The organism is Croceicoccus bisphenolivorans, from assembly GCF_001634625.1.
Lineage (GTDB): Bacteria > Pseudomonadota > Alphaproteobacteria > Sphingomonadales > Sphingomonadaceae > Croceicoccus > Croceicoccus bisphenolivorans.
On the sequence record NZ_LRSE01000011.1, the window covers coordinates 1 to 57,497 of the forward strand.

General features: G+C 63.6%; 52 protein-coding genes and 1 tRNA gene (1 of these 53 running past the window's edge). 25 read left to right on the forward strand and 28 right to left on the reverse strand.

Annotation, left to right across the window (positions count from 1 at the left end; translation table 11 throughout):
* From A7A77_RS12245 to A7A77_RS12275, 7 genes are all read left to right on the forward strand, one after another.
* Window positions 1–1,210 (forward strand): DUF11 domain-containing protein (locus A7A77_RS12245; RefSeq protein WP_172799906.1); only part of this gene is annotated, 1,210 nt, incomplete at its 5' end.
* Between the two features lie 187 nt (window positions 1,211–1,397).
* Window positions 1,398–3,155 (forward strand): type I secretion system permease/ATPase, encoded by a 1,758-nt coding sequence (locus A7A77_RS12250; RefSeq protein WP_342668675.1) that lies wholly within the window; start codon window positions 1,398–1,400, stop codon window positions 3,153–3,155.
* Window positions 3,139–4,446 carry an HlyD family type I secretion periplasmic adaptor subunit gene (locus tag A7A77_RS12255; protein WP_066558533.1) on the forward strand — a complete coding sequence of 436 codons (1,308 nt, stop codon included), beginning with the start codon at window positions 3,139–3,141 and terminating at the stop codon, window positions 4,444–4,446. The genes A7A77_RS12250 and A7A77_RS12255 overlap by 17 nt, the downstream gene beginning before the upstream one ends.
* A gap of 177 nt (window positions 4,447–4,623) precedes the next feature.
* Window positions 4,624–5,838 carry a mechanosensitive ion channel family protein gene (locus tag A7A77_RS12260; protein WP_066558537.1) on the forward strand — a complete coding sequence of 405 codons (1,215 nt, stop codon included), beginning with the start codon at window positions 4,624–4,626 and terminating at the stop codon, window positions 5,836–5,838.
* A gap of 108 nt (window positions 5,839–5,946) precedes the next feature.
* Window positions 5,947–6,267, forward strand: a complete 321-nt coding sequence (locus A7A77_RS12265; RefSeq protein ID WP_066558758.1) for a YbjQ family protein — start codon at window positions 5,947–5,949, stop codon at window positions 6,265–6,267.
* 190 nt (window positions 6,268–6,457) lie between these two features.
* Window positions 6,458–6,928: an aminoacyl-tRNA deacylase gene (locus tag A7A77_RS12270; protein ID WP_066558760.1), complete on the forward strand. Its 471-nt coding sequence runs from the start codon at window positions 6,458–6,460 to the stop codon at window positions 6,926–6,928.
* A complete protein-coding gene (locus A7A77_RS12275; protein WP_066558542.1) occupies window positions 6,929–7,669 on the forward strand; it encodes a (d)CMP kinase in 741 nt (246 codons plus the stop codon). It begins immediately after the preceding gene.
* Between the two features lie 10 nt (window positions 7,670–7,679).
* Here the strand turns inward: A7A77_RS12275 and A7A77_RS18470 are convergent, their stop codons facing one another.
* The 3 genes from A7A77_RS18470 to A7A77_RS12285 all read right to left on the reverse strand — a co-directional run bounded on the left by A7A77_RS18470 (window position 7,680) and on the right by A7A77_RS12285 (window position 9,328).
* The gene (locus A7A77_RS18470; RefSeq protein WP_281180021.1) at window positions 7,680–7,814 is read right to left on the reverse strand and encodes a hypothetical protein; all 135 of its coding nucleotides are present in this window, start codon (window positions 7,812–7,814) and stop codon (window positions 7,680–7,682) included.
* 312 nt (window positions 7,815–8,126) lie between these two features.
* Window positions 8,127–8,213, reverse strand: a tRNA-Leu gene (locus tag A7A77_RS12280).
* Between the two features lie 143 nt (window positions 8,214–8,356).
* Complete coding sequence (locus A7A77_RS12285; RefSeq protein WP_066558548.1) at window positions 8,357–9,328, reverse strand: zinc-ribbon domain-containing protein; 972 nt, start codon at window positions 9,326–9,328, stop codon at window positions 8,357–8,359.
* 177 nt (window positions 9,329–9,505) lie between these two features.
* Here A7A77_RS12285 and ftsE point away from each other — a divergent pair, with 177 nt between their 5' ends.
* The 4 genes from ftsE to A7A77_RS12305 all read left to right on the forward strand — a co-directional run bounded on the left by ftsE (window position 9,506) and on the right by A7A77_RS12305 (window position 12,570).
* Entirely contained in the window at window positions 9,506–10,270 is a 765-nt protein-coding gene (gene ftsE / locus A7A77_RS12290) for a cell division ATP-binding protein FtsE (RefSeq protein ID WP_066558551.1), read from the forward strand.
* Window positions 10,267–11,235 (forward strand): cell division protein FtsX, encoded by a 969-nt coding sequence (locus tag A7A77_RS12295; RefSeq protein ID WP_245638468.1) that lies wholly within the window; start codon window positions 10,267–10,269, stop codon window positions 11,233–11,235. Before ftsE ends, A7A77_RS12295 begins: the two co-directional genes overlap by 4 nt.
* Window positions 11,236–11,312: 77 nt before the next feature.
* Window positions 11,313–11,843, forward strand: coding sequence for a YdcF family protein (locus tag A7A77_RS12300; RefSeq protein WP_066558553.1), 531 nt, complete (start codon window positions 11,313–11,315; stop codon window positions 11,841–11,843).
* Window positions 11,844–11,856: 13 nt separating this feature from the next.
* Window positions 11,857–12,570 carry a lysophospholipid acyltransferase family protein gene (locus tag A7A77_RS12305; RefSeq protein WP_245638469.1) on the forward strand — a complete coding sequence of 238 codons (714 nt, stop codon included), beginning with the start codon at window positions 11,857–11,859 and terminating at the stop codon, window positions 12,568–12,570.
* 4 nt (window positions 12,571–12,574) lie between these two features.
* On the opposite strand, the gene A7A77_RS12310 is transcribed toward A7A77_RS12305, so the two are convergent.
* Together A7A77_RS12310 and hisC are read right to left on the reverse strand one after the other, a co-directional pair.
* Window positions 12,575–13,516, reverse strand: a complete 942-nt coding sequence (locus A7A77_RS12310) for a prephenate/arogenate dehydrogenase family protein (RefSeq protein WP_066558555.1) — start codon at window positions 13,514–13,516, stop codon at window positions 12,575–12,577.
* Entirely contained in the window at window positions 13,513–14,634 is a 1,122-nt protein-coding gene (gene hisC, locus A7A77_RS12315; protein ID WP_066558561.1) for a histidinol-phosphate transaminase, read from the reverse strand. Before hisC ends, A7A77_RS12310 begins: the two co-directional genes overlap by 4 nt.
* A gap of 125 nt (window positions 14,635–14,759) precedes the next feature.
* Between hisC and metX the strand changes: the two genes are divergently transcribed.
* The 3 genes from metX (at window position 14,760) to A7A77_RS12330 (ending at window position 18,071) form a co-directional block, all read left to right on the forward strand.
* Window positions 14,760–15,887: a homoserine O-acetyltransferase MetX gene (gene metX / locus A7A77_RS12320; RefSeq protein WP_066558563.1), complete on the forward strand. Its 1,128-nt coding sequence runs from the start codon at window positions 14,760–14,762 to the stop codon at window positions 15,885–15,887.
* A complete protein-coding gene (gene metW / locus A7A77_RS12325) occupies window positions 15,884–16,489 on the forward strand; it encodes a methionine biosynthesis protein MetW (RefSeq protein WP_066558565.1) in 606 nt (201 codons plus the stop codon). Before metX ends, metW begins: the two co-directional genes overlap by 4 nt.
* 73 nt (window positions 16,490–16,562) lie before the next feature.
* Window positions 16,563–18,071 (forward strand): replicative DNA helicase, encoded by a 1,509-nt coding sequence (locus A7A77_RS12330; RefSeq protein ID WP_066558568.1) that lies wholly within the window; start codon window positions 16,563–16,565, stop codon window positions 18,069–18,071.
* A 10-nt stretch (window positions 18,072–18,081) separates the two neighbouring features.
* Here A7A77_RS12330 and A7A77_RS12335 read toward each other — a convergent pair whose 3' ends face one another.
* Both A7A77_RS12335 and A7A77_RS12340 read right to left on the reverse strand, forming a co-directional pair.
* Window positions 18,082–18,684: a hypothetical protein gene (locus tag A7A77_RS12335; RefSeq protein ID WP_066558571.1), complete on the reverse strand. Its 603-nt coding sequence runs from the start codon at window positions 18,682–18,684 to the stop codon at window positions 18,082–18,084.
* Window positions 18,685–18,719: 35 nt separating this feature from the next.
* Entirely contained in the window at window positions 18,720–19,907 is a 1,188-nt protein-coding gene (locus tag A7A77_RS12340) for a phospholipase D-like domain-containing protein (protein WP_066558772.1), read from the reverse strand.
* A gap of 116 nt (window positions 19,908–20,023) precedes the next feature.
* Between A7A77_RS12340 and rpoZ the strand changes: the two genes are divergently transcribed.
* Window positions 20,024–20,368 (forward strand): DNA-directed RNA polymerase subunit omega, encoded by a 345-nt coding sequence (rpoZ, locus tag A7A77_RS12345; RefSeq protein ID WP_066558574.1) that lies wholly within the window; start codon window positions 20,024–20,026, stop codon window positions 20,366–20,368.
* Window positions 20,369–20,524: 156 nt separating this feature from the next.
* Window positions 20,525–21,583: a DUF3667 domain-containing protein gene (locus tag A7A77_RS12350; RefSeq protein WP_066558576.1), complete on the forward strand. Its 1,059-nt coding sequence runs from the start codon at window positions 20,525–20,527 to the stop codon at window positions 21,581–21,583.
* 16 nt (window positions 21,584–21,599) lie between these two features.
* On the opposite strand, the gene A7A77_RS12355 is transcribed toward A7A77_RS12350, so the two are convergent.
* The 7 genes from A7A77_RS12355 to A7A77_RS17510 form a co-directional block, all read right to left on the reverse strand.
* The gene (locus A7A77_RS12355; protein WP_066558578.1) at window positions 21,600–21,875 is read right to left on the reverse strand and encodes a hypothetical protein; all 276 of its coding nucleotides are present in this window, start codon (window positions 21,873–21,875) and stop codon (window positions 21,600–21,602) included.
* A gap of 80 nt (window positions 21,876–21,955) precedes the next feature.
* Window positions 21,956–23,899, reverse strand: coding sequence for an ATP-dependent zinc metalloprotease FtsH (gene ftsH / locus A7A77_RS12360; protein ID WP_066558581.1), 1,944 nt, complete (start codon window positions 23,897–23,899; stop codon window positions 21,956–21,958).
* Between the two features lie 98 nt (window positions 23,900–23,997).
* Entirely contained in the window at window positions 23,998–24,966 is a 969-nt protein-coding gene (gene tilS, locus A7A77_RS12365) for a tRNA lysidine(34) synthetase TilS (RefSeq protein ID WP_066558584.1), read from the reverse strand.
* An 18-nt stretch (window positions 24,967–24,984) separates the two neighbouring features.
* Complete coding sequence (locus A7A77_RS12370) at window positions 24,985–25,905, reverse strand: tetratricopeptide repeat protein (protein WP_066558775.1); 921 nt, start codon at window positions 25,903–25,905, stop codon at window positions 24,985–24,987.
* 102 nt (window positions 25,906–26,007) lie between these two features.
* Window positions 26,008–26,847: a helix-turn-helix domain-containing protein gene (locus tag A7A77_RS12375; RefSeq protein ID WP_245638470.1), complete on the reverse strand. Its 840-nt coding sequence runs from the start codon at window positions 26,845–26,847 to the stop codon at window positions 26,008–26,010.
* 167 nt (window positions 26,848–27,014) lie between these two features.
* Window positions 27,015–29,291 (reverse strand): phosphoenolpyruvate--protein phosphotransferase, encoded by a 2,277-nt coding sequence (ptsP, locus tag A7A77_RS12380; RefSeq protein ID WP_066558587.1) that lies wholly within the window; start codon window positions 29,289–29,291, stop codon window positions 27,015–27,017.
* A gap of 165 nt (window positions 29,292–29,456) precedes the next feature.
* Entirely contained in the window at window positions 29,457–29,612 is a 156-nt protein-coding gene (locus A7A77_RS17510; RefSeq protein ID WP_082836110.1) for a YdcH family protein, read from the reverse strand.
* 311 nt (window positions 29,613–29,923) lie between these two features.
* Here A7A77_RS17510 and A7A77_RS12385 point away from each other — a divergent pair, with 311 nt between their 5' ends.
* On the forward strand, window positions 29,924–30,118 hold the full coding sequence (locus A7A77_RS12385; protein ID WP_066558589.1) for a YdcH family protein: 195 nt from the start codon (window positions 29,924–29,926) through the stop codon (window positions 30,116–30,118).
* A gap of 230 nt (window positions 30,119–30,348) precedes the next feature.
* Here the strand turns inward: A7A77_RS12385 and A7A77_RS12390 are convergent, their stop codons facing one another.
* From A7A77_RS12390 to A7A77_RS18585, 3 genes are all read right to left on the reverse strand, one after another.
* Entirely contained in the window at window positions 30,349–31,107 is a 759-nt protein-coding gene (locus A7A77_RS12390; protein WP_066558785.1) for a sulfite exporter TauE/SafE family protein, read from the reverse strand.
* Between the two features lie 294 nt (window positions 31,108–31,401).
* The gene (locus tag A7A77_RS12395) at window positions 31,402–32,652 is read right to left on the reverse strand and encodes a type II toxin-antitoxin system HipA family toxin (RefSeq protein WP_066558592.1); all 1,251 of its coding nucleotides are present in this window, start codon (window positions 32,650–32,652) and stop codon (window positions 31,402–31,404) included.
* A 6-nt stretch (window positions 32,653–32,658) separates the two neighbouring features.
* Window positions 32,659–32,883, reverse strand: a complete 225-nt coding sequence (locus A7A77_RS18585; protein ID WP_245638471.1) for an XRE family transcriptional regulator — start codon at window positions 32,881–32,883, stop codon at window positions 32,659–32,661.
* 505 nt (window positions 32,884–33,388) lie between these two features.
* Between A7A77_RS18585 and A7A77_RS17920 the strand changes: the two genes are divergently transcribed.
* From A7A77_RS17920 to A7A77_RS12415, 4 genes are all read left to right on the forward strand, one after another.
* Window positions 33,389–33,610 (forward strand): hypothetical protein, encoded by a 222-nt coding sequence (locus A7A77_RS17920; RefSeq protein WP_156500553.1) that lies wholly within the window; start codon window positions 33,389–33,391, stop codon window positions 33,608–33,610.
* Window positions 33,611–33,850: 240 nt separating this feature from the next.
* Window positions 33,851–34,756: a DUF7146 domain-containing protein gene (locus A7A77_RS12405; RefSeq protein ID WP_066558596.1), complete on the forward strand. Its 906-nt coding sequence runs from the start codon at window positions 33,851–33,853 to the stop codon at window positions 34,754–34,756.
* Between the two features lie 75 nt (window positions 34,757–34,831).
* Window positions 34,832–39,079: a strawberry notch family protein gene (locus A7A77_RS12410; protein WP_066558603.1), complete on the forward strand. Its 4,248-nt coding sequence runs from the start codon at window positions 34,832–34,834 to the stop codon at window positions 39,077–39,079.
* A 104-nt stretch (window positions 39,080–39,183) separates the two neighbouring features.
* Window positions 39,184–41,175, forward strand: a complete 1,992-nt coding sequence (locus A7A77_RS12415) for a ParB/RepB/Spo0J family partition protein (RefSeq protein ID WP_066558606.1) — start codon at window positions 39,184–39,186, stop codon at window positions 41,173–41,175.
* Between the two features lie 823 nt (window positions 41,176–41,998).
* Here A7A77_RS12415 and A7A77_RS12420 read toward each other — a convergent pair.
* The 4 genes from A7A77_RS12420 to A7A77_RS12435 all read right to left on the reverse strand — a co-directional run bounded on the left by A7A77_RS12420 (window position 41,999) and on the right by A7A77_RS12435 (window position 45,577).
* A complete protein-coding gene (locus tag A7A77_RS12420; RefSeq protein ID WP_066558609.1) occupies window positions 41,999–42,862 on the reverse strand; it encodes a pirin family protein in 864 nt (287 codons plus the stop codon).
* A gap of 65 nt (window positions 42,863–42,927) precedes the next feature.
* The gene (locus tag A7A77_RS12425; protein WP_066558612.1) at window positions 42,928–43,833 is read right to left on the reverse strand and encodes an NADP-dependent oxidoreductase; all 906 of its coding nucleotides are present in this window, start codon (window positions 43,831–43,833) and stop codon (window positions 42,928–42,930) included.
* Between the two features lie 78 nt (window positions 43,834–43,911).
* Window positions 43,912–44,679, reverse strand: a complete 768-nt coding sequence (locus A7A77_RS12430; protein ID WP_066558615.1) for an SDR family NAD(P)-dependent oxidoreductase — start codon at window positions 44,677–44,679, stop codon at window positions 43,912–43,914.
* Between the two features lies 1 nt (window position 44,680).
* Window positions 44,681–45,577 (reverse strand): NmrA family NAD(P)-binding protein, encoded by an 897-nt coding sequence (locus tag A7A77_RS12435; RefSeq protein WP_172799907.1) that lies wholly within the window; start codon window positions 45,575–45,577, stop codon window positions 44,681–44,683.
* Between the two features lie 252 nt (window positions 45,578–45,829).
* On the opposite strand from A7A77_RS12435, the gene A7A77_RS12440 reads away from it, so the two are divergent.
* Complete coding sequence (locus A7A77_RS12440) at window positions 45,830–46,201, forward strand: winged helix-turn-helix transcriptional regulator (protein WP_066558626.1); 372 nt, start codon at window positions 45,830–45,832, stop codon at window positions 46,199–46,201.
* A 136-nt stretch (window positions 46,202–46,337) separates the two neighbouring features.
* Here A7A77_RS12440 and A7A77_RS12445 read toward each other — a convergent pair whose 3' ends face one another.
* Window positions 46,338–47,567, reverse strand: coding sequence for an MFS transporter (locus A7A77_RS12445; RefSeq protein WP_066558628.1), 1,230 nt, complete (start codon window positions 47,565–47,567; stop codon window positions 46,338–46,340).
* A gap of 327 nt (window positions 47,568–47,894) precedes the next feature.
* Here A7A77_RS12445 and A7A77_RS17520 point away from each other — a divergent pair.
* Window positions 47,895–48,652 (forward strand): IS5 family transposase gene (locus A7A77_RS17520; protein ID WP_156500555.1). Its coding sequence is split into 2 segments (ribosomal slippage): window positions 47,895–48,231 and window positions 48,231–48,652, totalling 759 coding nucleotides; the frame shifts between segments, so codons are not numbered across the junction.
* Here the strand turns inward: A7A77_RS17520 and A7A77_RS12460 are convergent.
* The 6 genes from A7A77_RS12460 to A7A77_RS12485 all read right to left on the reverse strand — a co-directional run bounded on the left by A7A77_RS12460 (window position 48,649) and on the right by A7A77_RS12485 (window position 56,303).
* Window positions 48,649–49,191, reverse strand: coding sequence for an MFS transporter (locus A7A77_RS12460; protein WP_066558637.1), 543 nt, complete (start codon window positions 49,189–49,191; stop codon window positions 48,649–48,651). The genes A7A77_RS17520 and A7A77_RS12460 overlap by 4 nt on opposite strands.
* Before the next feature lie 310 nt (window positions 49,192–49,501).
* Entirely contained in the window at window positions 49,502–50,107 is a 606-nt protein-coding gene (locus A7A77_RS12465) for a TetR/AcrR family transcriptional regulator (protein WP_066558640.1), read from the reverse strand.
* Between the two features lie 146 nt (window positions 50,108–50,253).
* Window positions 50,254–51,702, reverse strand: a complete 1,449-nt coding sequence (locus tag A7A77_RS12470; protein WP_066558793.1) for an efflux transporter outer membrane subunit — start codon at window positions 51,700–51,702, stop codon at window positions 50,254–50,256.
* Window positions 51,695–54,775, reverse strand: a complete 3,081-nt coding sequence (locus tag A7A77_RS12475; RefSeq protein ID WP_066558643.1) for an efflux RND transporter permease subunit — start codon at window positions 54,773–54,775, stop codon at window positions 51,695–51,697. The genes A7A77_RS12470 and A7A77_RS12475 overlap by 8 nt, the downstream gene beginning before the upstream one ends.
* Window positions 54,775–55,926, reverse strand: coding sequence for an efflux RND transporter periplasmic adaptor subunit (locus tag A7A77_RS12480; protein WP_082836116.1), 1,152 nt, complete (start codon window positions 55,924–55,926; stop codon window positions 54,775–54,777). The genes A7A77_RS12475 and A7A77_RS12480 overlap by 1 nt, the downstream gene beginning before the upstream one ends.
* 5 nt (window positions 55,927–55,931) lie before the next feature.
* Window positions 55,932–56,303 (reverse strand): DoxX family protein, encoded by a 372-nt coding sequence (locus A7A77_RS12485; RefSeq protein WP_066558645.1) that lies wholly within the window; start codon window positions 56,301–56,303, stop codon window positions 55,932–55,934.
* 126 nt (window positions 56,304–56,429) lie between these two features.
* On the opposite strand from A7A77_RS12485, the gene soxR reads away from it, so the two are divergent.
* Both soxR and A7A77_RS12495 read left to right on the forward strand, forming a co-directional pair.
* Complete coding sequence (gene soxR, locus A7A77_RS12490; RefSeq protein ID WP_172799909.1) at window positions 56,430–56,930, forward strand: redox-sensitive transcriptional activator SoxR; 501 nt, start codon at window positions 56,430–56,432, stop codon at window positions 56,928–56,930.
* Window positions 56,931–57,240: 310 nt separating this feature from the next.
* A protein-coding gene (locus A7A77_RS12495; protein ID WP_066558649.1) for an ArdC family protein crosses the window boundary here: on the forward strand, window positions 57,241–57,497 show its 5' portion. 673 nt of this gene lie beyond the right edge of the window; the window shows 257 of its 930 coding nt (coding positions 1–257); the start codon lies at window positions 57,241–57,243; the stop codon falls past the right edge of the window.

Genomic DNA, 57,497 nt, shown 5'->3' on the forward strand with positions numbered 1-57,497 from the left:
GGCCGTCTACATCGAGAAGAACGTCAAGACCGACTACACCAGCAATGTCTACGTTGCGGCCGACGATCCTGACCGTCCGCAAGCCAGCGCCACCTCGACTGTAATGTTCCAGGTCATTCTGATGAATACCGGAAACATCACACTCACCGGCGTCACGCTGACCGACTTGCTCGATGGCGTGGACTATCTGGACTACAATACCATCAACAATGGTGGCGACGCCCTTGTAAACGTCGACGCTGATGGTGACGGTGTTTTCGAACTGACAGGCGTAACATGGACTTCGATTGCGGGGGATGACCAGACAATCGATTTCAGCCTCGCGCCCAATGCAACGCTTGAAATCTATTATGCCTACACTTCGGAACTGGGCGAACACCGCAACGTCGCTACTGTCTCGACGAACGAGGCTGACGACGCGTCGAATGACGCCGGTTACTTCGTACTGCCGAGCGAGGATTGCGTTGGCGTCGGCACACCCGGCTTCTGGAGCCATAACGGCGCTCCCTTCTGGGATGGCCAGCAGAACAACGAGTCCAAGGCTGGACAACCCGGTTTTGCCGAGGGAGAACTTACCTATGCCGTGGACTCGAATGGTGACGGCTTCCTGAACGCAGTCGCGGGAGACGGCATCAATGACGGCAAGCCGCTCGACGTCGAGGGACTTCTGATCGGCGACTGGAATCAGAACGGGATTCAGGATGGCGATGAGAACACTCTGTTCATCTCGCTCGAAGCAGCACAGGAAATCATCAATGCTTCCAACCGGCAGACGAGCGGGAAGCAGGCAGATGGTGTCTACATTCTCGGTCGCGACGCCATCGCCACGTGGCTGAACTACCTGGCAAATGGCGGGCAGGATGGAGACTGCTTCATCGATCGCTATGACACCGATACGTTTGATGCCCTGTCGCCCGAAGAAGCCCTGAACGACGCGATTTCCTGGTTCGAGGCGCAAGGGATCGAATCCATCGACGCTGACGGCGATGGGATCTTCAGCCTTGCCAAGATCAAGACCAACACGGATGCTTGGAAGGACGGCGGTGACGACGCCCACGCCGCTCTCGACGAGTTCAACAACTTCGGCACCATCGGCGGAGAAGAGTTCGTTTATTGCTGTGATCGCGACGATGCGACGTTCATCGACGTCATCACCAGCATCAACAACAACGATCCGATAGATCTGTCGCAGATGACGTTGATCGCGTGACAATATGTACCCGGCTGAAATGCCTGAGTATTTTGCAACAAGTCTCACAAGTTGAGCGGGAAAAGGCGTTCCGAAAACGGACGCCTTTTTCTTGCCCAATGACGTAAACGGTTAAGTTGTTATGAATCCTCGTTAGAGATTCGCACGTATGTAGTTCGTATTGGGGCTTTGGCTCCGGGGGGTCGAATTGGCATCGCTGACACAAATCGAATTGCCCAAGGGGCGCATGGCCGAATGGCTTGCAAAGCCGCTGAAGGCAAACCGCGCGATCTATATGAGGGTCGCGCTGGCGGCCACGATGATCAACTTTTTCGCGATGATCACCGCGCTGTTCACGATGACCGTCTATGACCGGGTCGTGCCGAACAACGCGATGGACTCTCTGGTGGGCCTCACCATCGGCCTTGTCATCATCCTGTTATTCGATTTCGTGCTCAAGATCCTGCGCGCCTATTTCGTCGACGTCGCCGGCGCACGGGTCGACCGCGACATTGGCAAGGCGATCTTCGATCGCATACTGCAGATGCGCCTCGACCTTGGCCGCCATTCGACCGGCGGTCTGTCGGGGCTGGTGCGGGAAATCGACACGCTACGCGACTTCTTCGCCTCGGCCACGATCACCGCGCTGGTCGACCTGCCGTTCATCGTCCTGACACTGGTGGTCATCGCCTTTATCGGCGGCTGGCTGGTTTTCGTGCCGATGGCCATGATCCCCATCGTCGTGCTGGCCGCGCTGTCGACTCAGCCGCTGATGCGCAGGCTGTCGGCCGAAACCTTGAGCGGCCAGCTGGGCAAGCAATCGGTGCTGGTCGAGACCATCGGCAGCCTCGAAACGGTGAAGTCGGCCAACGCCGGTTCGATCCTCAGCCGCCGCTGGGATACGGCTGTGACCGATCATGCAGGGTCCTCGCTGCGCCAGCGGCTGATCTCGACGATCCCGATCAATATCGCCGGCACGGCGCAGACCACGGCCTATACGGGCGTCGTGATCTTCGGCGTGTTCGCCATCGCCAACCAGACGCTGACGATGGGCGGGCTGATCGCCTGTTCGATCCTGGCCGGTCGCGTCGTCGCTCCGCTCGGCACAATTGCCAGCCTGCTGACTCGTGCGAATTCGGCGCGCACCGCCTATCAGCAGATCAACAAGCTGATGGAACGCCCGGTCGAAGGGCCGGAAGGCACGGGCCTGCACCTGTCGAACGTCGACGGCGCGATCGAGTTTCGCAACGTCGACTTCCGCTATCCCGGCGCTGCGGAAATGGCTTTGCGCGATGTCAGCTTCAAGGTTCGCCCCGGCGAACATATCGGCCTTGTCGGCCCTATCGGTTCGGGCAAGTCGACCATCGCGCGCCTGATGATCGGGCTATACTGGCCGACCAGCGGCCTGATCCTGATGGATGGCGTCGACATCCGGCAGTTGTCGCCCGCGGCGCTGCGCCCCAAGGTCGGCGCGCTGTTCCAGGACAATGCGCTGCTCACCGGGTCGATTCGCGACAACATCCTGCTGTGCCGCGAAGATGTCGACGACACCGAGATGATGCGCGCCTCGCAAGTCAGTCTGGCACACGAATTCATCGCCCGGATGCCGCAAGGCTACGACCTTGAACTGGCGGATCGCGGCGACGGTCTGTCGGGCGGCCAGAAACAGTCGATTGCGCTCGCCCGCGCGCTTGTCGGCAGCCCGCCGGTGATCATCCTCGACGAACCGACATCCTCGGTCGACGTGGAGACAGAGCGCCGCCTGATCGAGAACCTGCGCAACGAATTCGTCGGCAAGACGCTGATCCTGATCACCCACCGCCCCTCGCTGCTGCGGCTGGTCGACCGGATCATCATGATGTCATCGGGCAAGATCGTCGCCGACGGCACGCCCGAAGCGGTCAGTGCGCGCATTTCCAAACTCAGGTCCGTATCGGGAGCGAAAAAAGATGAACGCGCTGCTTGAACGGCTCTCCGGAGCCAATACCTCGATCGAGGATCAGGAATTCGCGGCGCGCAAGTCGGCCAATTTCGTCCTGTGGATCATTCTGGGCTTCTTCGCGCTCTTCGTGGTCTGGGCTTCGCTGACCGAGATCAACCGCACGGTACGTGGCATGGGCAAGGTCGTGCCGAGCTCGAAGCTGCAGGTCGTCTCGAACCTCGAAGGTGGGGTAATCGACGAGATCCTCGTCAAGGTCGGCCAAAACGTGCAGCGCGGCGACGTACTGGTGCGCCTGTCGCCCACACTGACGGGCGCTGCATACGGCAGTTCCCATGCCGAAGTCGGTGCATTGGAAGCCAAGATCGCCCGATTGAACGCCGAAGTTCGCGGAACGACGCCCAACTATGGCGCGGCGTCGGAAAATCAGGTGGCGATCGAACAGTCATTGCACTCAGCCCGTATGGCCGAGCTGCAAGGGGCGATGGCGGCCAGCCAGGCACGCGTGCACCAGTCCGAACGGGCGGTTGCCGAAGCGCAGTCGCTGCTCGAAGCGCGCCGCTCGAACCAGTCCACCGCCCAGCGTGAGCTGGACATGCTGCGCCCGCTGGTCGAGACCAAGGTGATCAGCCAAGTCGAATTCATCAAGGCCGAGAACGCGGCGCTGGTGGCGCAAAAGGAAGTCGATTCCGCCGAAGCCTCGCTCGCCCGCGCTCGCGCCGGGGTGGCAGAAGCAGCCGCATCGGCGGCACAAGCCCGCAGCGACTGGCTCAGCCGGACGGGGAGCGAACTGTCGCAGGCGCAGGCCGAGCTTTCGGCCAAGCAGCAGCAGCTGCCCGCCCTGTCCGACCGCGTCGACCGCACCGTGATCCGCGCGCCGATGACCGGCAAGGTCAACCGCGTGCTGGTCACCACCGTCGGCGGTTCGGTCACCGCCGGGATGCCGATTGCCGAGATCGTGCCGTCGGACGACGCACTTTATGTGGAGGCGCAGGTCCGCCCGCAGGACATCGGCAACGTGCGCATCGGACAGGAAGCGCAGCTGGAAATCACCGCCTACAATCGCGCCGTCTATGGCACGATGCAGGGCAAAGTGACGTCCATCTCGCCCGACGCGACGTTGAACGAGAAGACCGGCGAAAGCTTCTATCAGGTAGAGGTGCAGACCACCGACCTGTTGCGCGACAAGAACGGTACGGTGCTCTCGATCGGACCGGGCATGGTTGCCAACGTCAACTTGTTGGGAGAGAAGCGTTCGGTCCTCTCCTACATCTTCACGCCTCTGACGCGGCTGAGCCAGACGGCCTTCCGCGACTGAGTTTGGCCCGCGCCGGGCCGAAACCCGCGCGCGCTTGGGGACGGTCGGGGACGGGTCGGTAACACGCCCGTCCCCGATCGTATTCGCCCTATCAGGCACTTCCCGCCCGCTGATCTCCTGCCGCAATCTTGCCGCAGGGGTTGAGGTTTCGCGCCCGCATTGGCATCGAGCGCGGCCATGGAAAGCCTGCAAGCCACATTCGCCAGCCAGACCCTTTGGGTGCAAAGCCTGATCGGCCTTGTCCTTATCGCGCTTGCTGCGATGGCGGCCAATTTCCTGATCAAGAAGGTCCTGCTGCGCGCGGCAGCACCGTTTCTCGACACGCGTAGCCTGACAGCGGACAAGGCGGCGGCACGGCTGGCAAATGTCATCCCGCTGCTGATCGTGTCCGCCGGGATCACACTGGTTCCCAACCTGCCCGAAGGTGCGATCGTCGTGGTGCGCAACGTGTGCAGCGCGCTGATCGTTGTCGCCATCGCCTCTGCGATCAGCGGCGGCCTCAATTACATCAACGAACTCTATGCCCGCCGACCGGAGGCGAAAAGCAGGCCGATCAAGGGCTATATACAGGTCATCAAGATCGTCCTGTTCGGCGGCGCGGCGATCCTGGCCATCGCCACGTTGATGGAACAGTCGCCGCTGCTGCTGCTGTCCGGCCTTGGCGCGATGGCGGCGGTGCTGATGCTGGTGTTCAAGGACACGATCCTCTCGCTCGTCGCGTCGGTGCAGCTTTCCAGCAACGACATGCTGCGCGTCGGCGACTGGATCGAAATGCCGCAGCTCAATGCCGATGGCGACGTGATCGATATCGCGCTGCACACGGTGAAGGTGCAGAACTGGGACAAGACGGTCACCACGATCCCGACGCACCGGCTGATTTCGGAATCCTATCGCAACTGGCGCGGCATGAAGGATTCGGGCGGGCGGCGGATCAAGCGGGCGCTGTTCATCGACCAGAACTCGATCGGCTTTCTGGACGAGGAACAACATGCACGGGTCAGCCGGTTCCGGCTGCTCGACGGCTATCTTGCCGGCAAGGATTCCGAACTGCGCGAATGGAACGCATCGCATCTGTCCGCCGATTGCGACGGCGTGAACGCAAGGCGGACGACCAACATCGGCACATTCCGCGCCTATGTCGTCGCCTATTTGAAGGCGCATGGCCGCATCACGCAGGACATGACCATGCTGGTGCGTCAGTTGCCGCCCACGCCGCAGGGGCTGCCGCTCGAAATCTACTGTTTCACCAACACCACGGCGTGGGGTGAATACGAAGGTATCCAGTCCGACATCTTCGATCACATGCTGGCCATCCTGCCCGAATTCGGCCTGCGCATATTCCAGGAGCCGAGCGGGCTGGATTTCCGCGAGGCTCTGACCGGGCGGGATTGAGCCCCCTTCACGGACCCGCAACCTTCGGGCACTAATGGGCGGTAAACCGCGCATTTTTCACGAAGGAGAGCAGGAATGGCCAGTCCCTGGGGCAATAGCGAAGGCGGCATGATCGTCACCACCACCCCCACCGTGCAGGGCCGCGAGATCAGCGGCTATCTCGGCATCGTAACCGGCGAAGTCATTGTCGGCGCCAACCTGTTCCGCGACCTGTTCGCCTCCATCACCGACCTCGTCGGCGGACGCTCCGGCAAGTACGAGGAAGTGCTGGCACGCGCCCGACGCGAGGCCATTGGCGAGATGCGCGACGAGGCAGCGAAGCTGGGCGGCAACGCGGTCGTCGGCGTGGACCTCGACTATGAAGTGCTAGGCAAAAACGGCTCGATGCTGATGGTCAGCTGTTCCGGCACGGCGGTCGTTCTGGGCTAGCCATCCACGGTCACGCCGCATCGCCGGTCATCCTCCATATCCTTGGCATATCCTTGGAGGGAATCGCGCGATCTGCTATGCTATCTCGCCTAAGCGCTGGTTCGACCTGGCGCTTGGCGAGTAACCCGCTTCCGCTGCGTCTCGCCAATGTCCGTAGGCCGTGCCTCGCTCCGAAATGCAGGAGGATGTCATGGCGATCACAGCCCATTTGCGCAGCTATCTCGACGATCACGACGTGCGCTTCGAGCCGGTGGTCCATTCGCGCACGTTCGAAATGGCGCGCGCCGCCCATGCCGCGCACATCCCGGGCCGGAACGTCGCCAAGGGCGTGATGGTCAAATCAGGCAAGGACTACGTCCTGACGGTCGTGCCCGCATCGCGCAGGCTGGACATGGACCGGCTTGGCAAGTTCCTTGGCGGCAAGGTGTCGCTGGCCAGCGAAGCCGAAGCGGCGAGGCGCTTTCCCGATTGCGAATACGGCGCGATCCCGCCGTTTGGCGAAGCCTACGGCCTCGACACCGTTGTCGATGACGACATGCTTGGCAGCGACGATGTCTATTTCGAAGGCGGCGACCACCAGACGCTGATCGCCATCGATGCCGCCGACTGGAACCGCCTGCTGGGCGCGGCGCGCCACGCCCGCTTCACGGCACCGGCCTGATTGGCAGGCGCTGCCAGCGCACAGGAAGTGGAGGCAAGGGTCATGCTTATCGCGGTTGATGGCACAATCGGTTCCGGCAAGAAGGTCGTGGCGCGGGCGATTGCCCGGCACTTCGGCCTGCCATACCTCAGTACCGGCCTCCACTACCGGGCCGTCGCCTATCAGGTGATGCTGAACGGCGGCAGCCCGGACCTTGCCGGCGACGCCCTCGCCGCATGCGATTTCCCGCTGGAAATGCTGGAGGAACCGGAACTACAGGCGGAATACATCGGCGGCTTCGCCAGCCGCCTCGCCTCTCACGCCGATGTCCGCGAAGTGCTGTTCAAGCGGCAATGGAAGTTCGCGCACCGCAAGGGTGGCTGCGTGCTGGACGGGCGCGACATCGGCACCGTCATCGCGCCGGATGCCGATGCAAAGCTGTTCCTCCACGCCGATTTCGCTGCGCGGCTGAGCCGGATCCACAACCGTTATCTGGAACGGGAAGATCCGATCAGCCTTGCCGAGATCGCGGTCGACATCATGGCCCGCGACGAACGCGACCAGACCCGAACGACCGCACCTCTGATGCGGGCGAACGATGCCCTGCTGCTCGACACGTCATCGCTGAACGATGCCGCCGCCGCCGCGGAAGGCATCCGCATCGTCAGCGATCACCTGGCGCAGATGTCCGGCACCCCCTTTGCCGGCAGCGTCGATCCGCCCGGCCCCGCCGGAGCCGGACCAGCCGCGCCGCCGGCCTGAACCGTCACCGTCAGTCGACGGGGCAGTCGATTTCCTTTTCGGTGCAAGCGACCGTGCCGGCACCGGCGGCCCCTGCAACCAGTGCAACGCAACCTGACGCGCCGACGCCCGCCAGAATTGCGAGGGAAAGGATTATCTTCTTCACGATCGCACTCCGTTTCCTGATTGCCACGAACGGCGGTAGATGACGGACATCTCCTGCAGCCGCGCAGCGCTTGACGCGCCCCCGGCAACATGGCCTGCCATCGCACACTGGTCAGAGCAAAAGGAAATGTTCCACAGGCCACGCCCAAGCGTGTTCAAAATCAACATAGCCCGGGTTATCGACGGCGCACAATCAAGGGCTGGCTAAGTTTTTCGCCTAACCGCGCGGTAACCCTCGATGGAAGACAGAACCATACCAAGCCCGTCGCACAGGGTGCCCGAAGGCGAAAATCATATCTGTCTGAAAACTGTTTGGTGCGGTCGAGAAGACTCGAACTTCCACGGGCTTTCGCCCACAACGACCTCAACGTTGCGCGTCTACCAATTCCGCCACGACCGCACCGGTAGCCAGGGCGACGATCCGGTCCGCATGCGGATTCGGATAAGGGGTCGCCCTCGGTAGGCGCGAGCCATTAGCAACGGACCGGCAGGTGCGCAACTCACTTTGCAAAGGAAAAATGCAGGAACGTTACAACGGGCCGGTTAGCCCGCTTTCCAGCCGATCTCGACAACGCGTGCAGAGGCGGGAACATCGGTCACCGCTTCGTTGATCGACAATGTCTCGCCCGGGGCCAGCTCGCGCTTCGGCGGTTCAAGTTCCCACGTATAGACCACGCGCTCCTGCGCGTCGCGCAGCACGACCTGCACGTCGGGAACGTGTTCCGTGCTGGGGCCCACGTTGGTCACCGTGCCGCTGGCGGCAAAGAACTGCAGGCCGTTGGGCAATGTGCGCCGGTCCTGCTTGTCCGCGGGAAAATCGAGTTCGAGGTTTTCCGAAGGGGGCGCGAAAGCGACCTGCCCGACCGGCAGCCACTCCGGCGCGCCGTAATATCGCACGGCGGCGAAAGCGGCGGCGGCCACAGCGGCAAGAACCAGCAGAATGAAGATCACCAGCCGCAGCCGTGATTTCCTCGCCGCCGGCTCTTCCCAGACCTGTTCTTCCTCCACCTGCTGTTCATAGGAAGGTTCCGGCTCGGCAACCTCTGCGGCAGCGGGTTCGGGACGGGCTTCCCTGAACGCGGGCGCAACCGGCGGGTCTGCGGGGCCTTCGAATTCGGGCACGTCGGGCCAATCGCTCGCGGCGGCGGCGATGGTCTCTGTCGGGTCCGGCTCCGGCGCCCGATAGGCTTCCGGCTCTGCAGGCATGGGCCGCGCCTCGCTCTCCGGCTCCGCAAAGGACGGCTGGGCGAATGAGGGTTCCGCGACCTCCGGTCCGGAAGCCGGCTCAACCGGCGTTTCGGCAGCGGGGCGGGTTTCTTCCCATCCACCGCTTGTCGGCGCGGCAGGGGCGGCTGGCGCAGCGGGCACTTCCGGCTCGGCAGACACGGGCGGCTCGCCCGGCTTCTCGAACCAGCTGTGGCGACACTTTGCGCAACGCACGGTGCGGCCTTCCGGGCCAATGGCCCCGTCCGGCACCGCATAGCGTGTCTGACAGGCAGGGCAGGCTATCTGCATGGATCGAGACTAAACATCGCGCGCGATTCAGGGGCAAGTGCGCGGACTCGTCTTGTTCCGTGCTTTGACGCTTTATCCACATCAATGGACTGGAAATAGCCTGCTTTCGGGCGCTAGAAGCGCATCCGGCACGATTTTTCCGCCGCTTCGGGCCCCGGCAGGCGATATTACCGACACGTGAGCTTCGACACACCCACTCTCGATCTCGCCGACAATGGCTTCGGCAAGCCGACCGGCCCGATCGTGCGGTTCGAGAACGTTGGCCTGCGCTATGGCGCGGGGCGCGAGGTGCTGTCCGACATTACCTTCCGGCTGCATCCGGGCCGGTTCTACTTCCTCACCGGCCCGTCCGGCGCGGGCAAGACGACGCTGCTGAAGCTGCTCTACCTCGCGCAGCGCCCTTCGCGTGGGGAAATCGCCATGTTCGGCGAAGACGCGGTAAACCTGTCGCGCACGCGCCGCCCCGAACTGCGCCGCCGCATCGGCGTGGTGTTCCAGGATTTCCGGCTCGTCCCGCATCTCACCGTCTTCGATAACGTCGCCCTGCCCCTGCGGCTTGCCGGCGTGGAGGAGGAGGAACTGGCCGGCCCCGTCACCGACATGATCGAATGGGTCGGCCTGACCCGCGCGCTCGGCCAGCGCCCGTCGACGCTTTCGGGCGGGGAGCAGCAGCGTGTCGCCATCGCACGCGCCGTCATCACGCGGCCCGAACTGCTGGTGGCGGACGAACCGACCGGCAATGTCGATCCGCAAATGGCGATCCGGTTGCTCTACCTGTTTTCTTCCATGAACAAGCTGGGGACTACGGTCGTGCTCGCCACGCACGATACCTCTCTAATGCACCGGCAGCCCGATGCGGCGGTCATGCGGCTGGAACGCGGGCGGCTGGACGATCCGACCGGCATGATCCGCAATCCGCCCGACAGGGGCCGGACGCCGTGATCCTGACCCGCAAGGAACAGGCCTCGCTCTTCGCGCGTGAAGGCGTGGGCCGCATCCGCGCGATCTGGGAACCGCGCGGGGCCAGCGCGCCGCTGCTCAGCCAGAAGGCGGTGGCAGGGCCTGTGCCGTGGGTCATCGCGATCATGACCGCGCTTACCGTCATCGCGGCGGCAGGCGGGCTGGCGCTGGGCGGTATTGCCCGCACGGCAGAGGCCGATCTTGCCGGCGGCGTCACCGTGCAGATCGCCGGGCCGGCGGAGGCGGAGGCCGACAAGCAGGCAAAAGCCGCCATGGCCGCGCTGGGCAAACTAGACGGCGTGTCGGCGGTGCGGCGGTTGAGCGCGAACGAGCGCGAGGACCTGCTTCGCCCGTGGATTGGCGAACAGGCATTGGGTACGGGAGAGGGGGAGGAAGACCTGCTGGTCCTGCCAGAACTGATCGAACTTCGCCTGAACGGCGCGACCGGCAAGGCCGAACTGGACCGTGTGCGGGAGGCTCTGGCCAAGGCTGCGCCGGATGCTAGCGTCAGTGCGGACATGGAATGGCTGCGCCCCTTGAAAGAGGCGATCTCGGCGCTGCAATGGCTGGCGGTCGCGCTGGTCGGCCTGCTGGTGACGGCAACGGCGGCGGCGGTGCTGCTGGCCAGCCGCAGCGCGCTTTCGGCCAATCGCGACACGATCGAAATCATGCACCTGCTGGGCGCGCACGACATGCAGGTGGCGCGCCTGTTCCAGAAGGCCGCGGCAATGAGCGCGGCAGCCGGCGGCGCGGCGGGATTTGCCGTGGCAGAGGCGACGGTGTTCCTGCTGGCGGGCAAGTTTGCCGCACTCGGCCCCGGCAGCACGGCGGCGGGCCTGCGCTGGTTCGACTGGGTCGCGCTTGTCCTGATCCCGATCGCGGGCGTGGTGCTGGCCGCCTTTACCGCGCGCATCACGGTGCTGGCAACGCTGCGCCGGATGCCCTGAACCTGCGCGCCATTGATGTTATTCCGATGACTTCCTCCATTGCGGCAGCGACGCGCGCGCCCTAGATCGAAGCTGCAATGTTTCGCCGGATCTTCGCTTTCCTGCTGCTCTTCTGGGCCATCGGCTTCGCGGTATTCGCGATGTTCCTGCCGCAACCGGCGGGCGACACGCGCACCGACGCGGTCGTCGTGCTTACAGGTGCGGGCGGACGGATCGAACGCGGCGTCACCGCCTTGCAGGAGGGCTGGTCGGACAGGATGCTCGTTTCCGGCGTGGACCGGGAGGTAAAGCCGGAGGAACTGGCCGCGGAATACGATATTCCGGCAGACCTCATGGAATGCTGCATCACGCTTGGCTACGACGCGGTCGACACCCGTTCGAACGCGGCGGAGACGGCAACGTGGGCCCGGGCGAACAAGCTGAAATCGCTGCGCCTTGTCACCAGCGACTGGCACATGCGCCGCGCGGCCCACGACCTTGGCGTCGCGATGGATGGTGATGTGAAGATCGTCCGCGATTCGGTGGCGAGCGAGCCGCGTTTCTCGATGCTGTTCCTTGAATATCACAAGTTCATCATCGGAACGGTAGCACGGTGGCTGGACCTGTGAGGGAGCGGAGCGCGTGATCGGGTGGCTGCGCACGATCGTCTTCATGGCGCTGTTCTATGGCGGGTCATTCCTGCTGCTGGCTTTTGCCGCCGCGGCCATCGCCCTGCCCCGCCCGCTGATCTTCGCCGTCGCACGAGGCTGGTCGCGCTGGCACCGCATCTGCTGTCGCTACATCCTGGACTTTCGCGTCGCGGTCGAGGGTGAGCACCACCCCACGCAAGCGCTCTACGCCATCAAGCACGAAAGCTTTTTCGAAGCGATCGACGCGCCCACGTTCCTTGGCGGCAACGTCATTCCCTTTGCCAAGATCGAGCTGATGCGCCTGCCGCTGTGGGGCAAGGCGGCCTATCGCTACGGCATCGTGGGGGTGGAGCGGGAATCGGGCGCCCGCGCGATCCGCCACATCACCAAATCGGCGCGAGAAGCTAAACCAGAGGGGCGCGACTTCGTCATCTTTCCCGAAGGAACCCGCGTGCCGCACGATCGCACGCACAAGCTGGAGGCGGGGCTTTACGCGATCTACAAGATCCTCGGCCTGCCGCTGGTGCCGGTGGCGGTGGACAGCGGCCTGCTATACCAGCCGCGCCCGATGCGCAGCGGCACGGTGACTTACCGCATCGGAGAGGCTCTGCCCCCCGGCCTTTCGCGCGAAGAGATGGAGGCCCGCGTCTTTGCCGCCATCAACGCGCTGAACAAGCCCGGCGCGCCGATGGTGGAAAAGGACTGAACCCTCAGTCTTCGGGCGCTGCGTCGCCCAAGTGATCGCTGCGCCCGAAGTCGGGACGGGCATCGTCCTGCCCTTCCTCGATGATCGAGCGGCGGATTTCACGTGTCTTGGCGAAGTGGTCGAACAAGGCGTCGCCCTTCCCCCACCGGATCGCGCGTTGCAGCGCGGTGAGGTCTTCGGAAAAGCGCTGCAGGATTTCCAGCACCGCGTCCTTGTTCGACAGGAACACGTCGCGCCACATCGTCGGATCGCTGGCCGCAATGCGCGTGAAGTCGCGGAAGCCGCCAGCCGAATACTTGATGACTTCGCTGCGGGTCACATCCTCAAGGTCGGACGCGGTTCCCACGATCGTATAGGCGATAAGGTGCGGTACGTGGCTGGTGACGGCAAGCACGAGATCGTGGTGATCGGGAGCCATCGTTTCGACGGTTGCGCCAAGTTCGCGCCAGAACGTGATGACCCGCTCGGTCGAGGCCACGTCGGATTGTTCGCAGGGGGTAATGATGCACCAGCGGTTCCGGAACAGCGTGGCGAAGCCTGCCTCCGGCCCTGAATGCTCGGTGCCAGCGACCGGGTGGGCAGGAACGACCGTCTGGCCCGGAAGCGCGGTCGCAATCGCTTCGGCGACGGAGACTTTGCACGAGCCGACGTCGCTGACGACGCATTCCGGCTTCAGCTTGCCGGCCATCATCGCGGCGGCACTGCCCATGGCCCGCACCGGTACGCACAGGACGACAAGGTCAGCATTCGCCACGGCATCGTCGATGCTGTCGGGAACGGCATGGGCAAGGCCGCGCTTCGCCGCAACCTCGCGCACGCCGGCATCGGCATCCCAGCCGGTGACGCGCACGTCCGGCATCGCCTCGCGCACGGCAAGGCCGACCGAACCGCCGATCAGGCCAAGGCCGATGACCGCGACATTGGCAAACGGTGCAGCCGCGCTCACGATGCCTGCTCCGCCTCGCGCTGGATCACGGCGGTCACCGCATCCATCTGCGCCGCCGTGCCGATCGTGATGCGCAGCGCATCGGGCAGCCCCTGCCCCGGCAGATGCCGCACCGCGTAGCCAGCAGCGCCGATCGCATCGAGAGCGGTCTTGGCCGACAGCGCGCCTTCGAACAGCACCAGCACGAAATTCGCCTTGCTGGGCACCGTGCGAATGCCGTGATTGCCAAGGGCCGCCATCGCTTTTTCGAAACGGGCGCGTTCGGCGGCGTTGTGTTCGCGGCTGGCGCGCACGAAATCCTGGTCGCGCACGGCGGCAAGCGCTGCCGCCTGCCCCGTCAGGCCCACGTTGAAGGGCCCGCGAATACGGTTCAACACATCGATCACGTCCGGCCCGCCAGTGCCCCAGCCGATCCGGTCGCCGGCAAGGCCATAGATCTTGGAAAAGGTGCGCGTGACGAGCACGTTGTCATGCGCGGCGGCCAGCGCCAGCCCGCCATCATCCTCGGCCTCGCCCAGATACTCACCATAGGCCTGGTCGATCACCAGCAGCACGTGCGGCGGCAGCCCCGCATGGAGCCGCGCGAGTTCGGCAGGCGCGAGGTACGTGCCGGTGGGGTTGTTCGGATTGGCGACGAAGACCACCCGCGTCCGCTCTGTCACGCAGGCCAGAACCGCATCGACATCGGTGCCGTAGTCCCTGTCGGGCGCGACGACCGGATCGGCCCCGCAGCGGCGGGCCGCGATGTCATAGACGGCAAAGCCGTAACGGACGTAGATTACCTCGTCCCCCGGGCCGGCATAGCCCTGCGCGGCGATGTGCAGCAGTTCGTCGCTGCCGGTGCCGCACACGATCCGCGCCGGATCGATGCCGTGCAGTTCGCCCAGCGCGGCGCGCAGTTCCTTGCTGTCCGGATCGGGATATGTGGCCGGGCGGTTCGCCGCATCCCGTGCGGCAAGCGCCATGGGCGAGGTGCCCAACGGGTTCTCGTTCGCCGAAAGCTTGACCAGCGGCCGCCCGTCGGCAGTGGCCGATTTGCCCGGCACATAGGCGTGGATGCCCTCGATCCACGGCTTCGGTGCAGGCTTCTGGGTGGGTGTCTTGCCGTTTCCGCTCATGTCCGGCGCTCTACCGGCCATACGGGCAAATTCAAACACAACTTTCGCACCTGCAGGTGTGGATTCGCGCGGCAAGGCGAGCAATCGTTGACAGCAGCCTCGCCAAACCCCAATTCCGGCGCCCCATGGCAACACATGCCGAACCTTCGACTTCAGGCCACGTGCTGGACCTGCCGCAACCGCTGCCGCTGGACAGCGGGCGCAGCCTTGCGGGCGTGCGCGTCGCTTACGAGACTTACGGCACGCTCAATGCCGACAAGTCGAACGCGATCCTGATCTGCCATGCGCTGACCGGCGACCAGCATGTCGCTTCGCCGCACCCGATCACCGGCAAGCCCGGTTGGTGGATACGCATGGTCGGGCCGGGACTGCCGATCGACACCGACCGCTATTTCATCATCTGCGCCAATGTCATCGGATCGTGCATGGGCTCTTCCGGTCCGGCCAGCATGGCGGACGATGGCCGGCCATACGGCATGCGCTTTCCGGTCATCACCATCCGCGACATGGTCCGCGCGCAGATCGCGCTGGTCGATGCGCTGGGGATCGACAAACTTCACGCGGTCGTCGGCGGATCGATGGGCGGGATGCAGGTGCTAAGCCTTGCCGCCAATTTCGGCGACCGGCTGAACGCCGCGCTAGTCATCGCCAGCACGTCGCGCCATTCGGCCCAGAACATCGCGTTTCACGAAGTCGGGCGTCAGGCGATCATGGCCGATCCGGCGTGGGCAAACGGCGAATATTACGCCGACGGTGTAGACGATCCGCGCAAGGTCGGGCCGGAGGCGGGTCTTGCCGTCGCCCGCATGGCCGCGCACATCACCTACCTGTCGGAACAGGGCCTGACGGAAAAGTTCGGACGGCGGTTGCAGGACCGCGATGCCAAGACCTTCGGCTTCGATGCCGATTTCCAGGTCGAATCGTACCTGCGCTACCAGGGCCTGTCCTTTACCGACCGGTTCGACGCGAACTCGTACCTCTACATAACCCGCGCGATGGACTATTTCGACCTTGCCGAGGAACACGGCGGCAAGCTGGCCGATGCCTTTGCCGGCACGAAGGCGCGCTTCTGCCTTGTCAGCTTCGATACCGACTGGCTCTATCCCACCAGCGAATCGCGCACGATCGCGCATGCGCTGAACGCGGCCGGTTTGCCCGTCAGCTTCGTCGAACTGTCCGCGCCGTACGGGCATGACAGCTTCCTGCTGGACGTGCCGGAACTGGATCGGGTCGTCGAAGGCTTCCTGCGATGAACGCGGCCCATCCCGGCGCGCTGCGCCCCGATCTTGCCGTCATCGCCGATCATATCGAGCCGGGCGCCCGCGTGCTCGACATCGGTTGCGGCGACGGTGAGCTGCTGGCGGCGCTGACGGCGAAGGGTTGCGATGCACGCGGGCTGGAGATCGATCCGGCCAACGTCGCCGCCTGCGTCGGGCGGGGGCTTTCGGTCATGCAGGGCGATGCCGATACCGACCTTGCCTATTATCCCGACGGCAGCGTCGATTACGCGATCCTGTCGCAGACGCTGCAAACGACGCGGCGGCCCGACCTGGTGATCGAGAACCTGTTGCGCATAGCCCCGCGCGGCTTCGTCTCGTTCCCCAATTTCGCGCACTGGCGCGTGCGCACATCATTGCTGGTCGGCGGGCGCATGCCGGTGACGAAGCTGATTCCGGTGGCATGGTACGAAACGCCGAACATCCACCACCTCACCATTGCAGATTTCCGCGCCCTGATGGCCGAACGCGGCATTCGGGCAGAGCGGGCGTGGTTCTTCACCAACGGTCGCGCCTCGCGCCAGCGCCTTGCAAATTTCACGGCGGAGCACGCGGTTTTCCTCGTCTCCAGAACGTGATGCGTCATACCCACAGGGTGTGGAAAAATTCGCCGCTTGATAGCTGACATGAGTGATAGCATTACGCTGCGCCATGCCAGTTGCCGACACCATCCCACTTGCGCCCGTCAATGACGACGAAGGCCAGAAGCTCCCCGCCAACGTCGAGGCGGAGGCCGCGTTTCTGGGTGCCGCGCTGATCGACAACCGGGTGATCGAGGAGATGAACATCCATCTCTCGCCCGACCACTTCTTCGAGCCGCTCCACGCGCGCATCTACGAAAAGCTCGTCACCCTCATCGACCGCAAGGCGGTGGTCACGCCCGTTACCTTGAAGCCCTATTTCGAATCGGACGAGGGCATGAAGGAGATGGGCGGCATCAACTACCTCGCCCGCCTGACTTCGGACGCGCAGGGCCTCATCGCGCCTTACGAACTGGCCGAGCAGATCTACGACCTTGCCCTGCTGCGCCAGCTTGTCAGCGTCGGGCGCCAGCTCGTCACCGATGCGATGGACACGTCGGACGCGGTCGACCCGATGCAGCAGATCGAGCATGCGGAAAGCGCGCTTTACAAGGTGGCCGAAGGGTCCACCACCGGCAGCGAAACGCAAAGCTTTGCCACCGCGACCCGCACCTCGATCAAGCTGATCGAACAGGCGCTGAATTCGGGCGGCCATGTCGCGGGTGTCACCACCGGGCTTTCATCGGTCAACCAGAAGCTGGGCGGGCTGAAGAACTCCGACCTTCTGATTCTTGCCGGCCGTCCCGGCATGGGCAAAACCTCGCTCGCCACCAACTTCGCGTTCAACGCGGCAAACCGCCTGCGCCGCGATCTGGCCGACGGGATCAGCGAGGAGGAATCGGTCGGCGCGGCGACGGCGTTCTTCTCCCTGGAAATGAGCGCGGACCAGCTGGCCACGCGTATCCTTGCCGAACAGTCGGGCATTTCCTCTGAAAACTTGCGCACCGGCAAGATCAGCCGCGAGGATTTCCAGTCCCTCTCGCGCGCGTCGCAGGAACTGGCCGAACTTCCGCTCTATATCGACGATACGCCCGCGCTCACCATCGCTGCGCTGCGTGCGCGTGCCCGCAGGCTTAAACGCCGCCACAACATCGGCTTCATCGTGGTCGACTACCTGCAGCTGCTGCAAGGGTCGGGCCGCGCCAACGACAACCGCGTGAACGAGATTTCCGAAATCTCGCGCGGCTTGAAAACGTTGGCGAAGGAGCTGAACGTTCCGGTCATGGCGCTATCGCAGCTCAGCCGTGCGGTGGAGCAGCGCGAAGATAAAAAGCCGATGCTGTCCGACCTTCGCGAATCCGGCTCGATCGAGCAGGACGCGGATATCGTGCTCTTCGTCTATCGCGAGGATTACTACGTCAACGCGGTGGAGCCGAAGTTTCCGGACGAGAACGACCCCGCCGACGTCCATGAAAAGTGGGAGGCATGGCGCGCGAAGATGGAGCAGGTGACCGGCATCGCCGAGCTGATCGTGGCGAAACAGCGCCACGGCTCCACCGGCCGCGTCCGCATGCGCTTCGAATCGCGCATCACCAAGTTCTCCGATCTCGCCGAAGACCAGTTCGGCGATTACGAGTGATCTCGGCCGCTTAAGGCCCGCAAGTCCACGTACCGTTGAAGCTGCGTTCGGCGCCATCGGCGCGCATGGCGCGAAGCGCTGCCGGATAGGGCGGCGATTCGCCTGTGGCGCCGGGCATCGGCGCCTTGCCGCGCTTCACGTCTATGGTCAGGCCCTTTGCCGCAAACCGGCCGCCTTCGATGATGGCATCGAACCCGCCGGCCTGTGTCGCCATGATCCGCGTTGCGATCCCCGCGAAATGGACCATGCCTTCCGCGCGGCTGTCGGGGGCATCGACGTTGCCCATCGCAAGCAATAGGGGCGAACTGTCGCCGGTGCGGGTGAAGCTGCAGCCAAGTTCGCCATCCAGCGTCACCGCATCGCGATCAGCGGCGGAAAGCGGATCGAGGCGCAGTTCCGAACCGTCGCCGCCGATGGTGCCGCTGTCGATCGGCTCGCCATCGGGCACGCCCGTCACGGTAGCGTCCGGAGTGGCAGATAGCGTTGGTGACACGGATGCAGTCGGTTCCGCCGTCGCGGCCTCTTCCGGCAAGGGGGCTTCTGATTGACATGCAGCCGCAAGGCCGAGCGAGGCGATTGCGGATGCGGTGAGTAGCTGACCGATGATTTTCATACCCGATCAACGGGCTCAGGCGCGAACGGGTTCCGTCAAAGCCCCAGATTGAGCCTGCGACTGACCGTGTAGTCGAGCACCGCGACAAGGAACCACGACACCCGCCAGCGCAGCCGGTTCCACAATGTCGCGCGCTTGGCATGAAGCTGCGGCGTGATTTCCAGCGATGCCGGCAGGTGCTGGCCGATGAAGTCGCGCATCCTGTCTGCCAGTGCGGGATCGTCGATCACCAGCATCAGTTCGAGATTGATGTAGAGGCTGCGCATGTCGAAATTCGCGCTGCCCACGTAAGTCCGGTCGTCCAGCACGATCAGCTTGGTGTGCAGCTTGCAGGCCGCGAATTCCCAGATCCGCGCGCGGCGTTTCAGCAAATACCGATAAAGCGCCCGCGTCGCGCCGATGGTGGCGCCGTTGTCGCTCTTGCCCGCCATCAACAGCCGCGTCTGGCCATTCGCCGCGATCCGCGCGATGCGCCTCACCAGACGTTTGGGCGGAGAGAAATAGGCCATCATCATGTCGAGGCGCTGGCCGCGGATCAGGTCGTCGGAAACAACCCGCGCCCATGTGGACAGGCCCCGCGTCGGCCCGCCGACGACAAGGCGCACCGGCCCCTCGCCCGGATCCCATTCGCGCACGATGCGGCGGATCGCCCGCCACTGCGCCCGGGGGCTGGAAACCCACTCCTCCATCTTCGCGAACCAGCGGCCGAGCATCCCGACAACGCTGCCTTCGACGATAAGGCCAAGATCGTTCCAGCCGTTTTCGTGGGGCGGGGCGAAATAGCTGTCCTCGATGTTGAAGCCGCCGATCATCGCGCGCTGCCGGTCGACGATGACCATCTTCTGGTGGTTGCGGATCAGGTAACGCTGCGACCAACGCGCGGAAAAGCGCCAGTAGCGCCCACCCGCCGCCGCCAGCGGTTCGAAGAAGGCATCGCTGGCCGCCGCGCCGAAACCGTCGATCACCAGCTTGACCGCGACACCGCGCCGCGCCGCCGCCGCCATCGCGTCGCGCACTTTGATCGCGGTCGCATCTTCGGCAAAAATGTAGAAGCAGACGTTCAGGCTCTCTGTCGCCGAATCGATCAGTTCGATCAGGGCATCCAGCCTGTCGCGTCCCGCCGGATAGAACCGCATGGTCTGTCCCTGCGCCTCCACCGTGAACGGGGGCGGGTCGCAGTAATCGGCTGCGGGCATTTCTGCGGGATCGAGGGTTTCGGCCATGGCCTGCATCAAACCGCTGTGCCGCCATGCGCGTTCCCCCGCAATCCTTGACTCTGATCGGCTCCACGCTTAATTGCGGCCCTTTCCCGTATTCCAAGCTTTTTACGGAGTGCCCCATGGCGCGCGTTACTGTCGAAGATTGCGTCGACAAGATCCCGAACCGGTTCGACCTCGTCCTGCTTGCCGCACAGCGTGCGCGCGAGATTTCCGCCGGTGCAGAACTGACCGTCGACCGCGACCGGGACAAGAATCCCGTCGTCGCCCTGCGCGAAATCGCGGACGAGACGGTTCACCCGAAGGACCTCAAGGAAACCCTGGTTCAGGGCCTGCAGAAAGTCGCCGTGGACGACGATGACGAGATCGATGAAATCGGTTCGCTGTCGCGTTCGGCAGAGGCGCTCCGCCTCACCGCCGCCGCACCCACGCGCAACACCTCGCTGGGCGGCGATTACGAAGGCTGATCCTGCGCAGCCGGACCGGTTCCGGCATCGCGAAATTCGAAAAGGGCGACCTTGACGGGTCGCCCTTTTTCGTTGGGCGTTGCCTGCACCTGTACTCTTCCCATTTCGCCCGCGCAGCGTATCCTCTGCCCCACGGGGCGGTACGCGGGGACAGATATGACCGGCGAGGGAATCGAGGCACTGGGCGGCGCAGTGGAAGGCGCAGCACTGGCAAGGGCGGTGGAACCCGCGCATGGCGAAGGTTCGCATGGTGGCACAGGGCATTTCCATGAAGGTGCCTGCCTGAACTGCGCAGCGCCGCTGGCCGGAAACTACTGCGCACATTGCGGTCAGCCCGCCCACCTGCACCGCACGATGGGCGCATTCCTGCATGACCTGACCCACAGCGTCCTGCATCTGGAGGGCAAGACATGGCGCACGCTGCCGATGCTGGCATTTCGCCCCGGCAGACTGACCCGCGAATACATCGACGGCAAGCGCGCCCGCTATGTTTCGCCGATGGCGCTGTTCCTGTTCGCGATCTTCCTGATGTTTGCCGTATTCTCCTTCGCGGCGCCAAAGGCTCCAGCCGACATCGCCGGATCGCAGAACGCGGCGAATCTGGAGCAGGCAATCACCGAGTTGCAGGAAAAGCGCACGGCTGCGGCAGAGGACCTTGCTGCCCTGCCCGCAAACGATCCGGCAAGGGCAGAAACAGAGACCCGGATTGCCGACATCGATGACGACCTTGAACTGATGCGATCACTGACGGTTGGCAATATCGCGGAAACCAACCTGCAGGACGCCTCCCGGTTCGCGCCGCTCCTGCGCAAATGGCGCGAAAATCCGTCTCTGATGATCTACAAGCTGCAGTCCACCGGCTACAAGTTCTCGTGGCTGCTGATCCCGCTGTCGCTACCGTTCGTCTGGCTGATATTCGCATGGAAGCGCCAGTTCGGTGTTTACGATCACGCGGTGTTCGTAACCTACTCGATCGGGTTCATGTCGCTGTTGTTCATCGTCGCCAGCCTGCTGGGCATGGCGGGCGTCGGATCTTCACTAATCACGCTGGCGGTTATCGTCATCGTGCCAGCGCACATCTTTGCGCAGTTGCGTGGCGGCTATGCGCTATCGGGTTTCGGCGCGGCTTGGCGAACGGCAGCGACGCTGGTGATCGCACTGATCGTGATGCTCCTGTTCCTCGCCATCCTGCTGGCGATGGGCGCGATGGGATAGTCCATCAGCCGCTGGATCAGTCTGTGCCGTCCAGCTTTCCGTCGCCCTGATCGGGATCGGTCCGTTCATCCTGTTCCAGCTTGGCCTCCAGCTTGTCCGCGCCTTCGCTCACCTTGTCGGCAGCGACGATCGCGCCTTCGCGCACCGCGTTCTCGGCAACTTCCGCATTGGCGGCAGCATCGGCAGCGGCGCGATCGGCCATCACCGCGGCATTGTCCTGGGTTTCTTCGGAACAGGCGGCCGCGCCGAACATGCTCGCCGTGGCAAGCAGGGCAGTCAGGGTCTTGGGCATTTCGGGAACCTCGTCGTCAATCCGTACATACGGACTACGCGAAGCACCGCTGCTCGTTCCCCGACCGCCCCTCTATGCGGTCACGCCCCTTGCGGCGCTGTACCTCCGCCAAACCGCCGTCCGGCCTTGGGGACACCCACGCTGCCAGTGGTGGCCGGACGCGACGGACCTTTCGGCTCTTCAGGCCGGTCGATCTTGCCGTTTTCCAGCAGGTGATCGATATCTTCGCCCGTCAGCGTTTCGTATTCCAGCATCGCCTGTGCCAGCAGGTGAAGCTTGTCCTCCTGCGTCTTCAGGATATCGGTCGCACGCGCATGGGCATCCTCGACCAGCTTCTTGATTTCGGCATCGATGAGCTTGTTGGTCTCCGCGCCAGCGAACGTGCGCGCAGTCTGGCCCATGCCGAGATAGCCTTCCTGGCTCTGCTCGTACTGCAGCGGGCCGAGCTTGTCGGACATGCCCCACTTGGTGACCATGTTGCGGGCCAGATCGGTGGCATACTGGATGTCCGAAGAGGCACCGGAAGACACCTTGTCGTAGCCGAAGATGATCTCTTCTGCGACGCGGCCGCCCATCGCGACCGACAGGTTCGCGTGCATCTTGTCACGGTGGTACGAATAGTTGTCGCGTTCCGGCAGGCGCATCACCATGCCCAGCGCGCGGCCGCGCGGGATGATCGTTGCCTTGTGGATCGGATCCGACGCCGCCTCGTTCAGCGAAACGAGCGCGTGGCCCGCCTCGTGATAGGCGGTCATCTTCTTCTCGTCGTCGGTCATCACCATGGAGCGGCGTTCCGCGCCCATCATGACCTTGTCCTTGGCGTCCTCGAACTCCTGCATGGCGACAAGGCGCTTGTTGCGGCGCGCGGCCAGCAGGGCAGCCTCGTTCACGAGGTTGGCAAGGTCCGCGCCCGAAAAGCCGGGCGTGCCGCGCGCAATCGTGCGCGAATTGACGTCGGGCGCCAGCGGCACCTTCTTCATGTGGACCGAGAGGATCTTCTCGCGCCCGTCGATGTCGGGCACGGGCACGACAACCTGGCGGTCGAAGCGGCCGGGGCGCAGCAGCGCAGGGTCCAGCACGTCGGGCCGGTTGGTCGCCGCGATGATGATGATGCCCTCGTTCGCCTCGAACCCGTCCATCTCGACCAGAAGCTGGTTCAGCGTCTGCTCGCGCTCGTCATTCGAATTGCCGAGGCCGTGGCCGCGATGGCGACCCACGGCATCGATTTCGTCGATAAAGACGATGCACGGCGCGTTCTTCTTTGCCTGTTCGAACATATCGCGCACGCGGCTTGCGCCGACGCCGACGAACATCTCGACAAAGTCGGAGCCGGAGATCGTGAAGAACGGAACGCCTGCCTCACCCGCGATCGCGCGGGCGAGAAGCGTCTTGCCGGTGCCGGGCGAACCGACCAGGAGGGCGCCCTTGGGAATCTGGCCACCCAGCTTGGAGAAGCGCGACGGGTCTTTCAGGAACTCGACGATTTCTTCCAGTTCCTCACGCGCCTCGTCGATGCCGGCGACATCGTCGAACGTTACGCGGCCCTGCTTTTCAGTCAGCATCTTGGCCTTGGACTTGCCGAAGCCCATGGCCCCGCCCGCGCCGCCGCCCTTCTGGACCTGGCGCAAGGCAAAGAATGCAATGCCGAGGATGAGGAGGAACGGCAGCGACTGCGCAAGGATGTAGAGCAGCAGGTTCGGCTCTTCGGGGGCCTTGCCTTCATACTTCACGTTGTTGTCGGCCAGCAGCTGCGTCAGCCCCGGATCGGAACCGACGGGAATCGTGCTGAACGCTTCTTCGTTCTTCAGCGTGCCGGTGATCCGGTCGGGCGCGATCTGCACCGAACTGACCGAACCTTCGGCCACCTTGTCGCGGAAATCGGAGTAGGCGATGGGCGTGCCGGTCGGCTGCGACCGGTCCCCGATCATGGATACGACGAGGAGCAGGCCGAGGAAAATGCCGCCCCAGATCATCAGGCTTTTCAGCCAAGGATTGCCGCTAGGCTGCTGGTCGTTGTCGTTCATGTGCGTTCGGACTCACCTTTCAACCCCAATGTAGGGGGGACATGGTGAATGGCAAGCAAACGAAAGTCGGTGAATCGCCCTGAATCGGGCACGGCGCGTCAACCTTCGCCGGCACCGTCGTTTCGCGGGGGAGCCGCCGTGAAATGCCACACGCCCGCGCGCGGGGTGCACATCACGCCTGCCAGGGTTCCCTTGTCTCCGCTTTCCAGCGATTCGAGCAACCGGGCAACTTCCTCGCCGCGCGGAGTGCCTTCACTGGCGTATCGCGCGACAATCTCTTCCAGTACGCGAAAACGGACGGAGCGCGGCCCTGCCGGATTATAGGCCAGCTGGCTGCCGTCCTCGCTCATCGAGACCTGGGCCGCGAACTCGTGCCTTGCGGCGAATTCCAGCACGTCGGCCACATCGCGCAAATGGATCGCACTGGCGGCAAGGCGCATGGGGTCGAGCCAGTCCGCATCGGCCAGTCCCTGCCGCACGCGGGCGCGATCATAGGCGGGATCGGCGTTGGACGGATCATCCACCGCTTCCAGCCCCGCCCGCTCCACGATCATCGCCAGTTCCGCGCGCGGCATGGTGAGCAGGGGCCGGATCAGCATGATGTCGCTGCGCCCCGGCATCATCCCGCGTTCGCGCATCGCGCCCAACCCGCGAATGCCGGACGCGCGATTCAGCCGCATGAGCAGGGTTTCGGCAATGTCATCGGCATGGTGGGCCGTCGCCACGAACCGCAACCCTTCGCGCGAAGCCCAGGCGCCCAGCGCGGCATAGCGTTCGCCTCGCGCGCGGGCCTGCACATTGCCGCCCGGTTCCAGCGACACATGCAAGGTTTCATGCGGCACGCCGAGGTCTGCGCAAGTGCGCGCAACAAAGGCTGCTTCGTCCGCCGCCTCAGGCCGCAGGCCGTGATCGACTGTCGCGACCTTGATCGCAGAGGGCATCGCCTGCTGCGCCAGCACGAGCAGCGCAAGGCTGTCCGGCCCACCGGAAACGGCCAGCCCCAGCGTCTCGCCATTGCCCAAGCCAAGCCGCGCGCATTCCTGCGCAAAGCGAACCGGTAAGTTCATGCCCCCCTTCCGCGACCGTTACTTGCAGCCGGCCCTGGTCGCGGTTTCGCCCGAAAGCGACGCCAGCCTGCCGTTCGCTTCGTTGGGATAGACGAGGCGGAATTCCTCGAGCGCCTCGCACGCCTTGGTCTTGTTGCCCAGCTGCAGGGTGGCAATGGCAAGGTAGACGAGGCTGTCGGGCGCGCGTGCGCCGCCGCGATTGTCGAGGTAGTTCTTCAGGAATGCCTCTGCCGCCGGACGCGGCTTACCATCGTCGAGATAGGCGCGGCCCAGCAGGTTCTGCGCATAGGATGCCCGGCTGTGAGTCGGGTAATCCTTCAGCATCTGGGCAAGCTGCTTCTGCGCCGCGGCGTACTGGCCGGCATCCCACATGCGGAAGCCATAGACATAGGCATCATCGCCCGCATCGCCCGTGCTCGGCTTCTCTATCGCAGCCGCGGCCGTACTTGCCGGTGGCGTTGCCGCAGGTGCAGGTGTCGGCGCAGGTTTCGCCACCGGCGGAGCACCCGCGCCGCTGCCGATACCGCCATCGGGTTCGACCGGCATCGGCGCTTCCAGTTGCTTCGCCTTCATCTCCAGTGCTTCAAGCCGCGCGTTCATCAGGCGCAGCGCGTTCTGGTTCACTTCGGTCTGCGCGGTCAGTTGGGCAAGCGCCGATTCAACCGAATCCATGCGCGCGAGCAGATCCGTGACCGGCCCGCTCGATGGCGGGACGGGTGAGGTGGCGGCGGGCTGGGCGGCAGTGATCTCGGGCTCGAAATACTTGCCGTCTGCGCCCGGGAAAACCTTGCGCTGCAGCGCTTTCACTTCGGCTTCGAGCTTGCGGATGCGGGTCGCATCGTCTTGCGCGGCGGCAGGCACCGGTGCGAGCATGGAGGCGGACAGCAACGTGCCCAGAAAGAAAGCCGGCAAGCGGCGGGCGGAGCGTGCGGGAATCATGAACGGACCTTTCTGGGTTCTCGTGTCTTTTTGCTCGTGCATCAGGCCGTTCCTGCCAAGGTCATGCCAAACGGGCGCTTAACGAAGTGGGTAAACCGGCAATCAGGGAACACTCGCACCGGACGCGCGCGCATTGAGCGAGGCGGCATCGACGGGCACGTTCCTGATCGTGCGCTGCTCTGTCGCAAGGGGGGCGACTTCGCGACCGCCGATGGTGATCTTCAGCGCATCGGGGCGACCGGTCCATACTTGCGGACCGTCGGCATCTTCGGGAATCGTGAAACTTTCATCGAGCGCCATCTGCTTCTGGAACAACTGGCGGTTGTTGCGGTCGTAGAACTTGACCCAGATACCGTCGACCGTGGCCGTGAAAGTCACGGCACCTTCCGGCACGGTTTCTTCCGCCGGTGCGGCAGTGGCTGCGGCAGGCGGCGTGGCGGCCACTTTCCGCTCTGCCTCAAGCGGGGGCAGTTCGCTGGCGGGCATAAAGAACCCGCGCCACACGAAAAAGCCCACGAGAAGCACCACGACCAGCAAGCCGCCCACGCCCCATGCCAGTGCCGACGATGGCACTCGCGCCGGATCGCCCGGCTCCAGATAATCCAGATTGCGGACCGGTGCCTGCGGCCCTGCGACGCCCATCTCCTCTCGCACCGCCTCGACGATCTCCGTCTCGTCGATGCCCAATGCGCGGGCATAGCTGCGCGCGAAGCCGACGGCGTAAGTGCGGCCCGGCAGGTCTGAGAAGCGGCCTTCCTCGATCGTGTCGAGATGACGCTCCGCGATCTTGGTACGCTCCCCCACTTCGGCGCGCGACAGTCCCTGCCGCTCACGCTCGGCCCTCAGCCTTGCGCCAACCCCGCCAGCACCCGCATCGAGCGTGGCTGCCGCGTCCACATCGTTCGCGGGGGGGGTGCCGGTACCGTCTTCGCTATCGTCCACTCGATCTGTCGCCTCTGCTCGTATGGCTCCATTGCAAGGCAAGCGCGCAGCGCCGCGCAAGTCAAGCGAGCCAAAGGGGATTTGCGCTACTTACTGGACCTGTGAAACCAAAACGCCAAAGGCCAAGGCGTTCCCGCCATAAAAGGCCGTGTCCGCGATTGTCACGGTCAATCCCACTCGATGCCGCGTTCCTCCGCCCATGCGATCATCGCAGATCGCAGATCGGGCACCGGCTCGCTCAGCCAGCGGTCCATCGCGCGCGCGATTTCGTTCGTGTCGATCTTGCGCACCATTTCCTTCAGCGGGCCGACCGATGCGGGCGTGATGGAAAGCCTGCGGATGCCTAGGCCGATCAGGGCCAGCGCCTCCAGCCTGCGTCCGCCCATCTCTCCGCATACCGTCAGGTCGACCGTATGGCCTTCCAGTTGCCGGACAACGCGGCGCAGGAAACGCATGATGGCAGGGCTGAGCCAGTCGTACCGTTCCGCCAGCTTAGGGTTGGAGCGATCCGCCGCGAACAGGAACTGGGTGAGGTCGTTCGTGCCGACCGACAGGAACGAAAGCTTGGGCGCAAGGACATCCAGCACTTCGGCCAGCGCAGGCACTTCCAGCATCGCGCCGTAACGAACCTGTTCGGGCACCATCTTGCGCCGCTTGCGCAGGAAATCCAGCTGGCTTTCGAACACGCGCTTCGCCGCGTCGAACTCCCATGGCTCGGACACCATCGGGAACATGACGTTGAGCGTCCTGCCTGCGGCTGCTTCAAGAAGCGCGCGGGCCTGCGCCTTCATCAGCCCCTCCCGTCCCAGCGCAAGGCGCAGGGCGCGCCAGCCCATCGCCGGGTTCTCGTCGTCCCGCCCCTCGTCCTCGCCGCGCAGATAGGGCAGGGACTTGTCTCCGCCGATATCGACGGTGCGGAACACGACCGGCTTGTCGCCTGCTGCGTCCATCACGTCGCGATAGAGCCGCGTCTGCCGCTCACGCTGAGGCAGGGTGGCCGAGACGAGGAACTGGAACTCGGTCCGGAACAGGCCGATGCCGTCGGCCCCCGTCATGTTCAGCGCCGGCACGTCGTCGCGCAGGCCCGCGTTCACCATGATCGTGATGCGTTCGCCATTTTTCGAACACGGCTCCACGTCGCGCAGGGCCGCGTAAGTCGCCTGTTTCTCGCGGTTCCTGGCGGAGCGCGCCTCGAACGCCTCGATAATGGCTTGTCCGGGCCGGATATTGGCAATGCCCTGCGTAGCATCGAGCAGGATTTCATCGCCCTCGCGAACGAAACCGCGCAGCCCCTGAACGCGGCCCAGCACCGGCACGCCCATCGCGCGCGCGACGATGACGACGTGGCTGGTAAGCGATCCTTCCTCCAAAATCACGCCCTTCAGCCGCCGCCGGTCGTATTCTAGCAGTTCGGCCGGGCCGAGATTGCGCGCGATCAGGATGGCATCGCCGCGCAGGCCCATCGTCGCCGCAGTGCCCACCTGCCCCGACACGATCCGCAACAGGCGGTTCGACAAGTCTTCCAGATCGTGCATGCGATCGGCCAGCAGGGCATCGTCGATCTGGCGCATGCGCATACGGGTGCGCTGCTGCACGCGCTCTATCGCTGCTTCCGCTGTCAGGCCGGAATCGATCGCCTCGTTGATCCGGCGTGACCAGCCTTCGTCATACGCGAACATCTTGTAGGTCTCGAGCACGGCCTCGTGCTCTCCGCCCACGCCGAACTCGGCCTGGTTGGCCATCTTGTCGATCTGCTCGCGCATCTTGTCGAAGGCGAGGTAGACGCGCTGGCGCTCCGCCTCGGTATCCTCGGCCACGACATGTTCGATATTGATGCGCGGCTGGTGGAACACCGCGTGCCCGCCGGCCAGCCCCTTCACCAGCGGCAGGCCGGAAAGCTGCTGCGGGTCGACGAACTGCGGGCTGGCCGAAAGCGCGTCGTGTTCGTCGATCAGGTCCGCGTTGGAAATCAGTTCGGCAAGGACCATCGCCACGGTCTGCAGCGCCTCTATCTCGATATCCTCGTAGCGGCGCGGTTCGACATGCTGGACGACAAGCGCGCCGACAGCACGCTCACGCCGCACGATGGGAACGCCGGCGAAGGAGTGGAACTTTTCCTCGCCCGTTTCCGGGCGGTAGAGGAAGTCGGGGTGTGCCGCCGCCTCGGCAAGGTTCAGCATCTCGACGTTTTCGGCGATCGTGCCGACAAGGCCCTCGCCAATGGCTAGCCGCGTCACGTGGACTGCGCTTTGTTCAAGTCCGCGCGTCGCGAACAGTTCGAGCATGCCTTCGCGCAGCAGATAGACCGAGCAGACCTCGCTATGCAGGTTTTCGCCGATGACATCGACGACCTGGTTCAGCTTGGCCTGCGCGCTGGCGCGCGAGGCCATGACCTCGTGAAGGTTCGTCAGGATCGAGCGGGCGGCGGAGACAGCGGTCTGCATGTTATTTGCGTTAAAGCACAGTGCAGGTGCAGCGCGAAAGGGGGAATGCAGCAAAGCGGCAAGGCTTGGCGCGACTTTGCCCGCTCCCACGTGCCCGCGAAATACAAACGCCCCCGGCCTTGCGGCGCGGGGGCGTGGCTGTTTCGTCGTGCGATCTATTCAGAGTCAGTGAAGCGCCATTTCCTCCTTGATACGCAGCTTCGCTCGCTTAAGTCGCTGGATTCTCGCAGCATCCGGCGCGGGGCGCGCCTGCTCGTCACGTAGCTGCCGGTCGATCCCGGCGTGCTTGGTCTGAAGAGCGCTGATGTGCGTCGATTCCATGGCAATCTCCTGCGTTGGTGTGGTGACGTTCCCTGAACCGTTTGTATTCTCTACCTTTCGCTTTGCGGCCCGCTGGTCCGGCGGACCGAAAACCGGTTTCCCGACTCGTTAGTCTTCTCTACCGGCAGGAAAGATTGAAACACGGATCGGCCGGTTTGCGAAGGGATGTTTCAGAAATATTTCGATGAGGCGGGCAATATGGCGGACGGGCGCAAGATGCCTGCGTTCAGGCGATTGCACTCAGCGGCAGCCCGTGCGAAAGACGCGCCGCCGGTGACGTCCGGCAGGTCTGGTTGGGGGCGAAGGCGCGCATGACCGAAGACGAGATGCGCAAGCGACTGGAAATATTGCGGATCGAGCATCGCGACCTCGACGCCGCGATCGCCGCGCTTTCCGAAAATCCCTCGGCCCAGCTTCAGGTCGCCCGGCTGAAGAAGCGCAAGCTGCTGCTGAAAGACCAGATCGCGCTGATCGAGGATGCGTTGATTCCCGATATCATCGCGTGATTTGTTTTTAGTCCCTCAAGCGTCGGGCGGAGTGCATCCGGCCCGCTTGGCTACCTCGCATAAGCTCGGGCGGCCGTTCGGCCTTGCGGGAGTCGCTGCGCGCGCCTTTTCTTGTTTCGCCCTCAAGCGCCGGGCGCGGGCCATCCGGCCCGCTTGGCTACCTCGCACAAGCTCGGGCGGCCGTTCGGCCTTGCGGGAGTCGCTGCGCGCCCCGGACGATTGCCGGAAGGTCAGCCCAGCGCTTTCCATACGCCGAACAGGCTGGTGGCCGCCAGCACCACGCCGACGAAGATCAGGATCGGCTTTACCGGCAGCTTCTTTGCCGCCCATGCCCCGATCGGCGCAGCCGCCACGCCGCCAACGATCAGGCCCAGCGTCGCGCCGGCAAGATCCGCGATGCCGATCTGGCTGATGAACGTGACCGAAACCGCGATCGTCAGGAAGAATTCGACCGAGTTGACCGTGCCGATCACTTTTCGCGGTTCCACGCCCTGCACCAGCAGGTTCGAGGTGACGACCGGCCCCCATCCGCCGCCGCCAGCCGCATCCAGAAATCCGCCGACAAGCCCCAGCGGCGCAACGTGCTTCGCCTCGCGCGGTTTGGGCGGCCAGAATATCCCGCGCACCAGCAGGTAGAGGCCGACAAGCGTAAGATAACCCAGCACGAAGGGTTTCACGACAGAGGCATCGACACTGGTGAGCAAATAGGCGCCGGCCACACCGCCTGCCACGCCGGGCAAGAGCAGCTTGAAGAACAATCGCTTGTCGATATTGCGATGATAGAGGTGGCTGAGGCCCGAAGTCGCGGTGGTGAAGCATTCGACCACGTGCACGCGGGCCGATGCCATTGCCGGCGGCACACCGAGCACCCCCACCAGCAGCGTGTTGCAGATCACCCCGAACGCCATCCCCAGCGCGCCGTCGACAAGCTGGGCGGCAAAACCGATGGCCATGTAGGGAAGCAATGGTTCGAGAAACGAGATGTCCATGACCACGGTTGTCTCACGCGGCGTGATTGCCGGATGGACAATTATCCGCGCGAGCCCCGGTTCCACGAGACAGCTTTACGATCGCCCTGCAAAGACGATCTTCCTTGCCCAAACCGCTATTTGCGGCGGTAGCGAAAATACCAGACCTTAGTGGCCATACTATCATAATACACTGATATATAATATCTAATCAGCATTTTTGGATGCCCATTTTCGCGGCTGGCAATCACCGGGTAATCACCATGCCAAATTTGGTAAGCACGCGCCCCCATAAACGGATTTCTGCGTTTGCGATCATGACGCGGGTGCTGCCAATCGGAAGCAGGTGGCGAAACGCTTGCGATCAGCCGCGCTTATCCCTGCTTCTGTGAATAGGTTTTCCCACCGTGTCGCTACGATTCTGCTCATGTCTTCGGCTATTGCTTTCGCGTCATCAGGGCCGAGGTCGAAGACTGCGGCACCGGCGAGTGCATTCTCGATCGTTGCATTGCGGCCTTCCGGCCCCACACCGAGGACGAGCCGTCGCTCCAGTCCCAGCTGCGGTTTCGGCACTACATCGTAAAGCGGCGATAGCCGCCAACCCTCACCATCGAACAGGAAGCCGTGATTACGTAGGTGATCATCATCATTCGTGACGAGGATATTGAGCAGCATACGACGAAATAATTCGTGCAGATCCTGGCGTACTTCGGTTCCGAATTGCCGGATCGCTCCTGCGAGATCGGCATAGCTGAAGCTGCTGACCTCGCTCTCATGCGCCCCGAGCATTGTGAGCCCCGAAGCAAAGGGCCTGCGTTCCAGCCAGTTGCCGTGAGGAATCCGATCGAACCGCTCGATCAGATAGATGTCGCGATCAAGGACACAGCGGAAGTCGAGTGGCGGCACATCGAGACCACACTCGCTGGCAAGCCGCATTGTCGCTAGTTCTACCCGGCATTCGGGAAAGCTGTCTCCCCGCTTCTGGAATTTCGCGATCCAGGGTTGGTCGCCGATTTTTGTAGCAGCCTTCGGCCGGGCGCCGCCCAGAGATGACCCGGCGGCTAGCAACGCCCTCATGTTCTCGTCGAGTTCGTCGACATGCTGCGCGCGTTCGGCGGCTTCTGCTAGCTCTGCGAGCGTGAACTCTTCGCCCGGAGCAGGGCCGTCCCCCCATGGCGTAATTCTCTCAGGCTGGGCGGATGTCGGCCCAAAGGCGAGCGCACCCACGCGATGTTCGCCCGAGGCCAGAATGAGATCGATTTCGCTCGGCAAGCGATCGCCCATCGCCTTGTACATCAGGTATTGGCCCCAGCCATCGGGAGCAGCATCTCGAATGCCGCCGAACACGGCAAAGCCTTCTTCCGTCCTGAAGGTTCGAGAACTTCCAGCTTCGTGCAACGGTAGAGCCACAGGATCGACCGGAATACAGTCAGCGCGTTCCAGATATCGCCGCCCGTAAGCGAAGGTAGCAAACTGGTTGCGCGGTTCGTCGGTCATCGTGAGAAGGCCTGCCGGAACAGGTCCTTCCTCAAGATGCACGAAAACATAGGTGCGGATGGTCGTCACGGCTTGCTAGAAATCCAGATCATCGTCGCTGACAGCATGGGTTTTTTGGGGCAGGCGGGACAAATCCTCGCTGATCCCGGCCCGGTCACTGTCTGGGGATACCAACTCGGCAAGGCGCTGGGTCATCCCCAGAACATGCAAGGCGCTCGCCAGAACCGCGAGGCCCACGGTAGGATCTCCCGCTTCGAGACGTTGCAGCGTTTGAACCGAGACGATCATGCGCTCGGCCATCAAACGCTGAGGGAGTTTTCTCCGGCGGCGCGCAAGGGCGATATCCTTGCCTAGCCGTGCGATTGCACGTTGGCTCTGGGGCGGTAGTCCGCTAGCTGCTCGAGACGAACGGGGCATAGCTCCATATGACATATCATGCGAAATTCTGCAAATAGAAATGATATGTCATGTTTTTTGGTCTCCCGCGTGAGGCAAATTTTTAGAAGGCAGACGCTTCAACGCCTTCTACGCAAGGCTTGCGATGACCATGGTTGAGTGGAGAGGCGCTGGTGAGCTGTCGCTAGCCCGAGGCTTGGTCGCCATATTCCGAAAAATCGCTGCGCAGTTGCGCGATTTCTCTCAGCGACTATATTGAAAACGTCACGCATGTCGGCATCGTTCGACAGCCTCGGAAATGAATTCCGAGGTCCCGTCCTCCAGTCGGAGGTTAACCGGCGGACCCTGCAAGAGGGTTCGCCGAGTTTCGTTCGAACGCTCTCGCAGGTCCAACCCGAAGGAGCATCGAATGCATTATTCAAACGAGGAAATCGAACGCGCGAAGACATTATTCGCTCGTGAGACAGGTAAAGCCGGCCATGGCAGAATGGCAGTTGCCGCGATGGCTGGGATGAGCAAGCCAGGCAAAATCAGCCATATCACCCATCGGCGGACTTGGCGCGACTACCTTCCGAAGGCACGACGTGCTCTACAAAAGGAAAGATCGGATCGAGATTTTCGATTGGGCTAAGTGAGTTGTCGAATGCTCTGAACTGACCAGCTCGTGGAGTGGCAATAAGAATCAATGGCGCAAGTGAGAAGCCGCCGCGGCAGATAGGTATACCTCGCGGCTGACCGGCAATGGCGATGCGACGCTCAAACAGACGGGGTCGAAGCGCAGAAACGACTCCTTTCCAACCTGCTCTCACAATACAGGAAGGCTGGAGGGGAGGGGGCCTTTGTGAGCGAACCGAAAGGATCGCGATGTGCCATGTCCCACCGATATTCGACCCAGATAAGCTCTTTGGAAGCAACCGCCCGCAAGATCTGCGAAAGCCGGGGCGGCAAATGGTCCGGCACCAAGGGAATGGCCTGCTGCCCTTCGCATGATGACCGCACGCCGTCCCTGAGTGTTTCGCTCGGCCGACAAGCCATCCTCTTCCACTGTTTCGCGGGATGCGATCAGCAGAGCGTGTTGTCTGCATTGGCGCGTGAAGGTGTCGACGCAACCTCGCTCTTTTCAGGTTCTGCGACTACCGACGGTTCTGAGCCGACCAGAACGCGCAAACCCTCAGCGGCAGCACTGAGGATTTGGCGCGATGCACAGCCGTTGCGTGCCAGTCCGGCAAAGTCATATCTTGAAAGCCGCGGCATCCTTGCCACATCGCCGGCGCTCCGCTTCCATTCACGAACGCCGCTTGGTCCGATGGGACGCACCCGCTTCTTGCCGGCCATTATCGCGACGGTCAGCCTCGACGAGGGGCTGATCGCCATCCATCGCACGTTCCTTTCGGGCAATGCCAAGGCCGAATTCGACAAACCGAAGCGCGCGCTCGGCGCGCTCGGTGAAGCTGCTGTTCGTCTCTTCGCTCCAGTTTCCGGCAAGCTTGGCCTTGCCGAGGGGGTCGAGAGCGCGATGTCGGCCTATGCTCTCACCGGCATTCCCGTCTGGGCGACCCTGGGCAATGAGCGCTTCGGTCTCGTCAGCGTGCCTGAGAGCGTGACCGAGCTTCACCTCTTCGTCGATCACGATGCTGGCGGCGAGCTGGCTGCGTCGCGTGGCCTGGCCGCTTATGCCCGCGATGGGCGGACGATCCACGTTCGCAAACCATCCTCACGCGACACCGACTGGAACGATGAACTGACAGCATGGCTGCGCCGCAAAGCGGCGCGGTAGAGGAGAGAGGGCTTCTCGAATTCCTGATCCGGCAGAGGGCGTGTCCCGATGCCCCCATCAGGAGGACGAATTGCCATGTTTCAATCAGACCTGTTTCCCGCCGGCGAGCAGTTGCCGACAGTGCCCCTGGTCTACGCCATTGGGGCCAGGATTGCCGGGCTTCTCGCCTCGGGTCGTCACCTTACCCGTGCCGACATTTCCGGGCTGTTCGCCGCGGAAACCGGCGCTCTGGACTGGGGAAGCGCCTGGACCATCGATGACTACAACAACGGGGTCGAGATCGGCGCACTGCTCTGGCTGCGAGAGTCTTCGCGCATCGATCTGGCGACAAGCATGCACGAAGCAGAAGCACGTTTTGACTGGCTCGAAGCAGCCTTGCCGCCGCGGCATGTACGTAGCGAAGCACAGGTCGAGCTCCAGCAGTTCTCGACCCCGCCAATGCTGGCCTGGCTGATGGCGAAGGCCGCAGCAGTCTCTGCACACGACACGTTCCTCGAACCGTCCGCAGGCAATGGCGCCCTTGCCCTCTGGGGCAGCGTCCAGAACGCTTCGCTGCTCCTCAACGAGATCGATCCGACAAGACGGGACGGTCTGGCCCACGTCTTCCCCGCGGCCACGATCACTGCGCATGACGGGGAACTGATCGCCGACCTGATTCGCGGCCCTGTTCCGTCGGTCCTGCTGATGAACCCGCCGTTCGCCCGAAGTCAGGAACGCGGCAAGGACGGTGCGGCGGCGCAGCGCCACCTGCGCAGCGCGATCCGCGCCACTGCCAATGGGGCGAGGATCGTCGCGATCATGCCCGACGGCTTCGACGCCTCCGCCTTCGCCAAGGAACAGGACGAAGCGTCGCTCCTGCTCAATGTCCGCTTGGAGCAGATGTTTCGCCGGACAGGGACGGGGATCACCGTTCGCCTGGTCGTGATCGACAAGACGCAGACTGCGTCCTCGCCCGCGATCAACGGGGATACCTGCGACCTGATCGCGCTCCACGCGCTTGTCACGAAGCTTCCGCCAAGGACGAAGATATCCGCCAACCTCCATCGACTGCCAGCCGGCAAGCCAGTGCGCCTCCTTGGCAAGACTTCGACCCAACGCACGCCGGTCCGGCCGTTGGCGCCTTTCGCAGCGACATCAAAAGCCACGGCGAATGCGATCGACCTTGCCTATTCGGTCCTCGCCGACCCCGCGCCTGTGCCCGAACAGGCAGGCATCTACCTGCCTTACCGGCCCAGCCGCATCGCCTTCGAAGATGCTCCGGTCCATCCCACCCCGCTCGTGGAATCGGTCGCCATGGGTTCGGTCGCGGCACCGCAGCCCGATGTTTGCCCGCGCCTTCCCGCAAATTGGCAGGCCGATGGCCTGCTGTCCGAAGCGCAATGCGAGACACTGGTCTACGCTGCCCAGGCATTTGCGCGCGATCTTCCAGGTCAGTTCAAGGTCAGCCAGGAAGACACCTCGCTGGAACTCTCCAAGGACGGACACACCTACCGACAGGGCTTCTTCCTTGGCGACGGAACCGGAGCGGGCAAGGGACGGCAGATCGCCGCGGTCATCATGGACCGCTGGCTCGCAGGCGAACGCCGCCATGTATGGATCACCAAGAACGAGGCGCTGCTCGAAGATGCACGCCGCGACTGGGAGGCGCTTGGCGGGCTGCCGCTCGATCTCCAGCCGCTCTCGCGCTGGAAACTCGGCCACCCCGTAACGATGTCCGAAGGCATCCTCTTCGTCACTTATCCGAGGCTACGCTCTGGACGCGCTGAGGATACGCGGCTCGACCAGATCCTTGCCTGGGCGGGAGAGGAATTCGACGGCGTGATCGCCTTCGACGAAGCCCACGCCATGGCCAATGCCCTCGGGGGCTCCTCCACTCGCGGCAAGGTCAAGGGCTCCGAACAGGGTATGGCGGGTCTGAGGCTGCAGAACCATCTCCCGCGCGCCCGGGTGCTCTATGCTTCGGCCACCGGCGCTTCGGACATCGCCAATCTCGGCTACACTTCCCGCCTCGGCCTTTGGGGACCCGAGACCGCTTTTCCGACCCACGAAGCGTTCATGACCGAGATCCGCGCTGGCGGCGTCGCGGCGATGGAGCTCGTCGCCCGTGATCTCAAGGCCCAGGGGCTCTACCTCGCCCGTGCGCTGTCCTTCGCCGGGGTCGAGTACGAGATCCTCGAACACAGTCTGACCGAAGCGCAGGTGCGGATCTACGATGCCTATGCTGATGCCTGGGCGATCATTCACCGCAACCTCGAAGCTGCGCTCGAAGCAACCCGCGTGGTCGACGAGGACAGCGGCGACACGCTCAACCGCAATGCCAAGGCTGCAGCGCTCTCGATCTTCGAAGGCACCAAGCAGCGCTTCTTTGCCCAGCTCCTGCTTTCGATGAAATTGCCGAGCCTGATCCCCGCGATTGTCGCGGCGCTTGGCGAAGAGCATTCGGTTGTCGTGCAGCTGGTTTCGACCGCCGAGGCCATGCTCGACCGGCGCCTCGCCGACCTTACCGTGGAAGAACGCGAAGCGCTCGATATCGATCTGTCCCCGCGTGAATACGTCATCGACTACCTTACGAAGAGCTTCCCGGTGCGATTGATGCAGGTCTTCGCCGACGAGGACGGCAATCTTCGCTCCGAGGCGATGAGCGACGGAGAGGGCAATCCCGTTTTCTGCTCGCGTGCCATTGCCGCGCGTGATGCACTGATCGAACAGCTCTGCGCACTGCCGCCTATCGCAACGGCACTCGATGCGATTATCGAACATTTCGGAACCGAGGCCGTGGCCGAAGTCACGGGCCGGACCCGCAGGCTTGTCCTGGGCCGCGATGGTGAGCAGCGCCTTGAACGGCGTAGCCCCAGCGCCAATGTCGCCGAAGCGCAGAGCTTCATGGAAGGAACCAAGCGCATCCTGGTCTTTTCGGACGCGGGCGGCACGGGGCGTTCCTACCATGCCGATCTGGGCGCCAGGAACCAGCAGCGCCGAGTCCATTTCCTGCTCGAGCCGGGCTGGCGCGCCGACAACGCGATTCAGGGTCTTGGTCGGACCAACCGCACCAACCAGGCCTCGGCCCCGCTGTTTCGGCCGGTAACGACCGACGTTAAGGGAGAACGCCGGTTCATCTCGACCATTGCGCGAAGGCTTGACGCATTGGGCGCACTTACGCGCGGCCAGCGCCAGACCGGCGGGCAGAACCTGTTCGATCCGGCCGACAATCTCGAAAGCGACTATGCGCGCGACGCGCTCAGCCGCTGGTTCCAGCTGCTCTATGACGGCAAGCTCGAAGCCACCACCTTTGGCAACTTCGTCGAGCGCACCGGCCTCCGGCTCGAAAACCCCGATGGCGGGCTGACCGACAATCTCCCCACGATCCAGCGCTGGCTGAACCGTATCCTCGCGCTGCCGATTGCGCTCCAAAACGCCATCTTCGACGAATATCTCGGCCTCGTCGAAGCGCGGATCGAAGCCGCGCGTGAAGCCGGGACGCTCGACCAGGGACTGGAAACCGTCAGGGTTGATCGTTTCACGGTCCTGGCAGATGAACTCCTGCGCACCGACCCCGTGACCGGAGCAGAAACACGTCTCATCTCGCTCGAAGTGACGAGGCACCTTCGGCCTTTGCAATTGCAGCGCCTCGTCCGGATGCACGAGATTGGCAACCTGCATGCGATCCCGATGCGCAATGCGCGCTCGGGCAAAGTCGCGCTCTCGGTTCCGGCCCGGCGTCTCATCGCTGACGATGGGGCCGTGATCGAGCGCCGGCGCCTGCTGCGACCGCTCAAGTCCGCCAACTGGACGCTTGAGGCGCTTGCTGAAAGCCACTGGGAGGAGGTGGGCGTCACTGCGTTCACGAGCGCCTGGCGGGACGAGGAAGAAGAGGCCGCTGCTTCACCGGTCACCGAGCGCGTCCATCTTGCTACCGGCCTGTTGCTACCGGTCTGGAAGCGCCTGTCCGGCGATCATGTGCGCGTCACTCGGCTCGTTGCCGAGGACGGCCAGTCGATCATTGGGCGTGAAGTGCTCGATATCGATCTCGCCGCAATCGCCGAGACCTTTGGTCTTTCCGGAGTTACCGGACCGGCGCCTGAGCAGATCGGCAACCTCGTCATCGCCAACGGCAAGCCGCTGGGCCTCGCAAGCCACGATGCCTTGACCGTCAAGCGATCGCTGGTCGGCGGCGAACAGCGGCTTGAACTGACCGGGTTCTCGCCCGATCGGCTCGACTGGTACAAGGGCAAAGGCTGCTTCACCGAGATCATCCGCTACCGCACGCGCCTGTTCGTCCCGGTGTCGAATGCCTCGTCGGTTCTCCCCGCGCTTGCCGCCTGATCCCTCGGGCAGACCCTAATCCCAAAATGAGAGTGGAGGGAGCCCTTTGGGCTTGTGGGCCTCGTGATCCTCACCTGCGCCTTCATTCCATCAGGAGAACACCCATGATCCAGTCGATTTCTTTGAAGAAGCTCGTCCCGAGCCCGCGCAACGTTCGCAAGTCGAGCGACGTGCTGGCCGACCTCCAGCTGCGGGCAGACATCGCCGCGCGCGGCCTGCTGCAAAACCTCGTCGTGCGCAAAGGAAAGCGCGGCAAGTTCGAGGTCGAGGCCGGCGGTCGCCGTCTCGCCGCGCTACAGGCGCTGGCCGAAGAGGGCACCTTGTCCGAAAGCCATGAAGTTACCTGCCTCGTCATCGAAGGCGAGGAAAGCGAGGTGCGCGAAGCCAGCCTTGCCGAGAACTTCCAGCGTCTCGCGATGAATCCGGCTGACGAGGCGCAGGCCTTCGCTTCCATCATCGAGGCAGGGGCTACCACCGAAGACGTGGCGCGCCGCTTCGGCCTCACCGTCCGTTTCGTCGATGGACGTCTGCGCCTGGCAAGTCTCGCGCCCTGCGTCTTCGAAGCGCTCGCCGAAGGCACGATCACGCTCGACATGGCCAAGGCCTACGGCGCGATCTCAGATGTCGAGCGCCAGGCGCATGTCTATGCCGAACTGCAGGACGCCTGGTACCAGAGCACGCCCGACACGATCCGCCGCATGGTGCTTGATGCCACGGTGCGCGGTTCGGATCCGCGAGCCGTGCTCGTCGGACGCGATGCCTACCTCGCCGCAGGCGGCCGGATCGAACGCGAACTGTTCGACGATGACGCCAGTGAAAGCTGGATCGATGTCGCGCTGCTCGAGGATCTCGCGCACAAGGCCATGGAAGAAGCCGCAGGAAAGGCCGCGATCGAATATGGCCTTGCCTGGGTGCGCCCGACCCTTGGCACCTATGTCAGCCATGACCTTGTTGAAGGTCTGAGCCGTCTGCCTTGCGAGCCTGCGCCGATGACCGAACAGGAAGCGCGGGAGCTCGGCGAACTTGAGGCCGACTACGACCGAGTGGCCGCCGTGCTCGAAGACGAAGACAGCGACGAGGACGAGGTTGCCAAGGCCGAGAAGGAACTGGTGGTGATCGACCGCGCTGTGCGCGCGCTAAATGACCGGCCGCCGGTACTCGCCGACGAACTGAAACCGGAGGCCGGCGCCTTCCTCGTCCTCTCGCGCAATGGCGAGCCGATGTTGGTCCCACAGTTCTACACCGAGACCGAGGTCATCGCTGACGAAGGTGTGGTCGAGGCCATTGAAGAGCACGGTCCGGCGAAGCCCAAGGGAAGCTCGTTGTCGCAGCGCCTGCTCGACGAGCTCGCGATGCAACGCCGCGACATCCTGGCCATCCATCTGGCCAACGATCCCGCACTGGCGCTCGACTTCATGGTCTTCACGCTTGCCGATGCCGATGGACATGACTGGCGCGCCAAGAAAGCGTCCACGCTGGTCGGCTCTGTCGCTTCCGGCCCGGTTGCCGGGTTCGAGGCCAAGGATGCACCGGCGAGCGCTGCCCTAGCCGAGTTCGCCGGGTCGCTCGATGAAAGCTGGCGCTCGGAAGAAAGCGATGTCGATCGGTTTGCGAGATTCCGGGCACTGTCAGACGAGGCGCGCTCGGCCTGGCTTGGCCATGTCGTCTCTCGCACGCTGGTTGCCAGCCTTGCATGTGAAGGCGAGCGTTCGGTGCCACTGCACGAGGCACTCGGCTCGTTGCTCGAAATCGAGACCGCACATTGGTGGCGTCCCACGGCGACCAACTACTTCGACCGGGTGGCCAAGGCCCGTACGCTCGAGGCGCTCGATGCGGCAGGCGGGCCCGAACTGGTCAGTCGCTATGCTGCCTCGAAGAAGGCCGAACTGGCGAGCGCTGCAGAGCGCATTTTCTCGGGCAACTTCATCGGTGAGGCCGAGGTCAAGGAACGGGCGAAGGCCTGGGTTCCTTCGATCATGCGGTTCACCGATGCTGACGTTCCAGCCGACCTAAAGGAAGATGCGTCGATTGATGACGAAACCGAGGAGCTGGTCAGCGACGTCACGACTGGCGAGATTGCCGAGCAGGCTGCCTGACCCCTCCTGACAGGTCCAGGTCACTCGGCGGGCGGTCCGTCCCTCTCGGGACGGGCCGCCTTTTCGTATTCCCCCAGTGCGGCGTTCGTCACGATACTACTGAATGCTGTCATTCTTAGTGCTGAGGCAGCGTGTCAGCACCCGCCCACAAAGCCGTCGTTGGCGGTCTTAGAATGGTCCCTCAAAATCGGCCCTACATTCAGACGCTGGATCGGCAAGGGCTGCTTGCCGTCATTCGGCTAAAATACCCGCCGTAGCCGAAGTCAACACGGCGACGTAGAGGTATCGGCGTGGGCATGAAGCGTCGGTGGAATACACACACTCGCCGCCGCCGGCTGCGCTGCCGCAGGCGATTTCACGGTCGCACTCAACCGATCGGGATTCATGAACCCGCTGCTGATCTCATCATCGCTTGCCGATGACTGTGCGTTGTTGCTGGAACGCTGGCCGCCGTCGGTCTCTCGCTGGTGGCTCCCGCAATTGCCGTTACCGGCCTGTGTCACTGGGCTCCTGACCGGGTAGCTGCGTATGGGCAGCATCTGGCCGATCTGGTGGTTCGCTCTGCCTGGCACTACCGCCGGATATTTACCCGTTTGTGGGAATGGGCGGACGACTGAGCTGGCTCGCGGCCGGTCGGTCTTGTCACGACGCGAGGAGCCGATGGCTCGAAGCTATTCGTCAACGCCGATCCGACCAAGTGCTTCGATATCAAGTGCACGTAGGCTCAACCATTTCAGGTCCCCACCAGCAATAAAATGCGTATTACCACCTCGGCCAATTTCAGCCTTGTTGAATGGCTCCGCGCGGGATCGCCGAACCGACGTTATGTCCAGGCGATTGGCTCGAGCACGCCCATTCCGCCATGTTGATAGCGTGCAATCGCCGCGCGGATGCCGGCTTCATCGTTCATGATGAAGGGGCCGTGCTGGACCACGGGCTCGCGCAGCGCGCGCCCGGCAAGGATCACAAGCCGCGCGCCGACTTGCGACACAAGACGCACGGAATCGTCCGCATCGTGCGCAACCGCCGCCACAGCGTCGCCTGACGCCAGCGAGGCCGCTCCGCCATCCGTGTGCACCTGCGCCGAGCCGCTTTCGGCATAGACCAGCATATCCCAGCCAACCGCGAGCGGCAGTGTAACCTCGTCACCGGCGGTGAGGTTCAGGTCAAAGAGATTGACCGGTTCGGTCGGCTCGAGTGGCGAGACAATGCCTGCATGGTTACCGACCATGATGCGCAGGCGGCTTCCCCGTTCGCTCGTCCAGAGCGGCACCTCGTCCGCGGCAAGGCGCATCACACGCGGCGCGCTGTCCTTGTTGGCGGCGCTCAGATTGATGAAGATTTGCAGGCCATGCACCTGCTTTCCAGTCTGGGCAGGCAGTTCGTCGTGCATGACGCCGGATCCGGCCTGCGTCCAGAGAATACCCCCCGGCTCGACCACGAAATCATGACCGAGAGAATCACGGTTGCGCAGGCCGCCGGCGCTGTCCTCGAAGAGATAGGAAATGGACGAGAAGCCGGCATGCGGATGGGGCGCGAAGGTCACCGCGTCCATGCGGTAACGGTCGAACCCCATGACTGGATCGGCCGCATCCCCGAACCGTCCCGGCTCCACGCGGCGGGCGGAAAAGGCGCCGCCAAGATCGGCGCGTTCGGCGGATATGACGGGGGTCAAACGGGTCGTCATCTATGAATGTCCATCTTCTTGTTGCGGCAAGCCGGTCAGCCCGACTTCCTCGCCGCTGCCTCCGATCAGGCGAGCGAAACGACGAGCTTGCCGGTGACGTGCCCTTCCTCGCTGAGCGCATAGGCGTCTCCGACCTGCGCAAACGGAAAGACTTTTGCGAGATGCAGGCGAAAGGCGCCTTCGGAATAGAGCTGGGCCGCTTCGGCCAGCGCCCGTTCCGGACGGTCCTGGGGTCGGGTCGAGAATTGCGCGCCGTGCTCCGGCGCGGAAAAGTCGACAATGGAAAGAACGCGTGAAGGTTCGCCGACGATATCGATCAGTTCGGGGATGATGCCCGAACCGGCGAGATCGAGCGCGGCGTCCACGCCGTCGGGTGCGAGGCGCTTCACCCGGTCGGCGAGACCAGGCCCGTAGGTTGTCGGGATCGCCCCCAGTCCGCGCAGATAGTCGTGCTTCGCTTCGCTGGCCGTTCCGATCACGGTGATGCCCCGCGCACGCGCAAGCTGGATCACGGCTGAGCCGACCCCGCCCGCGGCGCCGTTCACCAGAAGCGTCTGCCCGGCCTCCACACCGACCTGGTCGATGGCGCGCGTCCCGGTTTCGGCCACCACGGCGAGCCCCCCGGCAACTTCGAAGGGCATGTCGTCCGGCTTGGCGGCCCAGCTGGAAAGCACGGCATATTCCGCCATTGCATCGGCGGCGAGCCCGAAAACTGCGTCGCCCAACGCAATGCCCGTTATGCCCTCGCCAAGCTCGTCCACGATTCCGGCCGCCTCGAACCCCACCCCGGCGGGGAGCTCGATTTTCATGAAATCGCGAAAAAGGCCGGTGAACCGCTTCCAGTCGGCAGGGTTGATCCCGGCAGCGCGAACCGCGATCCGCACTTCACCGGGCCCGGCATGCGGTGCATCGACCTCGACCATTTTCAGAACGTCGGGGCCTCCGAACTCGGTATATTGGATTGCTTTCATGGCGATCTCCTTGCGGCCGTGATCCGGTGGCGGCCGAGGCGCGACGAGATCGCGCGCGCTACCGACCCGCCATCGGCTTCATCTCGGATAGACATTCAACTTCTGCAGGGTCTCGAGCATCTGCTTCTTGTCGTAAGAGACATAGTCCGTGCCGGTCGCCGCGGGATCGGCGGCGATGGCGGCCGAGACCAGCCCGACCTCCACGTTCGACACCCATTCGGGATCGATGTGCTTGCGCGCTCGGGTTACGACCGGCCCCAGGATCTGTGACGCGACCCGGTGCCGGTCGCCGGCCTCTTGTGAAAGCGCGCGCCGCATCATCAGCAGCGCGGCCTGCTGCATGCTGATGATCGACGCCTTGGGCACCGCCTGCGTGGCGCTGCCGCCAAGGATCAGCTGATAGCTGCCGCTTTGCGGCAGGCGCGGACTCCAGGCTCGGGCACTCGCGAAATGAGCAGTGGAGGCATCGATGAAATAGCGTTGCCATTCCTCGCTCGAAATCTCCCACAGCAGCTTGCCCTGCCACCATCCGCCAAGCGCAGCGACCACATCGGTGACCGGACCATGCTCGTCCACAATCTGCTGTGCGAGCCTGTCCACCTCGTCGAAGCTCGCATAGCTCCCGGTCACGAAATGCAGGTTGGCCGGTTCGCCCAGGTCGGAGATAGCCTCGCAGAAGCGCTCAACCTTGCCCTCGGTCCGCGAAGGCACGATCACCTGCGCGCCGGTCTTCAGCCACGACCGCAAAAGGCCTTCGCCCACATCCCCCGTTCCTCCCGCGATAACGACGCGGCGGTCGGCAAGGTTGGGATAGCCGGCCTTCTCGAGGTCAATGATGCTGCTCATGTCACAATCCCTCCCGCCGGACATATTCCGCGACGCCGACGGGCGCGATTTGCGGATACCGGCTGTTAGCGACCGAACGAAGCCTGGCTTTTCCGGAGAGCATCGCGCGCCAGTACATGAGTGACAGCCAGGCGAAAATGTTGTCGGGCTCTGCGTGCCGGCGTCGCTCGATCTCCTCGTCGAGATCGGCCAGCGTTCCCATTCGCTCGACTTTCACGGATATGCCCGATCCCTCCTCATAGGCTTTCACGAGCCCATGAAAGTCGAGGGTCTCGCCGGCGACCTCAAACACGCTCGGCAAGGTTGCCTCGTCGACGGCTGCTTCGGCCGTGAACAGGGCCGTGTCGGCATAGGTCGTGAAATCCATCGCCTCATTGCCGTCACCCCAGAGAAATGCGCGACCTTCCTCGATATCGAACGCGCCGAGAAAGCCGAACAGGACCTTGCGATCGAGGAAAGCGCCGATCTGGATCTGTACGAGTTCCACATCGCCTTTCGCCTCCTCGGCCGCGCGCGCAAAGGCGCGGCGATCGTCCGAATTGATGTTGTCGCCATGGTCCAGGCCGAAGATATTGTAGGAGAAATTGGACGCAATGAAGCGCCGCACGCCGGCCCTGCGGGCCGCCTCGAGCAGACGAAGCTGGGCATGGATGATGACGTCGGGACCGCCCTGTATCGCCGAGATCACGCAGAAGGCGCCGCTCACGGCCTCTTCCAGTAGCGCGTCATTGTCCCGGTCCTCCAGGTCGACTTCCACGATCTCCGCGCCCCGTGCGCGCAGAGACGCGGCCTTTGCGACGCTTTGGGGACGCACAAGGACGCGCAATCGGACTTCCGGGTTGTCCATAAGCGCGTCGGCGATCAGCGAACCCAAATCTCCGGTTGCGCCTGCCAGCACGATGAGCTTGCCTGTTTCGGTCATATTATCCTCGTCTTGATAAGTGTGGGCTGCAGGTGATCCATTCCGCGGGCGTGATGGCGGCCGATCAAGTCGGCAGCCGTAGCTTTAGCACGTGGGTGGAACGGTGGTGTCGGCATGCCTGCGGCCAGCGGTCGTTCCAATTCAGCCATTGGTTCCTTCTCGTAACCCGGTACATATGAGGCTCTCGCCAGACGCCGCAAGACGGCACAGCAATGATACCGAGGTCACATGGAACGAACCGATCCCATCATCCACAATACGGCCGATTGCCTGCGGGTCTCGCGCGTGCTCTCGAGCATCGCCGGGAAGTGGAGTGTGCTCGTTATCATGCTTCTGCGCGAACAGTCGATGCGTTTCGGGGAGTTGAAGCGCGGCGTCGAGGGTATCTCGCAGCGAATGCTGACTCTGACACTGCGCAATCTCGAGCGCGACGGGCTCGTCACCCGAACGGTCACGCCATCGGTTCCACGCAGGGTAGACTATGAACTGACCGAGTTGGGTCATTCGCTCGCAGAACCGATCGAGGCTGTCGGCCTATGGGCGTTCTGCCACCTGACCCAAATCGAGAATGCACAGACCCTCTATGATGCAAGGGCATAGGTCGGCAAAGGCGCGACTGTCGCCGGTTGAAGTCGACGGCATTTGTTCCAAGGAGGATCGTTGGCATGCCGGCCAGCTTAACGGGTGCCCGATTGCCAGATGTGGAATGGCTGCATTCATTGAACCTACCCAGGCTTCAGGATGTGGATACACGGGGCATTTGTGCCAGCAGTTGGCGGGAGAACGCGGTCAGCATCGTTCGCACCTCGGGGTGATCCTCCGGCGACCAGCGCTCGACGATCTCTTGCAGCCGGGCGCGGTACTTCGCGGCCATGTGTTCGAAGGTCGCGCGCCCCTCCTCGGTAAGATTCAAGCTCCCGTCCGTCTCGCGCGATGTCATGTTCCGGGACGCAAGGTTCTCAATCAGGCGTGCCACCTCTTCTTCGGAAGCGTCGGCGTCGGCTGTCAGTTCTGTAGCCGGCATCGAACCGTCACGACGGGCGAGATGCAGGAACATCCACATTTCGTCGGGACGCAAATCTAGCTTCAGACTGGCAGCAATGCGTTCGATCGCTTCCCAGCGATGTTCATGGCGGGTCACGCGGGCGATGATGACCTCCAGTTCTTCCAGCGACGTGGCCTGGTGGGGCATGGCGAAACTCTCGCCGATATTTTCAGCCCGGGTGGATTCGCGCAGCTCGATCTCCTGCAGCAGCCAGGTCAAGGCGAAGGCGACCAGCCCGACGGCGGTCGCCGCAACGAAAACCGGATGCAGAGCTGCGACGAAGGATTCGAGATAGACGGATCTCATGCCGGGCGGCAGCGCGGCAATGCTGGCAGCATCGGTCGCGGTCGGCAAGGGCTCCCCAGCGGGAAGATGCCCGGCCAGTTCGCTCGCCAGGCCGGCCGCGAAAATGGCGCCGAAGATCGATACGCCGATCGAGCCGCCGATCGAGCGGAACAGCGTCGCGCCCGAGGTGGCTGTTCCAAGATCGCGATAGTCGACCGCATTCTGCACCGCGAGCACGAGGACCTGCATCACCATGCCGAGGCCAAGCCCGAGAACGAGTGTGAACGCCGAGGCGATCCACGTATCGGTATGGACGTCCAGCATGGATAGCAGCCAGAGACCCAAAGTCATGATCGCGGTGCCGAGGATCGGAAAAATGCGATAGCGGCCGGTCCGGCTGATGATCTGTCCGCTGGCGATGGAGGTGATAAGCACACCGCCCATCATCGGCGTCAGCGCCATACCGGCCTCCGATGGGCTGATGCCTTTCACGACCTGGAGATAGACCGGCATGTAGGTGATCGCCCCGAACATCGCCACGCCGACTATGAAACTGACCGATGCGGAGACGACGAAGATACGATTGCGAAAGAGCAAAGGGGGCAGGATAGGCTCCTTGGCGCGCCCCTCCGCCACGACAAACCGCGATCAGCGCGGCGAGTGCGAGCCCACCCATGGCAATGCTCGCCGGCGATGACCAGGCGAGCGTATGTCCGCCAAGGCTCGCCAGCAGCACCAGGGAGGTCAGCAGGACTGCGAGCAGGACGGCGCCGGCATAGTCGATCTCGGGCGAACGGCGCTCGGCCGGAGCGGTGAAGACCAGGGCGATTACCGCAAGGGCGATCAGGCCGAGCGGAAGATTGATGTAGAAAATCCAGCGCCAGTTAGGGTCCGGACCCATAAACGGGATTCACACCGGCGCTGCAATGTGATTCACGTGCCTCCAGCGAGGAGGCTTGGTGAATGGCGGATTTCTTCTGGTTTTCGGATGATCAGTGGGCGCGGATCGAGCCGCTCTTGCCGAACGATACGCGCGGGATGCCAAGGGTCGATGACCGGCGCGTGCTTTCCGGGATTGTCCAGGCTCTGAAGAGCGGTGGTCGTTGGGGCGATTGCCCGGAACATGTCTACGGTCCGAAGAAGACGCTCTACAACCGCTTCCGGCGCTGGGCCGAACGCGGCGTGTGGGAACGGATCTTCGCCCAGCTCGCCGGGGTCGATGGCGTCCCTGAAAGGCTCTTCATCGACAGCAGCTGCATCAAGGTCCACCGCACCGCCGGCGGCGCAAAAGGGGGGCCTTGGCTCATGGTATCGGCATCACCAAAGGCGGACGCAACACCAAGCTCCATGCCGTCTGCGACGAGAAGGGCCGCCCGCACATCCTCCTGCTGACGCCGGGCAACACGCACGATGCCAAGGTCGCTATCCAGACGATCAATGCCGTACCGCCATCCCGCTATCTGGTCGCCGACAAGGGCCATGACAGCAACGCCTTGCGCTCCTGGCTTATCGAGCGCGGAACCACTCCGGTCATCCCCGCCAGGTCCAACCGCAAAGTGCACATCGAGCACGATCGGCAACTCTACTGTCAGCGCAATGTCGTCGAGCGCAAGTTCTGCCGCTTCAAGGACTGGCGCCGCGTCGCCACTCGCTTCGACCGCAACATCAAGACCTTCATGGCCACCATCGCCATCGCAGCATTCGTCACATGGTGGCTCTAATGAGTCCGGACCCTAAGCTGTTCAACGAAGAAGCCGCCAATAAGCGGGCCCAACACGGTCGAGACGCCGAACACCGCCCCGAAAAGGCCTTGGTAGCGCCCCCTTTCTCGCGGGCTAACGAGATCTCCCACAACGGCCATCGCCGTGACCATGAGGCCCCCGCCACCAAGGCCCTGTAACGCCCGGAAAACGATCAACTGGCCCATCGACTGGGCGATGCCGCAAAGCGCCGAGCCCGCGAGAAACAAGACGATCGCGCTCTGCAGGACGATCTTGCGTCCATAAAGATCGCCCAGCTTGCCATAGGGCGGGGTGACGATGGTGGTCGCCAGCATATAGGCGGTGACGATCCACGAAAGATGCTCCAGACCGCCAAGCTCGCTCACGATGGTCGGTAGGGCCGTTGAGACGATCGTCTGGTCGAGAGAGGCCAGCAGCATCACGAGCAACAGCGCGCCAAAAACGGCGCGCACGTTCCCCGGCGGGGAGCGAGTATCGGACGCCTCGACAGTCGTTACCTGGGCATCTTTCAGAGACATGGGCTAAGTCCCACACGCTTGGGGGTCACGGGACATACCATGAGTTGCGACTGCAAATCCGTTCCCTACGGATTTCGTTGGCGCTGAGATCAAAGTGCGCGTGGTTGGCGCGGGTGATCTCAACGACAGAGTGCTTGGCTAATCATCTTGAAGAAAATGGTGGATCAAAGGCAGGTTCCGAAGCGCTTGATGAACGCGCGAGTGCAGCACTTTCTTGGCCCTCGGGCAATCTGCCGAGGTTCAAGCTTCAGCCGCACAGCGGCACATGACAAACCTTGCTGCATCTTCAGACTATGACAATTTGAGATGGCTAGCGCCCCGGCCAAAGCGCAAGCGCAATTTGCGAAATGCTTTCCAGATCTTCACGGCTTGCACCGGCGCTGGCCTGGACAGCCAGACCGTGGAGCAAAGCGAACAGATACCTCGTTATAGCTTCCGCCTCGACTTCTGCAGCAAATTCGCCATTGTCGATTGCTCGCTGAAACTTGTCGGCGACCGCCGAGTAAGCAGATCGCGCAAAAACGCAGCCTTTCTCAGCTCTTGGCGGCTGCTCGCCTTTAAATCCCACCACGGTGTTGACGTAAAGACAACCACGGCACTCGCCTGTTGTATTGTCAATTGTCCCTTCAATCAGCCGTTGCGCCACATCCCGCGCCGTGGACGCGTCAAGCGCCCGCCTGACATAGGCTAGTTTCTCTTTTTCATAGAGGTCAAAAGCCCGCTCGAAGAGCTCTTCTTTGTTACCAAATGCAGCATATAGGCTGGGCTTGGTGATGCCCATTGCTTCGATCAACTCCGTCAGCGAAGCCGCTTCGTATCCCCTCAACCAAAAGACACGGAGCGCTGACCCGAGCGCTTGGTCCAAATCGAACTCGCGAGGCCGTCCCCTTCGTTCAGCGGAGCAAGGAGTATTCATACTGCTAGGGCATATCGCAAAAGAAGCGCGGGCACGGATGCCCTAATCGCCTAGAATAAGAGCATCTTTTTTCAGTATTAGAAAGGTGCTTGCGCAAAACAACGCCTCCACAATTTTACCACGTATATCGGCGATGGATGTTGAATTCACTCAATGCCGCCGTTCGCAGCCAGTTCGCTGGATTGCTGCCATCCTCCGCCCAGCGCTTTGAACAGATCCACCCTGGCTGACGACAGGCGCTGCAAGGAAGCCGAATACGCCGCTCGAGACTGAATTAGGTCGCTCTGGGCCACCAGCACGTCGAGCAAGCCGACCGAACCGGCGCGGTAGCGGAGATCGGCGAACTCATATGCCTTGTTCGATCGCTCACGCGCCTCTTCCAGCGAAGCGAGGCGTTGCTGCTCGTTCGCCACATTGGTGAGCGCCTGCTCCACGTCCCGCAGAGCGGCGAGAACGCGCCCGTCAAAGCGTGCGAGTGCGGCCTCCTGCTCGGCCTCTGCCAGGCGTATTCTGGCCCGTGCGACTGAAAGATTGGGAAAGTTCCAGGAGATGAGCGGGCCCAGCGAGAAGGAAAACGAGTCCTCTCCCTCGATGGCATTGCTACCGAAGAAATTGCCCGAGCCGCCCAAGCTGATCGTGGGGTAGAGATCGGCCATGGCTACGCCGATCCGCGCCGTGTCGGCCGCCAGTTCGCGCTCGGCCTGGCGAATGTCGGGCCGGCGACGCAGCAGGGCGGTGCCGTCGCCGATAGGCAGGGCGGCAACCAGCTCGGGCGGCACGGCGCATTTGCGCGCGGACCCGGGCACCTCGTCGGGCGTCGTACCAAGCAGCGCGGCGAGTTCGAACAGCGCCACCTGGCGCTGCGCCTGGAGAGCCGGGATGTCGGCGCGGGCGCTGGCCGCCGCCGCCCCGGCCCTCTCGACATCGAGCAGGCCTACCGAGCCAGCCCGTTCGAGCGCCTCGATCAGACGCAGGCTATCGAGGCTCGTCTGGTACGATTGGCGTGCCACATCGAGCGCGTAGGCATAAGCGCAGGCGTTGAGATAGCTGCGCGTCGTTTCGGCCGCGACCGTCACCCGCACCGAATCGCGAGCCGCTTCCACGGCCTGCGCGTCGGCGAGCGCGGCGCGGATGGTCTGCGTGACCCGGCCGAAGAGGTCGACCTCGTAGGAGACGCCCAGCGCGGCATTGGCGGACAGGTCCGCATCGCCCGGCGTGGCGCCACCGAAGCCCTGACCGGCGCCGCCCTGGACCGCATCTCCGTATGAGATTCCACCGCTCGTCGTGGTGGACGGCAGCCGGCCTGCGCGCGCTTCCTGCAGGACCGCCATCGCCGCTTCCAGATTGGCGGCCGCGACCCGCAGGTCGGTATTGGCGGCCAGCGCGCGTTCGACAAGCGCGTCGAGATCGGGATCTCCATAAAGCTGCCACCAATCGTCGGGCACCGGAACGGTGGGGTCGAACGCAACGGACCGCGTGGTGAAATCTTCCCCTTGCGCGATCGGAACGGAGGGAACCTCGTAATCGGGGCCCATGGTTGTGCAGGCGGCCAGAAGCAGCGGCATGGCGGCAGACAGAACGGCTTTGCTACGCATGGGCGAGATCTCCCGCGGGCGCTTCGCCGGCCTCGGCACGCGGTGGCCTGGCGCGGTGATCGGCCGCAATCAGCGTGTAGAAGGTGGGCAGGACGAACAGCGTGAACAATGTGCCCACCAGCAGCCCCATGACCACGACGATGCCGATGGCGAACCGGCTTGCCGCGCCCGCTCCCGCCGCGAAGAGCAGCGGGATAAGGCCCGATACCATCGCCGCGGTGGTCATCAGGATCGGGCGCATTCGGACGGCGGCGCTGTGGCGGATCGCGTCCGTGCGGCTCCAGCCTTCATGCTTCTGCATGTCGTTGGCGAAGGAGACCATCAGGATGCCGTGCTTCGAAATCAGCCCTATCAGCGTCACCAGCCCGATCTGCGTATAGATGTTGATCGTTGTGAAGCCGAGATAGAGCGGCACCAGCGCCCCGCAGATCGCCAGCGGCACCGTTACGAGGATCACCAGCGGATCGCGGAAGCTCTCGAACTGCACGGCCAGCACCAGGAAGATGACGACCAGCGCGAAGCCGAAGGCGATCATCAGCCTGTTGCCCTCGTTCACGTATTGCCGGCTGTTCGACAGCCAGTCGACCGTCATCCCCGGCGGCAAGGGCTGGCTCTGCAGGAACTCGACCGCCTGCCCCATGGTGACGCCCGGCGCGAGTACGGCCGAGAGCGTTGCCGAGTTCATCTGGTTGAATTGCGGCAACATGTTGGGCTGCGGGCGAACCTCGACATCGACCACGGTGGAGAGCGGCAACAGGTCGCCCGAAGCGCTCTCGACATAATACTGGCCGAGATCGGTGGGATCGATGCGCTGATCCTGCGGCACCTGAGTGATAACGTCGTACGACCTGTCGAACCAGTTGAACCGGTTGACGTAATTCTCGCCCACGAGCAGCGCCAGCGTGCTGGCGATCTCCGACATGGAAACGCCCAGCTCGCCGGCCATGTCCCTGTCGATGATGATATGCGCCTCGGAACTGTCGAAAGCGAGGTCGCTGTCGACGAAGGAGAACAGGCCGCTGCCCCAGGCCGCGCCCTCGAGGCCCTGTAGCGTCTCGTAGATCTGCGGGAAACCCTCGGGCGAGCGGATGACCATCTGCACCGGCAGCCCGCCGCTGCCCGCGGGCAGGGGGCTGTCCTGGAAGGCGGTGGCATACACCCCGGTCACCGAAGAGGCGGCACCGGCGAGTTCGGCCTGGATCTCGTCCGCGCCGCGCTCGCGTTCGGCCCAGTCGGTCAGCACGACGCCGCCGAACCCGCCCGTGGCGTTGTTGCTGCCGCCGACCGAGAAGAAGGTGTTCTCGAACTCGGGCAGGCTCTGCATGATCCGGTCCACCTGCGCGCTGAAGCGGCTGGTGTAATCAACGCTCGCATATTGCGGCGCCGTGGTCTGGACGAAGACGTATCCCATGTCTTCCTGCGGGGCGAGTTCGCGCTGCGACCCGGTGAACAGGACAACTATCGTCGCCAGCACGGTCACGCCCACCACCAGCACGGCGGCGCGCGCGGCCAGGGTGCGGTCGAGCGCCTTGACGTAGCGCGCGGTGAGGGCGTTCATGGTGCGCTCCACGCCCTTCGACAGCCGGCCCTCGCCGATCTTCGAATGCAGCAGCTTGCCGCTCATCATCGGCGACAGCGTGAGCGCCACCACGCCGGAGACGATCACCGAGCCGGCCAGCGTGAAGGCGAATTCCTGGAACAGCGCCCCGGTCAGGCCGCCCATCAGGCCGATCGGCGCATAGACCGCGGCGAGCGTAATGGTCATGGCGATGACCGGCCCGATGATCTCGCGCGCGCCGATCAGCGCCGCCTCGAACGGGCTCTTGCCCTCCTCGATATGCCGATGGATGTTCTCGACCACCACAATCGCGTCGTCCACCACCAGACCGATGGCGAGCACCATGGCCAGCAGCGTGAGCAGGTTGATCGAGAAGCCGAACATATACATCAGCGCCGCCGTGCCCAGCAGCGAGAGCGGGATGGTGACGATCGGGATGATCACCGCGCGCAAGCTGCCCAGGAACAGGAAGATGACGACGATGACGATGATCACCGCCTCGAGCAGCGTGTGCTCGACCTCCTCGATCGAGGCCTCGACGAACTGGGCGCGGTCGAAGACGCTGATCACTTCCACGCCGGCCGGCGCGGATTCGCGGATTTCGGGCAGCAGGTCCTTGACCGCCTCGACGATCTCCAGCGGATTGCCGTCGGGCGTGGGCGAGATCGCCAGCGAAACCGCCCTGGTGCCCGAAGAAAGCGCCATGGCATCGTAATTCTGCCCGCCGAGTTCCACGGTCGCCACGTCCGCGAGCCTGACCACGCCGGCATCGCCTTCCTTCAGCACCATGCGGCGGAAGGAGTCGACGTCGCGCAGATCGGTGCCCGCCGTGATGTTGACCGCGGTGCTGGCGCCGCGCAATTGCCCGGGCGAGGCCTGCACGTTGTTCGCGCGCAGGGCCGCGGCCACGTCGTCGGCGGTCAGGCCCCTGGCGGTCAGCCTGTTCGGATCGAGCCAGATGCGCATGGCCGGGGATGCCGCGCCCTCGATCTGCGCCGAAGCCACGCCGGGAACCGAGGTGATCAGCGGCTGCGCGATGCGGGTGGCGAAATCCACCAACTGCGGCGGCGGCAGCGTGTCGCTGGTAAAGTGGATGTACTGAATGGCCGAGGCGCCATCGGTGATCTTGGTGATCACCGGATCGGTCACGCCCTCCGGAAGCCGGTACTGGACCTGTTGGACCTTGGACAGGATCTCGGTCATCGAGCGGTCGGCATCGGCATTGAGCACCAGCTTCGCCGAAATGCGGCTCTGACCCTGCAGCGATGTGGAGGTGATGTATTCGATACCGCTCGCGGTGGCGATCGCCTGCGAGATGGGCGTCGTCACGAAGCCCTGCATCACGTCCTGCGTGGCGCCTGGAAACGAGGTGTTGATGGTGATCGTCGCGCTTTCCATCTGCGGATATTGCCGGATCGGCAGGACGAACACCGCGCTCAGGCCCACGAGCAGGATCATGAGGCTGACGACGATCGCCAGGATCGGGCTGCGGATGAAACGGTCGGTAAAGCGCATCACAGGGTCTCCGGCTGAGCGAGTTCAGCCACTTGCACCGGCGCCCCCGGCTGCACGCGGAGCTGGCCTTCGGTAATGATGACGTCGCCTGCCGCGATGCCGCTCTCAACGATCGTGAATTCGCCGATCCGCCGCCCTGTCTGCACCGGCACGATCTCGGCCTGACCCTGTTGGTGCGCATCCTCTCCGCGGATAACGATCACGCTGTTCCCCTGCGCCGAGGTCTGGATCGCGGTGGCGGGCACGACGATGGCGCCCTCCTGCGGCGGCAGGACGAGCGAGGCCGTCACATACATTCCGGGACGCAGCGCATGATCGGGGTTGGAAAGCCGCGCCTGCACGCGGACATTGCGCGTGTCCTCGTCGACCTGCGGCTCGATCGAGCTGACGCGGGCGGTGAAACTCGTGTCGGGATAAGCGTCGGTTTCGACGCGCACTGTGCGGCCGGGCTCGAGCAGGCGCAAATCCTGCTGCGGGACGGTGAAATCGACATACAGCGTGCCCAAAGCGGTCAGCGTCGCGATCGGCTCGCCGGCATTCAGATATTGCCCCGGATCGACCTGCCTGATTCCGAGCCTGCCGGCGAAGGGCGCGCGGACCTGCAACTGGCGGATGCGCGCCTCAAGCTGTGCAATCTCCGCCTCGGCCTGCTGCAATTGCGACCGCCGCTCCTCAAGCAGTTCGCGCGGCTCGGCTCCGGTGGGAGCGAGTTCCTCTGAACGCTGGACCTGCAGTCGGGCGAAGTCCGCCCGCGCCCGAGCCGCCTCGAGATCGGCGCGCAAGGGCGCATCGTAAAGCTGCACCAGCAGCTCTCCTTCGCTGACATACTCGCCTGCATCGAAGCGGATTGCGGAAACGCGACCGGAGACTTCGGGAGCTAGCATGACTTCGCGCACGGCGCTCAGGCTGCCGACGGCTTCGAGCGAAACGGGGGCGTCTCGCGGTTCGACGATCATCGCCGCCACCTGCGTCGCCTGCGGAGGCGGAGCCTCTGCCGAGCCTGTGCGCGAGGCGCGCCATGCGAACAGCCCGGCCAGGATGATCGCCAGGATCAGGACCGTCAGGATCAGCGTGCGCCGGGACGTGGACTTGTCTTGCTCTTCTTCGTCCCAGTCCTTGAAGGTCGCGTCCGGGTCGTTCGTGGTGTTCATATCGTTCACTGGCTGTATTCCTTCAGGCGAACCGGCTGGGCGCGGCGCGAAAGAGCGACGACGCCGGCAAGCGCCGCCAGCACTGCGAGCGGGGCAAGAGCGTGCAGAAGTTCGCTGTGAAAAAGCAGGGTCGCGAGCGCGCCGAGCATCACAAGTGTGCCGATGCCGACACCCGCCATTCGGGTGCGCGAGGAAACCAGCAAGCCCGCGGTGACGAGTTCAAGCGAGCCGGTGACGGTGGGAAACCAGCCGGGATACCCCCAACGCACATAATCCGCCGAAATCTCGGCGGACGGAACGAGATTCACGAACCCTCCGAGCAGAAAGAAGAGAGCAAGTGCTAGGGCGAGAAGGCGTGGCCAAGCGATCCTCCTCATGCCCAACCTCCTTCCTGTCGAACCGGGTCGGAGAAAAGGCGCATCCGGGAAGCCCGGACCTGATGGCAATACGAGAACATGTCGGCTCCTGCTGGCTGATCGCCCTGAAGGCACGCCTGGTTGAAAGTGTCCGACAGGGCTACTACAACCTCAACCATAGTTAAGGTCAAGAGGTATTTTGTGGCGATTACCAGCGAACAGGTTCTTACGGTGGGCGAGGTGGCTCGAAGAAGCGGCGTGCCCGTGTCGACGATCCACTTTTACGAGCGAAAGGGGCTGGTTGCAGGCTGGCGGACCTCCGGCAACCAGCGTCGCTATCACCGCCGAATTCTTCGCCGGATAGCTATCATCAGGATTGCGCAGCGCGCGGGCATTCCGCTTGCCACGGTGAAAAAGCATCTCGACAAGAGAGCTACGGAGCCGATCACCGCAGCACAATGGCGGGAGCTGAGCGAAGCCTGGAGTGCCGAACTGAACGAGCGCATCGATAGCCTTGTCCAGCTGCGCGACCAGTTGGAAGGCTGCATTGGCTGCGGCTGCCTTTCGCTGGCAGAATGCCCCCTGCGCAATCCCGAAGATGAACTCGCACGACAGGGGTCGGGTGCGCATCTGCTTGTTTCCGAGTAAGTGCGCCGAATCATCGCGAGCCTTGCCCCGCTCCAACGCTGGCGAAGGCGAAGGATGCACCGCTGGCCAAGCGCTGTTTCGGCGACAGACCTGTCGCTATGGCTGACGGGCGCTTGGCGCCAGACGAGCGTTGATCAGTCCAATTCAAAGAAGAAGAATCGCGCACCTTGGAAAGGCAGCTATCGGCGAACATCATTGCGGGATGAGCGACGGGAATAAGGGAGCATAGCGGCCATCACAAAGCGAGAGAGGAGGGAGCTTTGATCTTCCTGAGCCGGGCATGTCCGTCCCGGCGATCAGGAGACCTCCCATGACCAGATCCCGCCGCACTGTTTCGACGTCGCCCGCTCAGCGCATCACTGCCGCCATTATCGAAAAGCTTGAGCAAGGCACCAAGCCATGGGTCAAACCGTGGCGCGGTGTGCCGGTTTCGCGGCCCTTGCGCGCCTGCGGAACGCCCTATCGCGGCATGAACACCTTCTGGCTGTGGATGGTGGCCGATGGCTGCGGCTACGCCTCGCCTTACTGGATGACCTACCGCCAGTGCCAGAAACTCGGCGGACAGGT

Bases quoted from the DNA above. Each gene is read 5' to 3' on its own strand.
- A7A77_RS12405 (WP_066558596.1), top strand. From the start codon at position 33,851: ATGTCCCACCGATATTCGACCCAGATAAGCTCTTTGGAAGCAACCGCC.
- A7A77_RS12480 (WP_082836116.1), bottom strand. From the start codon at position 55,926: ATGAACACCACGAACGACCCGGACGCGACCTTCAAGGACTGGGACGAA.
- A7A77_RS12385 (WP_066558589.1), top strand. From the start codon at position 29,924: ATGACCGAAGACGAGATGCGCAAGCGACTGGAAATATTGCGGATCGAG.
- A7A77_RS12460 (WP_066558637.1), bottom strand. From the start codon at position 49,191: ATGTCTCTGAAAGATGCCCAGGTAACGACTGTCGAGGCGTCCGATACT.
- A7A77_RS12410 (WP_066558603.1), top strand. From the start codon at position 34,832: ATGTTTCAATCAGACCTGTTTCCCGCCGGCGAGCAGTTGCCGACAGTG.
- ftsH (WP_066558581.1), bottom strand. From the start codon at position 23,899: ATGAACGACAACGACCAGCAGCCTAGCGGCAATCCTTGGCTGAAAAGC.
- A7A77_RS12425 (WP_066558612.1), bottom strand. From the start codon at position 43,833: ATGAAAGCAATCCAATATACCGAGTTCGGAGGCCCCGACGTTCTGAAA.
- A7A77_RS12350 (WP_066558576.1), top strand. From the start codon at position 20,525: ATGACCGGCGAGGGAATCGAGGCACTGGGCGGCGCAGTGGAAGGCGCA.
- A7A77_RS17510 (WP_082836110.1), bottom strand. From the start codon at position 29,612: ATGGAATCGACGCACATCAGCGCTCTTCAGACCAAGCACGCCGGGATC.
- A7A77_RS12265 (WP_066558758.1), top strand. From the start codon at position 5,947: ATGATCGTCACCACCACCCCCACCGTGCAGGGCCGCGAGATCAGCGGC.
- A7A77_RS12415 (WP_066558606.1), top strand. From the start codon at position 39,184: ATGATCCAGTCGATTTCTTTGAAGAAGCTCGTCCCGAGCCCGCGCAAC.
- A7A77_RS12470 (WP_066558793.1), bottom strand. From the start codon at position 51,702: ATGCGTAGCAAAGCCGTTCTGTCTGCCGCCATGCCGCTGCTTCTGGCC.
- ptsP (WP_066558587.1), bottom strand. From the start codon at position 29,291: ATGCAGACCGCTGTCTCCGCCGCCCGCTCGATCCTGACGAACCTTCAC.
- rpoZ (WP_066558574.1), top strand. From the start codon at position 20,024: ATGGCGCGCGTTACTGTCGAAGATTGCGTCGACAAGATCCCGAACCGG.
- A7A77_RS17920 (WP_156500553.1), top strand. From the start codon at position 33,389: ATGCATTATTCAAACGAGGAAATCGAACGCGCGAAGACATTATTCGCT.
- A7A77_RS12255 (WP_066558533.1), top strand. From the start codon at position 3,139: ATGAACGCGCTGCTTGAACGGCTCTCCGGAGCCAATACCTCGATCGAG.
- A7A77_RS12340 (WP_066558772.1), bottom strand. From the start codon at position 19,907: ATGGCCGAAACCCTCGATCCCGCAGAAATGCCCGCAGCCGATTACTGC.
- A7A77_RS12475 (WP_066558643.1), bottom strand. From the start codon at position 54,775: ATGCGCTTTACCGACCGTTTCATCCGCAGCCCGATCCTGGCGATCGTC.
- A7A77_RS12285 (WP_066558548.1), bottom strand. From the start codon at position 9,328: ATGCAGATAGCCTGCCCTGCCTGTCAGACACGCTATGCGGTGCCGGAC.
- metX (WP_066558563.1), top strand. From the start codon at position 14,760: ATGGCAACACATGCCGAACCTTCGACTTCAGGCCACGTGCTGGACCTG.
- A7A77_RS12330 (WP_066558568.1), top strand. From the start codon at position 16,563: ATGCCAGTTGCCGACACCATCCCACTTGCGCCCGTCAATGACGACGAA.
- A7A77_RS12260 (WP_066558537.1), top strand. From the start codon at position 4,624: ATGGAAAGCCTGCAAGCCACATTCGCCAGCCAGACCCTTTGGGTGCAA.
- A7A77_RS12440 (WP_066558626.1), top strand. From the start codon at position 45,830: ATGGAACGAACCGATCCCATCATCCACAATACGGCCGATTGCCTGCGG.
- A7A77_RS12430 (WP_066558615.1), bottom strand. From the start codon at position 44,679: ATGAGCAGCATCATTGACCTCGAGAAGGCCGGCTATCCCAACCTTGCC.
- A7A77_RS12355 (WP_066558578.1), bottom strand. From the start codon at position 21,875: ATGCCCAAGACCCTGACTGCCCTGCTTGCCACGGCGAGCATGTTCGGC.
- A7A77_RS12420 (WP_066558609.1), bottom strand. From the start codon at position 42,862: ATGACGACCCGTTTGACCCCCGTCATATCCGCCGAACGCGCCGATCTT.
- A7A77_RS12465 (WP_066558640.1), bottom strand. From the start codon at position 50,107: ATGAATACTCCTTGCTCCGCTGAACGAAGGGGACGGCCTCGCGAGTTC.
- A7A77_RS12270 (WP_066558760.1), top strand. From the start codon at position 6,458: ATGGCGATCACAGCCCATTTGCGCAGCTATCTCGACGATCACGACGTG.
- A7A77_RS12335 (WP_066558571.1), bottom strand. From the start codon at position 18,684: ATGAAAATCATCGGTCAGCTACTCACCGCATCCGCAATCGCCTCGCTC.
- A7A77_RS12485 (WP_066558645.1), bottom strand. From the start codon at position 56,303: ATGAGGAGGATCGCTTGGCCACGCCTTCTCGCCCTAGCACTTGCTCTC.
- metW (WP_066558565.1), top strand. From the start codon at position 15,884: ATGAACGCGGCCCATCCCGGCGCGCTGCGCCCCGATCTTGCCGTCATC.
- A7A77_RS12300 (WP_066558553.1), top strand. From the start codon at position 11,313: ATGTTTCGCCGGATCTTCGCTTTCCTGCTGCTCTTCTGGGCCATCGGC.
- tilS (WP_066558584.1), bottom strand. From the start codon at position 24,966: ATGAACTTACCGGTTCGCTTTGCGCAGGAATGCGCGCGGCTTGGCTTG.
- A7A77_RS12370 (WP_066558775.1), bottom strand. From the start codon at position 25,905: ATGATTCCCGCACGCTCCGCCCGCCGCTTGCCGGCTTTCTTTCTGGGC.
- A7A77_RS18585 (WP_245638471.1), bottom strand. From the start codon at position 32,883: ATGGCCGAGCGCATGATCGTCTCGGTTCAAACGCTGCAACGTCTCGAA.
- A7A77_RS12390 (WP_066558785.1), bottom strand. From the start codon at position 31,107: ATGGACATCTCGTTTCTCGAACCATTGCTTCCCTACATGGCCATCGGT.
- hisC (WP_066558561.1), bottom strand. From the start codon at position 14,634: ATGAGCGGAAACGGCAAGACACCCACCCAGAAGCCTGCACCGAAGCCG.